Origin of the sequence: Gardnerella washingtoni, from assembly GCF_049262705.1 — a bacterium.
Classification (GTDB): Bacteria; Actinomycetota; Actinomycetes; order Actinomycetales; family Bifidobacteriaceae; genus Bifidobacterium; species Bifidobacterium vaginale_D.
The window spans coordinates 517,452-575,122 of the sequence record NZ_CP058398.1; the positions used below are offsets into that span (position 1 = coordinate 517,452).

Annotated in this window: 36 protein-coding genes, 2 tRNA genes and 2 pseudogenes (2 of these 40 cut by a window edge); 28 read left to right on the top strand and 12 right to left on the bottom strand. The window is 40.6% G+C overall.

Annotation, left to right across the window (positions count from 1 at the left end; translation table 11 throughout):
* The 10 genes from HXT28_RS01965 to glgX all read left to right on the top strand — a co-directional run.
* Positions 1–753, top strand: partial view of a VWA domain-containing protein gene (locus tag HXT28_RS01965; protein ID WP_422113585.1) — the final stretch only. It extends 1,005 nt beyond the left edge of the window; the window shows 753 of its 1,758 coding nt (coding positions 1,006–1,758); the start codon falls outside the window, past its left edge; the stop codon is at positions 751–753.
* A 48-nt stretch (positions 754–801) separates the two neighbouring features.
* Positions 802–2,202: a glycoside hydrolase family 3 protein gene (locus HXT28_RS01970; RefSeq protein WP_422113586.1), complete on the top strand. Its 1,401-nt coding sequence runs from the start codon at positions 802–804 to the stop codon at positions 2,200–2,202.
* Positions 2,203–2,770: 568 nt separating this feature from the next.
* Positions 2,771–3,397, top strand: a complete 627-nt coding sequence (locus tag HXT28_RS01975) for a hypothetical protein (RefSeq protein WP_422113689.1) — start codon at positions 2,771–2,773, stop codon at positions 3,395–3,397.
* Between the two features lie 274 nt (positions 3,398–3,671).
* The gene (locus tag HXT28_RS01980; protein WP_422113690.1) at positions 3,672–5,513 is read left to right on the top strand and encodes an ABC transporter ATP-binding protein; all 1,842 of its coding nucleotides are present in this window, start codon (positions 3,672–3,674) and stop codon (positions 5,511–5,513) included.
* 21 nt (positions 5,514–5,534) lie between these two features.
* Entirely contained in the window at positions 5,535–6,308 is a 774-nt protein-coding gene (locus tag HXT28_RS01985) for an energy-coupling factor transporter transmembrane component T family protein (RefSeq protein ID WP_016637181.1), read from the top strand.
* A gap of 37 nt (positions 6,309–6,345) precedes the next feature.
* Complete coding sequence (menA, locus tag HXT28_RS01990; RefSeq protein ID WP_422113587.1) at positions 6,346–7,434, top strand: 1,4-dihydroxy-2-naphthoate octaprenyltransferase; 1,089 nt, start codon at positions 6,346–6,348, stop codon at positions 7,432–7,434.
* Positions 7,435–7,665: 231 nt separating this feature from the next.
* Positions 7,666–8,454 (top strand): ANTAR domain-containing response regulator, encoded by a 789-nt coding sequence (locus HXT28_RS01995; RefSeq protein ID WP_032814200.1) that lies wholly within the window; start codon positions 7,666–7,668, stop codon positions 8,452–8,454.
* 110 nt (positions 8,455–8,564) lie between these two features.
* Positions 8,565–11,615 carry a DNA polymerase I gene (gene polA, locus HXT28_RS02000; protein ID WP_422113588.1) on the top strand — a complete coding sequence of 1,017 codons (3,051 nt, stop codon included), beginning with the start codon at positions 8,565–8,567 and terminating at the stop codon, positions 11,613–11,615.
* A 19-nt stretch (positions 11,616–11,634) separates the two neighbouring features.
* Positions 11,635–12,519, top strand: coding sequence for a Nif3-like dinuclear metal center hexameric protein (locus HXT28_RS02005; protein ID WP_422113589.1), 885 nt, complete (start codon positions 11,635–11,637; stop codon positions 12,517–12,519).
* An 89-nt stretch (positions 12,520–12,608) separates the two neighbouring features.
* Positions 12,609–14,738, top strand: coding sequence for a glycogen debranching protein GlgX (glgX, locus tag HXT28_RS02010; RefSeq protein WP_422113590.1), 2,130 nt, complete (start codon positions 12,609–12,611; stop codon positions 14,736–14,738).
* Between the two features lie 72 nt (positions 14,739–14,810).
* Here the strand turns inward: glgX and HXT28_RS02015 are convergent, their stop codons facing one another.
* Complete coding sequence (locus tag HXT28_RS02015; protein WP_422113591.1) at positions 14,811–15,905, bottom strand: ABC transporter permease; 1,095 nt, start codon at positions 15,903–15,905, stop codon at positions 14,811–14,813.
* A 168-nt stretch (positions 15,906–16,073) separates the two neighbouring features.
* On the opposite strand from HXT28_RS02015, the gene HXT28_RS02020 reads away from it, so the two are divergent.
* From HXT28_RS02020 to aroA, 5 genes and pseudogenes are all read left to right on the top strand, one after another.
* Positions 16,074–16,147 (top strand) — tRNA-Pro (locus HXT28_RS02020).
* A gap of 342 nt (positions 16,148–16,489) precedes the next feature.
* Positions 16,490–17,092 (top strand): ECF transporter S component, encoded by a 603-nt coding sequence (locus HXT28_RS02025; RefSeq protein ID WP_016637188.1) that lies wholly within the window; start codon positions 16,490–16,492, stop codon positions 17,090–17,092.
* A gap of 155 nt (positions 17,093–17,247) precedes the next feature.
* A pseudogene (locus HXT28_RS02030) lies at positions 17,248–18,813 on the top strand (ABC transporter ATP-binding protein).
* A 2-nt stretch (positions 18,814–18,815) separates the two neighbouring features.
* Positions 18,816–19,712 carry an energy-coupling factor transporter transmembrane component T family protein gene (locus tag HXT28_RS02035; protein ID WP_032814186.1) on the top strand — a complete coding sequence of 299 codons (897 nt, stop codon included), beginning with the start codon at positions 18,816–18,818 and terminating at the stop codon, positions 19,710–19,712.
* Positions 19,713–19,810: 98 nt separating this feature from the next.
* Positions 19,811–21,169: a 3-phosphoshikimate 1-carboxyvinyltransferase gene (gene aroA, locus HXT28_RS02040; protein WP_230469601.1), complete on the top strand. Its 1,359-nt coding sequence runs from the start codon at positions 19,811–19,813 to the stop codon at positions 21,167–21,169.
* Between the two features lie 86 nt (positions 21,170–21,255).
* On the opposite strand, the gene HXT28_RS02045 is transcribed toward aroA, so the two are convergent.
* From HXT28_RS02045 to HXT28_RS02055, 3 genes are all read right to left on the bottom strand, one after another.
* Positions 21,256–22,485, bottom strand: coding sequence for an acetate/propionate family kinase (locus HXT28_RS02045; protein WP_032814189.1), 1,230 nt, complete (start codon positions 22,483–22,485; stop codon positions 21,256–21,258).
* Positions 22,486–22,658: 173 nt separating this feature from the next.
* Positions 22,659–24,365, bottom strand: coding sequence for a phosphate acetyltransferase (gene pta / locus HXT28_RS02050; RefSeq protein ID WP_032814192.1), 1,707 nt, complete (start codon positions 24,363–24,365; stop codon positions 22,659–22,661).
* Positions 24,366–24,603: 238 nt separating this feature from the next.
* A complete protein-coding gene (locus tag HXT28_RS02055; RefSeq protein WP_422113592.1) occupies positions 24,604–27,081 on the bottom strand; it encodes a phosphoketolase in 2,478 nt (825 codons plus the stop codon).
* Positions 27,082–27,481: 400 nt separating this feature from the next.
* Between HXT28_RS02055 and guaA the strand changes: the two genes are divergently transcribed.
* The 3 genes and pseudogenes from guaA to HXT28_RS02070 all read left to right on the top strand — a co-directional run bounded on the left by guaA (position 27,482) and on the right by HXT28_RS02070 (position 31,891).
* The gene (guaA, locus tag HXT28_RS02060) at positions 27,482–29,044 is read left to right on the top strand and encodes a glutamine-hydrolyzing GMP synthase (protein ID WP_422113593.1); all 1,563 of its coding nucleotides are present in this window, start codon (positions 27,482–27,484) and stop codon (positions 29,042–29,044) included.
* Between the two features lie 518 nt (positions 29,045–29,562).
* Positions 29,563–30,950: pseudogene (locus HXT28_RS02065) on the top strand (PTS ascorbate transporter subunit IIC).
* Between the two features lie 212 nt (positions 30,951–31,162).
* Positions 31,163–31,891 carry a GntR family transcriptional regulator gene (locus HXT28_RS02070; RefSeq protein ID WP_016637198.1) on the top strand — a complete coding sequence of 243 codons (729 nt, stop codon included), beginning with the start codon at positions 31,163–31,165 and terminating at the stop codon, positions 31,889–31,891.
* Between the two features lie 212 nt (positions 31,892–32,103).
* On the opposite strand, the gene HXT28_RS02075 is transcribed toward HXT28_RS02070, so the two are convergent.
* The 5 genes from HXT28_RS02075 to HXT28_RS02095 all read right to left on the bottom strand — a co-directional run bounded on the left by HXT28_RS02075 (position 32,104) and on the right by HXT28_RS02095 (position 38,147).
* Positions 32,104–32,190, bottom strand: a tRNA-Leu gene (locus HXT28_RS02075).
* Between the two features lie 111 nt (positions 32,191–32,301).
* Entirely contained in the window at positions 32,302–34,317 is a 2,016-nt protein-coding gene (locus tag HXT28_RS02080) for an FAD-binding protein (RefSeq protein WP_422113594.1), read from the bottom strand.
* A gap of 40 nt (positions 34,318–34,357) precedes the next feature.
* The gene (gene dprA, locus HXT28_RS02085) at positions 34,358–35,959 is read right to left on the bottom strand and encodes a DNA-processing protein DprA (protein WP_422113595.1); all 1,602 of its coding nucleotides are present in this window, start codon (positions 35,957–35,959) and stop codon (positions 34,358–34,360) included.
* Complete coding sequence (locus HXT28_RS02090; protein WP_016637201.1) at positions 35,956–37,599, bottom strand: YifB family Mg chelatase-like AAA ATPase; 1,644 nt, start codon at positions 37,597–37,599, stop codon at positions 35,956–35,958. Before HXT28_RS02090 ends, dprA begins: the two co-directional genes overlap by 4 nt.
* On the bottom strand, positions 37,599–38,147 hold the full coding sequence (locus HXT28_RS02095; RefSeq protein WP_422113596.1) for a YraN family protein: 549 nt from the start codon (positions 38,145–38,147) through the stop codon (positions 37,599–37,601). The genes HXT28_RS02090 and HXT28_RS02095 overlap by 1 nt, the downstream gene beginning before the upstream one ends.
* A 320-nt stretch (positions 38,148–38,467) precedes the next feature.
* Here HXT28_RS02095 and HXT28_RS02100 point away from each other — a divergent pair, with 320 nt between their 5' ends.
* The 4 genes from HXT28_RS02100 (at position 38,468) to HXT28_RS02115 (ending at position 46,870) form a co-directional block, all read left to right on the top strand.
* On the top strand, positions 38,468–39,790 hold the full coding sequence (locus tag HXT28_RS02100; protein ID WP_422113597.1) for an O-acetylhomoserine aminocarboxypropyltransferase/cysteine synthase family protein: 1,323 nt from the start codon (positions 38,468–38,470) through the stop codon (positions 39,788–39,790).
* 273 nt (positions 39,791–40,063) lie between these two features.
* Positions 40,064–40,903, top strand: a complete 840-nt coding sequence (locus HXT28_RS02105; RefSeq protein WP_016637204.1) for an ABC transporter ATP-binding protein — start codon at positions 40,064–40,066, stop codon at positions 40,901–40,903.
* 17 nt (positions 40,904–40,920) lie between these two features.
* Positions 40,921–43,614, top strand: a complete 2,694-nt coding sequence (locus HXT28_RS02110; RefSeq protein WP_422113598.1) for an ABC transporter permease — start codon at positions 40,921–40,923, stop codon at positions 43,612–43,614.
* Positions 43,615–43,996: 382 nt separating this feature from the next.
* A complete protein-coding gene (locus HXT28_RS02115) occupies positions 43,997–46,870 on the top strand; it encodes a hypothetical protein (protein WP_422113599.1) in 2,874 nt (957 codons plus the stop codon).
* A 279-nt stretch (positions 46,871–47,149) separates the two neighbouring features.
* Here the strand turns inward: HXT28_RS02115 and HXT28_RS02120 are convergent, their stop codons facing one another.
* Positions 47,150–47,872, bottom strand: coding sequence for a response regulator (locus HXT28_RS02120; RefSeq protein WP_016637213.1), 723 nt, complete (start codon positions 47,870–47,872; stop codon positions 47,150–47,152).
* Between the two features lie 9 nt (positions 47,873–47,881).
* Entirely contained in the window at positions 47,882–50,443 is a 2,562-nt protein-coding gene (locus HXT28_RS02125; protein WP_016637214.1) for a sensor histidine kinase, read from the bottom strand.
* A gap of 117 nt (positions 50,444–50,560) precedes the next feature.
* Here HXT28_RS02125 and HXT28_RS02130 point away from each other — a divergent pair, with 117 nt between their 5' ends.
* From HXT28_RS02130 to HXT28_RS02145, 4 genes are all read left to right on the top strand, one after another.
* Complete coding sequence (locus HXT28_RS02130) at positions 50,561–51,943, top strand: alpha/beta fold hydrolase (RefSeq protein ID WP_016637215.1); 1,383 nt, start codon at positions 50,561–50,563, stop codon at positions 51,941–51,943.
* A gap of 132 nt (positions 51,944–52,075) precedes the next feature.
* A complete protein-coding gene (proC, locus tag HXT28_RS02135; RefSeq protein WP_422113600.1) occupies positions 52,076–52,879 on the top strand; it encodes a pyrroline-5-carboxylate reductase in 804 nt (267 codons plus the stop codon).
* A 52-nt stretch (positions 52,880–52,931) separates the two neighbouring features.
* A complete protein-coding gene (gene ychF, locus HXT28_RS02140) occupies positions 52,932–54,020 on the top strand; it encodes a redox-regulated ATPase YchF (protein ID WP_016637217.1) in 1,089 nt (362 codons plus the stop codon).
* 147 nt (positions 54,021–54,167) lie between these two features.
* A complete protein-coding gene (locus HXT28_RS02145; RefSeq protein WP_032814943.1) occupies positions 54,168–54,959 on the top strand; it encodes a L,D-transpeptidase in 792 nt (263 codons plus the stop codon).
* Between the two features lie 78 nt (positions 54,960–55,037).
* Here the strand turns inward: HXT28_RS02145 and HXT28_RS02150 are convergent, their stop codons facing one another.
* On the bottom strand, positions 55,038–56,099 hold the full coding sequence (locus tag HXT28_RS02150) for a YeiH family protein (protein ID WP_016637219.1): 1,062 nt from the start codon (positions 56,097–56,099) through the stop codon (positions 55,038–55,040).
* 228 nt (positions 56,100–56,327) lie between these two features.
* On the opposite strand from HXT28_RS02150, the gene HXT28_RS02155 reads away from it, so the two are divergent.
* Positions 56,328–56,711 (top strand): DUF488 domain-containing protein, encoded by a 384-nt coding sequence (locus tag HXT28_RS02155; RefSeq protein WP_064347578.1) that lies wholly within the window; start codon positions 56,328–56,330, stop codon positions 56,709–56,711.
* Positions 56,712–57,062: 351 nt separating this feature from the next.
* On the top strand, positions 57,063–57,671 hold the 5' end (the start) of the coding sequence (locus tag HXT28_RS02160; RefSeq protein ID WP_016637221.1) for a uracil-xanthine permease family protein. 681 nt of this gene lie beyond the right edge of the window; only the first 609 of its 1,290 coding nucleotides appear in the window; it begins with the start codon at positions 57,063–57,065; its stop codon lies beyond the right edge, outside the window.

Genomic DNA, 57,671 nt, shown 5'->3' on the forward strand with positions numbered 1-57,671 from the left:
GATGATGTTATTAGTTTAGCAAAACAAAAAGGCATTCCAGTATACTTAATTGGTACGAGTGAAGCAGATTCCAGTGTATTGCAAAATATTGCGAATGAAACAAATGGTTACTTTTGGGATATGAATTCAATCTCTGATATGCAAGAAGTAATGAACCGCATTAAAGTCAATGAGGATAACGTATATTGCCTTGAATACGATTCTGACTCATCCACAAGTCCATATGTTGACCGTGTAGTTTCCGCATTGCTGGCAGATTCTAAAAACTATCAATCAGGCGGTATTGGAGATGGTTTGGCGTTTAAGCCAGTAAAGAAGAAGACATATAAGAAGGGTAGCTCTCGTTTTGTTTTGCATAAAGGTGATGTGACGTGGACTGAAGCAAATAGCGCCTGTATGCAAGATGGTGGTTATTTAGTCACTCTTACTAATAAACGTAAAGAGAACAAAGTAATCAATATGGCTAAAAAAGAAGGAGTTAAGTATGTGTGGATTGGCGGCTATACATCTCAACGCGAAAATGGTGATGTGTTTGCACACTGGGTTACTGGCGAAAAAGTAGGTTACCAAAACTGGTTACCTGGTGAGCCAAGTCGTAATGATAAAGATGGTGAACCTGAGTTCTATCTCATGTTGTGGAGATTAAACGATGAATGGTCATGGAATGATCAGCGTGATAATCTCTTCACTACTCCTACATTGCGTAAAACATTCAGCGGTAAAACCGGCTATGTGTGTGAAGTAAATAAATAAGTAAAATACTGAAGGCAACGGTCTCTTAATATTTTAGAGGAAGATGTGATGCGAAAGCAACGAACACGTAAGTTACAAAGCAAACCTCACGCAGTTAATGGACGTATACTAACTTATTGCAACGCGTCACACAGTCAACGTGTCATAAAGTTAATAGCCCGTAATCGTTTTACTACACTTGCTGTAAGAGTTGCTGTCGTGTTACTTGTTGTGATGATATGTGTGGCTTTATTTGTTATGCGCTCGCAATTCTTCAATGATTCAGCAACGCATAACATTTCGCATGCTCATCAATCTGTACAAAAAGTTGAAAAACCGGAATTTGTAGTTCGCAAGCATAAAAATCATGCTTGGCAAGGATTTGATCCTAACAGTGCTGCAGTGAAAAATGTGCTGTCAAAAATGTCTCTTGAAGATAAAGTTGCACAAATGTTCATGGTAAAGCCTGAAGAATTGGTAGGATCCTATAATGCTGTGACTATTTCTGGTTCACCAATGCAGCAAGCTTTTACTACATTACCTGTTGGTGGCGTAATGTTGAGCAGGGAGAATATTCAAAATCCTGAACAAACTCAGCGTATGATTTCAGGTTTGCAAGCAATGAGTCAATCTCGTGTAGCATTGCCAGCATTAGTTTCTGTTGATGAGGAAGGCGGAACTGTTGCACGTGTAAGTTCTAATCCTGCTATGGGTGTGAAAGCTTCGCCTAATATGAGTGATATTGGAGCTACGCATAAACCGCTCAAAGCTTATAAAATTGGCAAATATATTGGAAACTATCTTTTCCAGTTAGGTTTTAATGTTGATTTTGCTCCTGTTGCTGATGTGCTTACGAATCCGAATAACACGTTGATGCAAAAACGTGCGTTTGGTTCTCGCGCATTGACAGTAGCCAGCATGGCTAGTGCTTTTGCAGATGGTTTACAAAATTCTCACGTGTTTGCTACATATAAGCATTTTCCTGGACATGGTTCGACTTTTGCTGATTCACATCAAGGACTAACTGTTTCAAATCAAACTCCTTTAGCATTGAGAAAAGTAGATTTGGTTCCATTCAGAGATGCTATAGCTCATGGTGTGGAATTTATTATGGTCAGTCATGTTTCGTACCCAAAAATTACGGGAGATGATACTCCTGCCAGTATGTCAGAAAAGATAGTTACTGGCATAGCGCGTAACAAACTTGGTTACAAAGGTATTCTTATTTCTGATTCATTAGGGATGGGCGCTGTATCTCTGCGTTATACTCCTGGCAATGCTGCAATTACCGGTATTAAGGCTGGTCTTGATATATTACTTGGCTCGCCAAACTCACGCCAAGCGTATTATGCAGTTGTGAATGCTGTTCGTCAAGGTATTATTACGTCAGATCGCATTGATGAATCTGTAAAACGAATTATTGCTGTGAAATTGCAAATTGCGCATCAACAAAATTCGCATAGAAAATAGAATTATTTTTCTCATTTCACGCGTGTCGCATAATTTTACAATTTTTTTTTGATGCATAATTTCGTGCGTATTTTGTATTAACAGCATCATTTTTCTATATGTAACAAGGGTTTTGAGCATTATGTAAGCGAATTGCTTCTGCTTGTAATCCTGTACGAATGAACGTAATTGACGAGTATGCGTTTGCATTTGTACATTTTCAGTGTTAACATCGTTGGCAACACAAACGAATATCGAATGATTCGGTTGAGGTTTGTGCGTACACTACAGTAAGCGTCTATGAGTTAAGGAGGCAAGTATCATGCGTGGTATGAACATGAACGTTGTGTCTCGTAGTGCTTTTGGCGCTGCACGTATGTGGTGGTGGCAGTCTTCTCTTTGGCGTGAGTTTACTCTGAAGTTTTATTAGAAGCTGCACATGAAAAGCTTGTAGAAGACCTCCGGGGTAAGCCCGGAGGTCTTTTTGTATATAAGCTTTTAACTTTCAACAAATCAATATACAAATCAAAACAAAATCATTCGATAGTTTTATGCCAAATGGTATGAAACTCAAACAAGGAGAGAAATGATGACTCAAGAGATGAACGAAAACATTGCAGAAACTGCTACCAATGTCACAAGCGCAACTAATAATGCTGCAACAATGATGATGCGAGATGTAAAAGTCAAGCACCATGCGTTAGATATAACATCTTTAGTGTTGGTTGCTGTGCTGTTTGCAGCTGGATGCATTCTTGATTTTACTGTTGCAAAATCGCTTTCTATTGGCAATATTCAGCCTGAGTTTGTTATTGCTTCCTTCTGTTTATCAATTTTGCTGTTGCGTCCAAAGATTTATCAAGGTGCCATTATTGGTGCTCTTGCAGCAACGTTAATTCAATTTAATACTTCCATTCCATTCTTGGAGTACGCATGTGATATTCCAGCAGCAATTATTATGACTGCGATTTTGCTTGGTTATGTACGCGTGTTCCCTAAGGATGCAGCTCGTAAAGTAAGTGTGTTTCCTCTTATTGCCACCTTTATTACTACAGTAATTTCGGGGTGCATTTTTGCTCTCATTGCTGCATTCTTTATTCTTCATTCTCCGAACATGGTAATGGTAATGTTGCCAATTATTCTTGGCACTGCAGCATTTAATGCTGTTGTTGTTGAAGTGTTGTACACGCCAATCAGATTAGTATTACATAAGTAAAGCGCGCGGCGGCACATGTGTGTATCTATGTACTGCAATATAAGGTATGTATAACGTAAAAGTATAAAGGTATAACAGCAAGTTGGCATCAATCAAGAATATGGTTGGTGTCAACTTGTGTGTTATGAATACTTGGAGAAGTACCTGTGAGTGTTGCATAGTAGTTACGATTGCGTTTGCTCAGTGTGTTACAGTTAGGAATGTTATGCCTCAACACGAAGAATATATTGCAGATAATCATTTAGTTGATTCTGCCGACCCAAGTAAAGAGTCTATGGAAAAAAGTAATAGCTCCCGTAAAGAAACACCTTTGCTCGCATTAAGTAACGTATCTTTTCAGTATACGACTCATAAGAGTGAAAATGCTGATAGTGAAGAAAATGACACTTTTGCTCTTCGAGATGTAAACCTTAGTATTTATTCTGGTGAATTTGTTGGTATTATCGGTCCTTCAGGTGCTGGTAAAACTACGCTTGCTTCGCTTTTTTCTGGTGCTATTCCTCACCATTATGCTGGTAATCTTTGTGGAACAGTAAGTATTGCTGGTCATGATACTACTTCACTTGAGCTCACTAACATTGCTTGCTTAATTGGTTCGGTTATCCAAGATATTGATGCGCAGATGGTTGCTGCAAATGTAGAGGACGAGCTGCTTTTTGGTTTAGAAAACTTTGGTATTTCGCATGATGATATTCCAGATCGCATTGCGAATGCGCTTGAAACTGTTGGCATTACTGATTTGCGTAATCGTGATTTAGATACGTTGTCAGGTGGTCAGAAACAGAAGGTTGCGATTGCTGCGATTCTGGCATTACAACCCAAAGTTATGGTTTTAGATGAACCAACTTGTGCATTAGATCCAGTATCTTCGCGCATGATTTTTGACATTCTCAGTGAATTAAATAAGAACTTTGGTATTACTATTGTAGTCATTGAGCAGAAGGTAGCTTTATTAAGCGAATATTGCAAGCGTCTCATGGTGCTTTCAAAAGGTGAGCTTGCGCTCGATGCTCCTGTTTCCGTTGCGCTTAAAGATATTGATTTATTAAGTGAAGTTGGTATCAATTATCCTCGAACTACGCATTTAGTGAAACAGTTGCAAGATGAAGAAATTTGTAAACCTTCGCCACTTACAGTCGGAGTTAATGAAACTGTAGATACTATTGTTGCAACATTACGCACTGATGATTCTGCGCTTTCTCATCAGCGCGATGCAAATATTGCAGAATGTACTCAAAAATCTATTGCAAAATCAAATAATCATAATGACGTTACTGATAAGCCATGTCTTTCGCTTACTCATGTAAGTTTTGCTTATAAAAGTAATGTACAAGCATTGTGCGATGTTTCTTTTTCTGTGCATTCTGGCGAGTTAGTGGCATTGGTTGGTAGAAATGGTGCTGGTAAAACAACGATTACAAAGATTATTAATGGATTATTAAGACCTACGGAAGGCACTATTACCATTGATGGCACTGATACTAAGCATCTTCGTATTAGTCAAATAGCTAAGTATGTATCTACGTTATTCCAAAATCCTGATCGTCAGTTATGTAAAGAGACTGTTCTTGAAGAAGTAGCATTAAGTTGCATGTTAATTGGTGAAGATAATCATCAAGCTCAAGCACATGCGATGGAAATTATTGAAGAATTAGAGCTTGACCCTCAAGCTAGTCCATTTATGCTTTCTCGCGGGCAACGTCAAATGGTTGCTTTGGCTGCAACAGTGGTAACGAATCCTAAAATTTTGGTTCTTGACGAACCGACTTGTGGTCTTGATTATCATGAATGCATGCGAATTATGCAAGTAGTAGAACGATTACGCAATCAAGGTTGCTGCATAATTATGGTTTGTCACGATATGGAAGTAGTGCTTGATTATGCTACTCGACTTATCGTTATCAATGATGGAAAGATTGTTATTGATGGTTCAGCATATGACGTGTTTGAAAAGCCAGTAGTGTGTGAAGCAGCTGCATTGTGTCCTCCGTTACTGTGTGCAGTTTCACAAGGTTTAGTAAAACATGGTTTTAAGCAGTGTAAAGGCTTGTATGTGCGAGCTGAAATAGTATCAGCATTATCATGCGAGATAAATTACAAGAAACAGCAATCGTAAGGATTAAAGGTAGTTGTATTTATGAAAACGAGATTATTGACTTACCAACCAGGAAAGACGCTGTTTCATCGGGCGGATCCTATTGCCAAACTGATACTTGCAGCAAGCACTGTAATAAGTGTGTTTATTGCTCAGCAATATACTGCGTTGATTGCACTTGTAGTACTTATATTGTTTGCAATGGCTTGTGCTCGTATTCTTAGAACACTGTTTCCTCTTATGAAAGCTATGTTTGTAATTACTTGTGTGATGTTTCTTTTGCAAACAGTTATTGCTCAAAAAGGTCATTATTTGTTCTTGTGGTTTACTCACAATGGTATAGATGTTGGAGCAAAGGCCGCTTTGCGGTTATTCTGCTTTGCGTTACCTTTGGTAAGTGTGCTTACTGTTACAAAATTAAACGATTTAGCAAATGCTGTAGTTCAACATTTGCGCGTACCATATTGTTATGCGTTCACTATTACAACAGCAGTACGTTTTGTGCCAATTTTTGCTTACGAAATGTCACAAATTACAGAAGCGCAAATGGCTCGCGGTGTGGAGTATGATACTAAAAATCCATTTAAGAAATTGCGATTGATGATGCCACTTATTGTACCTCTTTTGGTTACTTCTGTGCGGAAAGCAGATAGTTGTGCTCTTGCTGCTGAGGAACGCGGTTTTTATTTACGGACACGCAATTCATCATACTATAAGTACCCATTTGGTTGGCGTGGACTCTTGCTTATAACTATTGCTGTGTTTATTATTGCTTTGCCAATATGTACTTCAATGTTATTGCCGCAGCTTATATAAGAGCGTGTATGAGTGTGCGTAATTTGCGAGGTGAGTGATGCAAAGCGCAAAAATTTGGATTAAGGGTGCTAGAATTTACACATTGCCAATAGGTTTAGTCCCAGTTGTTATGGCATTTGCTATCGCTTGTAGAATGATTCGTTTCTCATATTTTGAGAAAACTGACGTGCATTTGTGGCAGTGTATTCTTCAGTTTTTCTTATGTGCTGTAGTTGCTGCATGTATGCAAATATCAGTTAATTATGCTAATGATTATTGTGATGGACTGAATGGTTTAGATGAAAATCGTAGTCTGCGCGCTTCAAATAATAGCAATGATTCCAAGCCGTTGTGCGACGTATCTTGGCGGCTTGCAGATGCTGGCATTAAGCCTCAAGCAGTACTAAAAGCTGTAATAATCTCTGCAATAACTGCATGCATTTTTGGTTTGATCATTGTTGTGCGCACAGGAATATGGTGGTTTATTCTGCTTGGAATCTTATGTGTTGCTGCGGCATGGTTTTATGCTGGAGGAAAGCATCCCTATGGTTATAAAGGTTGGGGGGAAGTAAGCGCGTTCGTGTTCTTTGGACCTGTGCCTTTTGTTGGTTCATTATGCGCAATCACATACGGTATTGGTATGCCAGCTAACAGTATCTTGATGAGTGAGCCTTTGAGAATTTTAGCTTGCGTACTTATGTCGTGTATTCCAGGAGCTTATTCAGGATGCTTAATGATGGTGAATAATCTTCGAGATATTGCAAGTGATAAAAAGCATGGAAAAATAACTGCAATGATGAGAATTGGTGAGCCTAGCGGTAGGCGTTTATGCGTTGCGATGAGTATTATAGCGACACTGCTATTGTTAGCATATTCAGTTTCAATTATTGCTTTTCCTGCAGTGGTTCCCTCAATGTGGCATTTTTATAAGATTGAAGTTTTTAGTGACTTGTATGGAATGCGTTGCGGAAGCATGTGGCATCTATTATTTGCTGGTATACAATGGCTTGTGCTGCTTGCTGTTGTCATCAAAGCGTATAAATTCGCTAAAAGCGTGCTTCATGGTGATTATAAGAACGCTTTTCCTCTATGTGTTTGCCAAGCCATACTTGGTGCTGTAGCTGTATTATTGTCGACAATTATATAAAATAGGCAAAATAGCGCGAATTGTGCATATTCGTACGCGAGTCTTATGAAGTTTATGCTATCATAGAGAGTCACAAACATGGTGCTCGTGCGGTTTTGAAAGACATGCTGGATTCATGCTATGAGGCGTGATATTTATTGGTGTTTGAACGTGCTGTAGCGTGCACGCCGTGTTGATTATGCATGGCGATGTTGCCCTGTGAGTATGTGGCAAAGAAATGAGGTTGTTAATATGCCAGTTGTAGAAAATAACGAAGGGGCAGAGCAAACAATGCCTGAAGTACTTACTGATGATGAACTTCGTGAAGCAGCTAATGAAGAAGCTGCTCAACGTGAGATGCAAGATAAAAAAGTTCATCACGCGCGCACCGTTGTTGTCGCTGAAGATGAGTCAGTCAACCGCATGGACTTGGTAGCAATGTTGGAAGATAACGGTTATCAGGTTGTCGGTCAAGCTGCTAATGGTCAGGAAGCTGTTGAGTTAACTCGTGAGCATCATCCAGATGTAGTGTGCATGGATGTGAAAATGCCGGTAGTTGATGGTATCACAGCTGCTGCAACGATTTGTGACGAAAATATTGCTCCTGTAGTCATGCTTACAGCTTTTTCTCAAGCAGATTTAGTCAAACAGGCGACGGGTGCTGGAGCAATGGCATACGTAACAAAACCATATGAAGAGTCTAAACTGCTTCCTGCTTTAGAAGTTGCTATGGGGCGTTTTAGCGAAATTAATGATTTACTAGATAGTGTTGAGCGTACTGAAAATAAGTTGCGCGACACTGAAGATCAGCTCAAGAAAACAGAAGAAAAACTAAAGAAAGCTGAGGATACTTTAGAAGAACGTAAGCTTGTTGATCGTGCTAAAGGCTTACTTATGGATAAGGCTGGTTTCTCAGAGCAAGGTGCTTTCCGTTGGATTCAAAAAACTTCTATGGATCAGCGTATTCCTAAAAAGCGTCTTGCTTTGGCTATTATTGCCAAATATGGTGATGATAAACCAGCAGCTAACGCTGAAAATTAATACAGTTGAGAAATTACTATAATTAAACTCGATTACATTTGGATGCTCGCAAGTTGAATAATAAGTATGCTAGTGGGCAGTAGTTACGGAACGTGGGTGAGTAGTCAACAGTGAACGCCAACATCGTTGAAGAACATTCTTCGCAACTTGAGAATGAGAAAGGAACGTTGTTGGTCGTTGATGGCCATTCTCTTGCGTTCCGTGCTTTTTTTGCAATTTCTGCAGATAATTTTTCTACATCCTCTGGGCAAGCAACGAATTCTGTTTGGGGCTTTATCACTATGCTTTCGCAAGTGGTAAAAAAAGAGCATCCTGATCGTTTAGCTATTGCTTTTGATGTTAAAGGCGGTACTTTTAGAAATACTATGTTGCCGCAATATAAGGGTACGCGTGATGCTGCTCCTCAAGAGTTGCTTTCGCAGCTTCCACTTATTCAGCAAATGCTTCGTGCTCTTGGCGTTACGTATATTGAGAAGCCTGGTTATGAGGGAGATGATGTTATCGGCACTTTAGCAACTATGGGTGCTAATGCTGGGTACCGCACTTTGGTGCTTTCAGGTGATCGTGACGCATTTCAACTTATCGATGAGCATATTACAGTGTTGTATCCAGGGCAGCATTTTAAAGATTTAAAAGCAATGGATGCAGCAGCAGTTTTTGAAAAGTATCGTGTTACACCACAACAGTATCCTGATTTAGCTGCATTGAGAGGGGAAACAGCTGATAACATCCCGGGTGTCCCAGGCGTCGGTGACGGGTATGCTGCTAAGTGGATTAATCAATTTGGTAGTTTAGAAGATATTATTGCTCATGCTGACGAAATTACTGGTAAAAAAGGTGAGGCGTTACGTGAACATATTGATCAAGTTCGTTTGAATCGAAAAGTTAATGCTTTAGTTCGTGATTTAGATCTTGGCGTAAACATTGACGATTTAAGCTTTGGTGAAGTTAATGCTCAACAACTAGGTGTCTTGCTATCTCAACTTGAATTTGGTGAATTAAAAAAGCGTAAAATTCTTAAAACATTTAGTCGTGGAACGCGGCAGTCTATTGAAAATGCTATGCGTATTATGCTTTCTGCTACTCATGAGAATGCTGAAAATTATGATGCTGTACAACAAAATAACCAATTGAGTAATGATGCTGAAGATTTTCAAACAACTTTAGAAAGTATACACATGCATCATGTGCGAACAGTAGAAGATTGGCTTGAATGGAGACGTTGCGTAAGTTCTTATTTACTAGAAACAACACAACACGATGTAAAAGATTCTAAGAAAGCATCAAGCAATGTTGACTCTGAGAATTATATAAATAATTCACGTCAATGTGCTGATTGCATAGAAAAAAATAATGAGTTAGTGCTATACGCGCATGAGGCTGGGCATCAATCTAAACATCATTTTGGTTTGCAAGCTGATTGCGTAATAATGCTTGTTAATAATCATGCTGCATTAGTATATGCGGTAGATTTACTGTCTGAAGAATCAATCTTACAGAATTTATTGCGTGAGTTTTTGCAGCAATATGCTTCTAACATAGTTTTGCATGATTATAAGAAACATTTGGGTTTATTAGAGTCTCTGAAATTGCTTGATGCAAAGAGTGAACGTAATGTCATGCCGCTACTTGATACGCGTTTAGCATCCTACTTGTTAGAGCCTGATTTTCGCGCAGAAACACTTGAAATGATGGCAGAACACTATTTAGATATTCCAAGTAGTGAAGAAAATGCGAGTAATGAAGAAGCTAAGCAAGGTGAGCTTGAACTCCTGCTCGACGATCTTGTAACTTCTTCTGAAAAGCAAGTGGCTGTAGAAGAAACGCAACGCAATGAAACAAGAATGTTAAGGAACGTGGCGATTACGCGTCTTTTAGCTCAACAATTTGCTCCAATTTTGGATGCGAGAAAGCAAACAGGCTTAATGGTTGATTTAGAAATGCCTATTTCTCGCGTTTTGCGTGCATTAGAAGATGTTGGCGCTGCGGTTGATATGCAACGTTTAAATGGTATGCTACGCCAATTCTCTTCAGACGCTGAGTTTGCACAAAATATGGCTTGGCAAGTGGCAGGTAAGCATATTAATTTGCAAAGCCCTAAGCAACTGCAGGAAATAATTTTTGAACATTTTGGTCTTAAGCCAACACGTCGCACGAAAAATGGCTCATATACTACTAATGCTGAAGCTTTACAAGCAATGTATGCAAAATTGGATCCTGAAGAACCTGCAAGTCAGTTTTTGGGTGCACTGTTGAAGCATCGTGAAACAAATAAGTTAAAACAGATTGTACAAAGTTTGATTGATGCAGCTCATTATGATGATCAGCGTATCCATACTACTTTTGAACAAACAATTGCAGCAACAGGTCGTTTAAGTTCTGCAGATCCAAATTTGCAAAACATTCCTAACCGCAATGCTGCAGGTCGTGAAATTCGTGCCGCTTTTATTCCAGGAGCAGGCTTTGAATCTTTAATGAGCTGCGATTATTCGCAGGTTGAACTGCGTATTATGGCTCACGCTTCGCATGATAAGACACTTATTAAAGCATTTTGTTCGGGTGCTGATTTTCATAAATATGTAGCTAGTTTGGTGTATCAAATTCCTGTAGAGCAAGTCAGTAATGATCAGCGATCACACGTAAAAGCAATGAGCTACGGTTTAGCATATGGTTTAAGTACTTATGGTTTAGCTAAGCAGCTTTCGATTTCTCCGGCTGCAGCTGAAGTGTTAAAACGAAAATATTTTGATACATTTGGTAACGTGCACGATTATTTGGAATCTTTGGTTTTTGAAGCTAAAAAGCTTGGCTATACGGAAACTATGTTTGGTCGGCGTCGATATTTTCCACAACTTGTTTCAAATAATCGTGTTGCGCGTGAAGCTGCAGAGCGTGGTGCTTTAAACGCTCCAATTCAAGGAACTGCAGCAGATATTATGAAACTTGCTATGCTTCGTGTTGATCATGGGTTGCGTGAAGCTCGATTGATGAGTCGTGTAATTTTACAAATTCATGATGAATTGATTTTAGAAATTGCGCATGGTGAACAGGAAGAAGTGGAAAATATAGTACGTCAAGCCATGGAGCATGCTGTTCATTTAGATGTTCCACTTAATGTGTCAACTGGTGTTGGCGCTGATTGGCAACTGGCTGCCCATTAATCTACGAGCAAGGAATCGTATGACAAGATTATATGAAGCAGTACAAGCTTTAGAAAAGCTGTATCCTCTTGAATATGCTGAAGATTGGGATGCTCCAGGTCTTATTGTTGGTGATTTATTAGCACCTGTTCGACGTATTGTGTGTGTTTGTGATCCTAAGCTAAGTACAGTGACTCATGCAATAGACATGGGTGCTGATTTATTGGTTACGCATCACCCATTATTCTTCAAGGCAGTGCATGATGTATCCGGTAGAGGAGTGCGTGGTGAAATTGTGCAGCGTTTGATGACTCATCACTGTGGTTTGTGGGTTGGGCATACTAATGCTGATGTTGCGTGGCGCGGTGTTGCCCATGCTGCTGCGGATGCTTTTGGTTTGCGTAATCTTCGTCCTCTAGTTTCAACTGGTCAAAGTGATAGTGCTCAGCATCCTGTTGGCTTGGGTCGTGTTGGAGCATTAGATACATCAATGTCTTTACGTGATTTTTCACAACGTGTATTCGATGTTCTTCCTCGCACACAACTTGGAATACAAGTCGCTGGTAATCTGGATGCTTTAGTGAAAACAGTAGCAGTTTTACCTGGATCTGGGGATAGCTTATTTGATGCTGTTCGAGAGTCTCAAGCGGATGTATATGTTACAAGTGATTTACGCCATCATCCCGCTACAGATGCTTTTGAGCAAGCATTATATGAATCGCAATTACGCAGCAAGATTAATCCTGATTGTGAGAAAAAAGTTTATCCAATGCTTATTAACACTCCTCACAGTGCTATTGAATCATTATGGTTTAACTATGCTATAAGTGATATTGCACATGCAGTTACTCAAATTTCTGGTGAACTTCCTGAAGTTACTTGGCTACCTGATTCCTGTGATCCATGGAATTATGTGATTAATTAAATTGTCAAAGAAACTATAAATTTTAAGCTTTTTTCAAATATCAGCAACATAGCGTGAAAACTGAGCAAATATATGAGATACTTATAAGTATGCATATAAGACCAGGTTCCATGTATCCGCTTGGTGCCAATTATGATGGTGCCGGCGTGAATTTTGCGCTGTTTTCCGAAGTTGCAAGGCGCGTTGAATTATGCTTGTTTGATGAAAACGATCATGAAACACGTATTGACATGACTGAACAGAACTCATACGTTTGGCATAACTATGTGTCAGGAATTCAGCCTGGTCAGCGTTATGGTTACCGTGTTCATGGCCCTTATGATCCATCTCACGGCTTGTGGTGTAACCCGCACAAATTGTTGCTAGATCCGTATGCGAAAGCAATAGAAGGCAATATTGACGGTGATGAAAGCTTATTCTCGTATTGGTTTGCTAATCCGGATGATATTTCTGCAATGAATACTTTAGATTCTGCAGCTCACACAATGAAAGCTGCTGTTATTAACCCATATTTTGATTGGGGTAATGATCAGCATCCTATGATTCCATATCATGATTCTGTTATCTACGAAGCGCATGTTCGTGGCATGACTAATCTCGATAAACGTGTTCCTGCAGATATTCGCGGCACTTACGCTGGTCTTGCGCATCCAAGCGTTATCTCCTATTTAAAAAAGCTTGGTGTTACAGCAATTGAGCTTATGCCAATCCATCAGTTTGTAAACGATTCATTCTTGCAAAATAAGGGATTGAGTAATTATTGGGGCTACAATACCATCGGTTTCTTCGCTCCACAAAATTCTTACTCAAGTTCTGGTCAGCGTGGTGAGCAAGTTAATGAGTTTAAGTCAATGGTGAAGGCGTACCATGCAGCTGGTATGGAAGTTATTCTTGATGTAGTTTATAACCACACGGCCGAAGGTAACGATAGGGGACCAACGTTAAGTTTCCGTGGTATTGACAATCGTGCCTACTATCGTCTTGTAGACAATGATCAGCGTCATTATTTTGACACTACTGGCACTGGTAATTCACTTCTTATGCGCTCGCCAAAGGCTTTGCGTTTAATTACTGATAGTTTGCGTTATTGGGTGACTGAAATGCACGTTGATGGCTTCCGCTTTGACTTAGCTGCAACGCTTGCTCGTCAATTCCAAGAAGTAGATAAGCTCTCTGCATTCTTTGACATTATTGAGCAAGACCCTATTATCTCTAGCGTAAAGCTTATTGCTGAACCTTGGGATATCGGTGTTGGTGGCTATCAAGTAGGTGGATTCCCTCCAAGCTGGTCTGAATGGAATGGGCGTTATCGTGATTGTGTACGTGATTTTTGGCGTTCACAGCCGTCGACTTTGCCTGAATTTGCAAGTAGGCTTATGGGAAGTTCTGATTTGTATGAGCAGAATGGTCGTAAGCCTGTTGCATCTGTGAATTTCATTACAGCTCATGACGGCTTTACTATGAATGATTTAGTAAGCTATAACGAAAAACATAATGAAGCAAATAAAGAAGGAAATAACGACGGTGCAAACGACAACCGTTCTTGGAATTGTGGCGTAGAAGGTCCTACCAGTATTCACGATGTGAATGAACTGCGAGAGAGGCAAATACGTAACCTGTTCTCAACATTGCTTATGAGTCAGGGTATTCCTATGATTTGCGCAGGCGACGAAGTAATGCGTACGCAGCATGGCAATAATAATGCTTACTGTCAAGATAATCCTATTTCTTGGATGAGCTGGGATTATAACGAAACTCAACGTGATATGTTTGATTTCGTTTCTAAACTTATTCATTTGCGTCTTCATCACCCTGTTTTGCATCGTCGTCGCTTCTTTACTGGACGTTCAAACAATGATGATGTTTGTGATATTCCACAAGTAGAATGGCTTGATCATAACGGAACTGTTATGGACATGGAAGACTGGTCAAATACTCACGCGCTTTCTGTGATGATTTATTTGAATGGTTCTGACATTCCAGAAACAGACTGGTATGGAACAAGAATGATCGATAATGACTTTATTCTTATATTTAACGCTCATTATGAACCAATTACTTTTACATTGCCAGACAAGCGTTATGGTGAAAAGTGGAAGCTGATTGTAGACACCTATAATCCAAAAGGTCCTGAGCTTTTATATGAGGCTGGATTTAATATTGTGGCTCAATCTCGCAGCTTCTTGCTACTTATGAGCGAGCATAAGCCAGAACATTAAATAAGAGTCGAATAAAAATAATTTAATCGCAAATAATTTTATAATTTTATACGATTAAAGCAGCGTAGGAATTTAGTTTCCTGCGCTGCTATTTGCTATAATAGCTTGATTAATTTTTGATTGCATACGATCTGTTTGCATAGCTGCAACCTGTCTTGAAAAAACAATAATCCATCCTAGAAATAGCAGGCAAGATAATGCTTCAACATTAGTAAGAGTATTGTGACCGTGCATCCACTGATTTCCAGCCCAAGCTGTAAGAACAACAGCTAAATCAGAAGCTACATAGAATGTGCGAGAAAGGCGAGGAGCTAACCAAGGCAAACATATAAGCATGGTGCAAATTAATCCAGTTACGCCTCTAGCACACAAGTCATGAAGAAAAGGATGAGGAGTATAACGGAAAGTTCCTATGCCAATAAAAGCAATACCGCCTAAAATAAGCAAAGTAGCCATAATGGTTGTGCGAGTTTTGAAATGATGCGTGCGCTCCTCATTGTTATGTTGTAATATTTCACGCTGAGTTGCAACAAATTCTGTAACAGCAAAGTAGCTCGTTATAATAATGCAAATTCCAGATAGTACAAGCGTTGCGTTAAACATGCTGGCTGCGAATGTGGTGCGATCACCGAGCTGAGAAAAATTATTGTTATACCAATAGGGGTCGTCGGTAGTAAGACCTGCAGTAGCGGCGCCTGAAATAACGAAAAGTGGAAGTAAGGAAGCTACTGTTTTAGCCTCAAGAAGTTCAGCTTGAATGAGTGTTGCGTAACCAACAATTCCGGATAATGCCGAGCATAATACTGGCAAATAATTGTTCATTGCGGCTCTGCCGATAATGCTGTTAATAATAGAAAGTAATGCAAAAGACATAAGAAACATTGTTGCGCCATAAATGATAGAAAGCGCAGTAAGTTCAAATGTATGTTTTGCTATACGAATGAGATGGTGTCCAGTAAATTTTTTATTAGTGCGCAGGTAACCAATAATAAAAGCGCCAATACTGCACAACGCCACAATTCCTGAGGATGTAAGAAAAAGTCTTTGACTAATTTGCCAAAATGCTGGCATAACCAACATGTATGTAGACATAATAACCATTCCGAATGCTGCGCATATAAGAAATGCTATTAACCCCATTGCCTCAGTTCGCTGGAAACGTCCCATAATATTAATTCCTTTATGAATAGAATACTTTCTATTGTAACTGGTGGTGCTCAAGTCAATCATGTTTTGAAAATTGGACACGCTAGGTGTGTCGTAAATTTGCTTTTGTCGGCAAAGTGCGCTATTGTATTTGATTGTGCTTGGAGCTACTAAGTAGTTTGAAAGCCTCGGGGTGTAGCGCAGTTTGGTAGCGCGCCTGCTTTGGGAGCAGGATGTCGCAGGTTCGAATCCTGTCACCCCGACTTTTGAAACCCGGATTGTTTTCCGGGTTTTATTTTTTTCAGCTCGCTTGTGAGACGTTCTGTTGCTCGTTTTCAACGCACTTTTTAATAAAATTGTACAATTGTATTTAAATATTTACTATACAAAAAAGCAGTCTATGTGTACTCTTATAAGCGTAAGTTTGTGCTGCAGCATTGCATTACATTCTTATACTGTGATTATAAATATTTTGACTCGGGAGCCGTTTGGCTGAGAGGAAGCGAAAGCTTCGACCGATTGAACGTGTGCTAAGTAATATTAGCAACGGATGTCGCTCTTTTCCCGTGCCCAAATCTTTCAATATTGAAGAAAGGCACTTTACTATGACTAATGTTTCAATTGAACATTCTAATCGCTGGCGTATTCTAGATATCGTAATTGCTGCTATTATTGCTGTTGCATCTGGCGTATTATTCTGGGCTTGGGATATTGTGTGTGCAGCTCCTACTAATCTTTTTGCAAGCCTGTTGCCTGGTGCTGAAGGTTTATCTAATGGTTTTTGGCTTTTTGCTGGACCTTTAGCTGCAATAATCGTACGTAAGCCTGGTGCTGCATTATTTGCTGAAACGCTTGGTGCGTTTGTAGAACTTATGTTAGGAAATCAGTGGGGCGTTGGCGGATCCTTGATTGTTGGTATCATTCAAGGCATTGGTGCAGAACTTGCCTTCATCTTGTTTATGTACAAGTCATGGAATTTGCTTTCCACTGTAATATCTGGCTCATTGGCAGGCGTAGCTTGCTTTATCTACAATTGGACTAGTGGCGGCCAAGGCTGGAATACTCAGTATATTGTTGCAAATCTCATTACTTCTATTATCTCTGGTTTCATTGTTGCAGGCGTTGTCGTGTGGCTTGTTCAAAAGGCGTTAGCTGCAACGGGTGTGCTTGATCGTTTTGAGTCAGGCCGCCCTCAGGCATTAGTGTGAGTTATATCTGGAATATTTATTGCAATTTATAAACTATCGTGTTTCATGTCAAAATGACAAAAACACGATAGTTTACTCATATGATGCTCTTATTATTGTATTTATTTCATATTTTGATTTTTTTAAATTATGCTATGCAATGAAAGTTTGTTGGTATGCAATTTGTGGATAAAACTGAGTGGACTCCAGCGAGTGTAGTTGCTCAAAACTGGGGTTGGAGGCACGCAACACGCAAAGATTTTGTGTTAAGGAATGTGAATATTGATATTAAGCCTGGTGAGCATGTGCTGCTTTTAGGCGCTTCTGGCGCTGGGAAAAGCACATTTATGGCAGGTTTAGCAGGTGTATTAGGCGATGAAACAGAAGGCATGGAAGAAGGTAGTCTTCTCATCGGTGGTGTTCATGCTAGGGATGCTCGCGGGCAAGTTGGACTTGTTATGCAAGATCCAGATTCTCAAATTATTCTTGAGAGAATAGGTGATGATGTAGCTTTTGGAAGTGAGAATCTTGGAATTGCTACTGAAGAGACTTGGAATCGTGTGCAGCTTTCATTAAAAGCTGTTGGATTAGACGATATTACTCAAGGAAGTCAGGGTCTTAGACGTTCAACACAATCTTTATCGGGAGGTCAAAGGCAACGTCTTGCTTTAGCAGGAGTGCTTGCAATGCACCCTGGATTACTACTTTTAGATGAGCCTACAGCTAATCTCGATCCTGAAGGTGTTCAGCAAGTGCATGATGCAGTAGCGAATATTCTTAAAAAAACAGGTTCTACGATGATTGTAGTTGAACATCATATTGATGTTTGGCTGGATTTGATTGATAGAGTTATTGTTGTTGGGAAAAATGAAGATAATAATAGTGCAAATGCGGGTTGTGTTATCGCAGATGGTAAACCTGAGGAGGTTTTTGCAAAATATGGTGATATGCTTGCAGAAAGTGGTGCTTGGGTTCCAGGAAGAACAGTGAAATCTTTTGCTCCTCAACATTGTGATAGCGTAATGAAGGATATGGAAAAATCTGTTGCACTTTATACCAATGATTGCTCTTTTGGAAGAACTCTACCACTAGCTGAACATGTTAATGTAGCTTTTCGTTTTGGCGAAGTAGCAGCTTTAATGGGGCCTAATGGTGCTGGTAAAACTACGTTAGCGTTAACACTTGCAGGCTTATTAAAACCGATTGACGGCTGCGTATGCATGATGAACAAGTACGTGCCGAAGCGACGAAAGAATAATCTTTTTACGTGGAAAAGTCAAGAATTATTAGGTCGAGTTGGCATGGTGTTTCAAGAGCCAGAACACCAATTTATAACATCATCTGTGAGAGACGAAGTTGCTGTAGGACCTAAAAAGCAAGGAAAAAGCGAAAAGGAATCTTACGATATTGCCGATAACATGCTTGAACGTATGAATTTAAAGCGTTTTGCTCTTGCTAATCCTTATACCTTATCTGGAGGAGAAAAACGTAGACTTTCTGTAGCTACGCTTTTAGCTGCTGCTCCACGTGTTGTCATTATGGATGAGCCTACTTTTGGACAAGATTTTAAAACTTGGACAGCGATGGTGGAACTTATTGCATAAATACGAGATAGTGGCTCAGCAGTGATCGTGGTTACTCATGATGATGAGCTTGTAAAGTCTTTAGATGCCAGAGTAATACGAGTTGAGTATGAAAAAGTCACAGACTCTGCTCATAACTACAATGAAAGGAATGAGTAGAAGTGAATAAAACTAGTAGTGCAGAGGTATCATATAGCAGTATGCAAATTGAGAACTTTGAAAATTTATTAAAAGTTTCACACATTGATGTAACTCCATCTTCTCAACGTTTAGAAAGTGAGCGTCTAGTTTCACCGTCTTGGTTGATTCGTAAGCTCAATCCAATAAGCCGTTTTATTGGAGCGTTATTACTTTGCTTGCCTATGTTTGTTACATTAGATATTGTTTCTGCTTCTATTGCATTCGGTTTAGATATGCTGTTATTGGCAATTGCTGGAGTAACTCCTTGGTATGTTTTACGCCATACGTGGCCAGTTTGGATTGCTGCTTCTGGTAGTTTTATATCGGTGCTTTTATATGGTAAAAGTTCTGGAAGTGAGATATTTCAGTTTGGTTGGATGCATATAAGTCAAGGTTCGTTATATTTGGCAATCTGTACATTTGTTCGCGTTGCTGCTGTAGCGGTTCCAGGTGTGATATTGGCCATTGGATTAGATCCAACTGATTTAGCAGACGGTTTAGTGCAGATTCTGCATTTTTCTCCACGTTTTGTGTACGGAGCATTAGCTGGGTTGAGAATGTTTAGTCTATTACAGAATGATTGGCGTGCTTTTGGTTTAGCTCGTAGGTCTCGTGGTATATCGGATGGTAAAGCGTTACAACGCATGCTTTCGCAGTCTTTTGGTTTGCTTGTGTTATCTATTCGCAGGGGCACTAAACTTGCTACCGCTATGGAAGCTAGAGCTTTTGGAAGTAGTATTAAACGTGTTCCAGCAAGAAAATCGAAGTTAACAGCATACGATTGGATATTTTATGTAATTTGCATTGCTGTTCCTACTATTGCTTTATATGCTTCAATACGAACAGGATATTGGCATAATGCGTTCATTCATATGTAAATTTACTGTAATGAATGGTAATAAAATATCATGTAAAGCGTCTTGAAAATTATGATGCGTACATATTCATAGATAATATTCATAATATGAGTGGAATAATGAATTCTTATAGTTGTGCTGACCCTTGGCAAGCTCCGTTATGCAATACGCCTCTGAATGCAACAGTGAATATTCCAGGAAGTAAATCATTATCTAATCGGTATTTGATTCTTGCAGCACTGTCGAAAAAACCTGTTGTGTTGCAAGGCTTGTTACGTTCTAGGGATACGGAACTAATGATAGAGGCGCTCAAGGTTTTTGGTGTTACCTGCGTATCTCTTCATAATGACGGCACAGTAGTTCGAGTTGAACCAAATGAAGATGGTGTATTTTATGTGACCTCTGATGCAGTTATAAATTGCGGTTTAGCTGGAACTGTAATGCGTTTTGTGGCCGCTTTGACCTTGTTTGCAGATAAGCCAGTACTTTTTGATGGAGATGAGCAAGCGTATGCTCGTCCGATGAAGCCAATTCTTGATGCCTTAGAGCAGCTTGGTGCAAAAGTTACGTACCATGGTGAGGTTGGATTTTTGCCGTATACGATTACTCCGCCTCATTTAGTAGAACTTAAAAATCGCAATGTAGAAAATATTATTCGCATTGATTCTTCTGCTTCTTCACAATTCATTTCAGCATTATTGCTCATTGCTTCACGAATACCTGGAGGATTAAATCTTAATCATGTTGGCAAAACTTTACCGAGTATGCCACATATTTTAATGACAATTGATGATGTGCAAAAAGCTGGTGGCATTGTACAAATGCACAAGCCTAGTAGTTGGACTGTTAGGGAATCGCAATTGGTTTTACCAAATGCTGTAGTTGTTGAGCCGGATTTGTCGAATGCAGCGCCATTTTTAGGTGCAGCTTTGATTTCTGGTGGCACAGTTAGGATTCCAAACTGGCCTAAGAACACAACGCAGCCTGGTGGATTATTGCCAGGAATACTTGAGCAGATGGGTGCTGTTGTTACTTTTAAAGAAAATACTGCAAATAGTGGTTCTGGTACGCTTTCTGTTAGTGCGAATGGTAGTATTCGTGCAATTCCTTCGCTTGATTTAAGTAAAGCAGGTGAGATTGCCCCGAGTATTGCTGCTATTCTCGCGTTTGCAGATGGAATAAGTGAATTGCATGGTATAGCTCATTTAAGGGGTCATGAAACTAATCGTTTGGAAGCGTTAGTTGCTCAATTGCAGCGCGTTGGTATTGGTGCGCAAGAACTTGAGGATGGTATTCGTATTGAACCTCATAGGAATATGCATGGGGAAGTGATGGAAAGTTATGCGGATCACCGCATGGCGACGTTTGCTGCAATGCTTGGATTGCGTATAGAAAATATACGCGTCAAAAACATTGCTACAACTCGCAAAACGATTCCTGATTTTCCAGGTATGTGGGTTAATATGATTTCTCAATGATTTCAATGATTATAAGAAATTCCCGGACAGGTAACCTGCCCGGGAATTTCTTATTTAGATTTGTTTAGCAGCACGGAATAAAATATTTAGTGCTCAAACTTGTTGCCGTAGGTATCCTCTCCAGCTTCAGCAATAGCTGCAGCCTTGCGTGCAATTGCCAACTCTTCATTCGTTGGAATCACAGCAATAATCACAGAGCTGTCTGGAGTGGAAATAATGCGTGGTTCCTTAGAACGAACCAAATTCTTTTCCTTATCGAGCTTAACGCCGAATGGCTCAAGTTTTTCGCATACACGAGCGCGCACGATTTCGTCGTTTTCGCCAACGCCTGCTGTGAAGGTGATTACGTCAACGCCACCCATTTGAGCAGTGTAGTTGCCAATGTAGCTAACAATACGATGTACGTATACGCCGAGAGCAAGCTCAGCGTTCTTGTCACCTTCAGCAATAAGCTTATGAATATCACGCAAATCGCCGTGACCAGTCATACCCATCATGCCAGAACGCTTGTTGAAGAGTGTATCAAGTTCATCCACATTCATATGAGCGTTACGGATCAAGTGGAATACTACCGCTGGGTCAATGTCGCCAGTACGACCGCCCATCATCAAGCCTTCGAGTGGAGTTAAGCCCATGGAAGTTTCAACAGGCTTACCAGAAATCTGAGCAGAAGCAGAAGCGCCATTACCAATGTGCAAAACAATCTGCTTCAAACCTTCTGCAGGCTTACCGACAACTTGTGGAACTACGGAACCAATGTATTCGTGAGAAGTACCATGAGCGCCATAGCGGCGAATATGGTAGCGGTCTGCGATTTCCTTATTCAAAGCATAAGTTGCTGCGACCTGTGGCAAATCATGGAAGAACGAAGAATCGAATACCATAATTTGTGGAACGTCTGGCAAAAGTTCGGTCATGACTTCAGCGCCAACAGCTTCTGGACCATTGTGAAGTGGAGCCAAAACTGCCAAATCTTTCACCTTATTAATTGTTTTCGCGTTGACTAGTGCAGGCTTAGGGAAAGTCAAGCCACCCTGCACAACGCGGTGACCAACGGCCACAATGCCGGATTCAGAAAGCTTTGGACCATATTCCTCAAAGAATCCGAGTACACGCTTCAAACCTTGCTCGTGATCGTGAACTGGCTCATCAAACTCATGCTTTTCGCCATTGAATACGTGCTTGTAGTGACCATCAACTGGTTCACCAATCTTCTCAACGATGCCGGAAGCGATACCTTCACCGCTTTCCAAGTCAACGAGCTGATACTTAATCGAACTGGAACCAGAATTGATAACAAGAACGGTCTTTGCCATGTGGGCATCCTCCATAAAGTACTGATAAGGCCTATAAATTGCCGTATCTCAGTCTACCTTTAAGTTCCTACAATACGGAGAGTTATTTCGCATTGTAGGAACTACTAACAATATGAAGGATGCTTAAACGCTTATTTTGCAATAATTTTCTTAATTTTTTGTATGTTGTAATGTTACTCCTGTTGAGCTTCTAATGCAGTTAAAGCCACAGTATTAATAATGTCTTGTACTAATGCACCGCGAGACAAATCATTAACAGGCTTATTAAGCCCTTGGAGAATAGGACCAACTGCTAATGCTCCGCTGGAACGTTGAACAGCTTTATATGCAATATTTCCAGCGCATAGGTCAGGAAACACAAACACGTTTACATGACCAGCTATTGAGTTGTTTTTTGCCTTTGCTGCAGCGACTGTAGGTGACCATGCTGCATCAAATTGAATAGAACCAACAATTGCTAAATTAGGGGCTTTTTCTTTTACAATGCGAGTTGCTTCTTCTACCATATCGACATCTGGCCCCTTGCCTGATCCAAGTGTAGAGTAGGAGAGCATTCCAACTTTTGGCTCAATACCGAAAGCTTTTGCAGTGTCTGCAGATTGAATAGCAATGTCAGCTAATTGTTCAGCGTTTGGATTTGGATTAATAGCACAATCTGCAAACACGGCTACATGGTCTTTGAAACACATGAGGAAAGCGCCAGAAACCAATTTAGAACCGGGCTTCGTTTTAATTACTTGTAATGCTGGGCGTACAGTATTTGCTGTTGAATTTATAGAACCAGAAACAAGACCATCAGCCTGTCCAAGTACAACAAGCATGGTGCCAAAATAGCTGGCGTCCGCAAGTTGCTCGCGTGCCTGTTTTTCTGTCATGCCTTTTTTGGCTCTTAATTCGCATAATTTGCTAACCATATGGTTAAGCATTGCCTCATCGTGCATAGATTGGAAATTAGCTTTGGTAAGAGAGTTAAGATTTAATTCTTCTGCTCGTGCAAGAATAGTGTCACGTTCTCCAACAATAATAATATTTACAATGTCTCGTTCAAGCAGATAGTCTGCTGCTTTCAAAATACGATCTTCTTCGCCTTCTGGAAGTACGATGGTTTTTTTATTTGCTTTTGCTTTTCCTAGCAGGCTGTATTGGAAAGCGTAGGGAGTTACCGGTTTTTTATGAGGCTGACGAAGAGCGTTTAATATGTCATCTTCACGAACATATTTTTCAAATATTTCTGAAGTATATTCTTCGCTTTCTCCTGAAAATGGAGGTAACACCCATAATGGAGTTTGACTTACTCTTGATTCTTGCTCAATCGAATTTGCATAATTTCTAGATGTATAATCGCGTACTAATTGAGCTCCAAGCATTTCATCACAATTCGTAACAAATACTCCTAGAACTTGCGTGCAAGCTTTCATAATGCATGCGTTTGCAGCATCAATAGTTTGTAATATTTGTTGCGAATTTCTATCTTCTGCGGAAACAACAAGTAGTACAGGCGAAGCTAAATCTGCGGCAATAGTTGCGTCAAAAGTAAATAAGTCTGGGTCATAAATTGGTGTTGCGTCGCTTGCAATTATAACTGAAGCCTGAGCGTTAGTGGTTGCTAATACTTCATGGTATCTTGCAACAATATCTCCTCGGGCTGTTTCTTTATGCGATAAAATTGTTGTAGGAGTTTTTGATATAACTTGTTCTACTGTGGTTGGCGTGTTAGTAATGTGCAGAAGATCGTTAGTAAAATCGTCATTGAGTTGCGCTGAAGGTCGAAAAATAGTAGTGCGGTAATGATTAACTAATGCTTTTGTTACGCCAAGAGCTACAACATTGCGCCCAGCCATATCCTCATTGCCAATAATCGTTACATTGATGTGTGACACGATTGCTCTCCTTTGATACTTTTCGTGTTCCGTTATGCGGTTCATATTATATGCGCAAACAGTGTTGACTCTACGATATGAACAAACTTGTTCCATTGTACGGCTTTTTAGTGGTATACACGCACGCAAGAGGAATTTATAGTAGATTAATTTTGTTACTTAGCATACAAAAAGGGAGCCAACCTTTCGATTGACTCCCGAAATTTAGCTAACCAGTTTTAGCTTTAAGAGCTTAAAACTACTCGTTATCGCCAGCGGTTGCAGCGGTAGCGGTGACAGCGCCTGGCTTGTCGGTCTTAACGCCTGGCCATACCCAATCGGTGTAGTCTGGGTGATCAAGACCCTTGTCGACTGCATACTGGAAGGCTTCGAGGCGGAAGTCCTCGAGCTTCTTGATTTCGTCGGCATACTTAGCGGCATCAACCATGCGCAAAGCTTCAGCGGTAAGCTCGTAACGATCCATGTCGTTCACGCGAACCATGTCGTATGGCGTGGTGGTGGAGCCCTGCTCCTTGTAGCCATGGACGTTGAAGTTGTCGTGGTTTGGACGATCGTAAATCAAGCCGCGAACGTCATGTGCATAGGAGTGGTAAGCGAAGAGGACTGGCTTGTCAGCAGTGAAGAGATCAGTGAACTCTTCGTCAGTCAAAGCTTCGTTGTTTTCCTTAGCGGACTGCAACTTGAGCAAGTCAACAACGTTAACAACCTTGAACTTAACGCCAAGCTTGTTCAACTTGTCGGCAGCAGCCATCAATTCCTGCTGTGGAACATCGCCAACACCAGCGAGAACAACCTGAACTTCGTCATTGTTCTTAGCGTTGGAAGCCCACTTCCACTCAGCAGCACCCTTCTCGAGCTCTTCGCGAGCTTCGTCAAGAGTCAACCAAGTAGCAGCTGGCTGCTTACCAGCGAAGATAGCGTTAATCATGTTGGTGGACTTGTAAGCCTTTTCAGCAACAGCAAGCAACATGTTGGAATCTACTGGGAAGTAGATGCCGATTACGTGATCGTTGTTGAAGGTCTTGTTCAAGAGCACGGAGGTTACGCCTGGATCCTGGTGCGAGAAGCCGTTGTGATCCTGACGCCATACGTGAGAGGATACCAACAAGTTCACAGAGGAGATTGGCTTACGCCATGGGATCTCACGAACGGTAGCCTCAAGCCACTTTGCGTGCTGGTTCAACATGGAGTCGATAACGTGTACGAAGGACTCGTAGGAGCTCCAGATGCCGTGACGACCGGTGAGCAAGTAACCCTCAATGAAGCCTTCCATCTGATGCTCGGAAAGCTGCTCGGTGACCTGGCCGGTAACAGCCATGTGCTCATCGACTAAGCCAGAAAGGTAGCCAGCATCCCACTGCTTGTTGGTTACTTCATAAGCAGCCTGCAAACGGTTGGAAGCAGTCTCATCTGGTCCGAAGATACGGAAGGAATCTGGGTTGTTCTTGATGATGTCACGAGTGTAGACACCAAGACGACGGGTAGCTTCGAGCTGACCCCAGCCGTGACCGAATTCCTTAACTTCCTTGACTTCGTAATCCTCAAGCTTTGGAAGCTTCAAGTCTTCACGAATACGACCGCCGTTGGCGTTTGGATTCTCACCAATACGGAGTTCGCCCTTTGGCATGAAGGAAAGAACGTCTTCCTTCACAGCGCCCTTTTCATCGAAGAGCTCTTCAGGCCTGTAGGACTTCATCCAGTTCTTCAAAACCTCGAAGTGAGCTTCGGTGTCGCGAGCAGATGCCAGTGGCACCTGGTGTGCACGCCAAGAACCTTCGGTCTTCTTGCCGTCGATGAACTTCGGGCAGGTCCAACCCTTTGGAGTGCGGAAGATAATCATTGGGTAGTAAGGGCGAGTTACATCGTTAGTCTGAGCCTCAGCCTTAATATCGCAAATCTCATCGAAGATAGTTTCGAACATGTCGGCGAAGCGACGGTGGATGGACATGTGATCCTCATCGTCGAAGCCAGCAACGAACTCGTATGGCTCGTAGCCCATGCCGTGGAAGAACTCATGAAGCTCTTCGTCAGAAATACGGGAAAGGATAGTTGGGTTAGCAATCTTATAGCCATTCAAGTGCAAGATTGGAAGAACGATACCGTCGGTACGTGGGTTCACAAGCTTGTTGGACTGCCAACCGGTGGCCAAAGGACCAGTTTCAGCTTCACCATCGCCGACGATTGCTGGAACGAACAAGCTTGGGTTGTTCATAACAGCGCCGTAAGCGTGGGAAAGTGCATAACCAAGCTCGCCACCTTCGTGGATGGAACCTGGTGTCTCAGGAGCGAAGTGAGAAGGAATGCCGCCTGGATAAGAGAACTGACGGAAGAACTTCTGCAAACCAGCTTCGTCCTTTGTAATCTTTGGATAGTACTCAGTGTAAGTACCGTCGAGGTAGGACTGAGCAGTACCAGCTGGGCCGCCGTGGCCTGGACCCATGATAATCACGGTGTTCTGCTGGTGATCAGCGATGAAGCGGTTGATGTGGCCGATAAGGAAGTTCAGGCCTGGGGTGGTGCCCCAGTGGCCCACCAGACGATGCTTAACATCTTCGCGAGTGAACGGCTCCTTCATTAGAGGGTTGCTACGAAGATAAATTTGGCCAATTGCAAGATAGTTGGCAACGCGCCAGTACTTGTCTACGCCTTCGATAGCCGCCTCGGAAACTGGAGCGTTAAGCTTCTTCCAAGGTGTGCCAATAACAGGACTCGTCATGTGTACTCCTGTACTCAAGCACTTTTCAGTGCAACTTGATCATTACCATTTGGTTATAGAGTCTGGAAAACAAATGTATTACAGCTCTTTTTCCATCCGTTTCATTATAGTGCCAGCGTCTGACTTTTGTTCGTTTGGTTACTTCTTCGTGCATTTATGTTGAAAAAATGTGTGATTATGTGCGTAAAAAATGAGCCATTTGTATAGATTATGTTATATTTATTGTTCATTTTTGCTTCGCTGCTTTATTTTTGTGCAAAAAATATATCAACATTCTGTACTGCAATAAAAATATCAATGTAACTTTTATGCCCAATTTCGGCGTTTTGTAGCTATGTAACGTCTCAAAGCTTCACTATTATGAGTTGAATCGTATTAGAACCTATATATAAGGAGAATCATGGCAAAAGGACCAGTGCTTGTCGTTGATTTTGGCGCTCAATACGCTCAGCTTATTGCTCGTCGAGTGCGAGAAGCTAACGTGTATTCAGAACTTGTTCCTCACTCTATGCCAGTTGATGAAATGCTTGCTAAGGATCCTCAAGCCATCATTCTTTCAGGAGGACCAGCTTCTGTATATGAACCAGGTGCTCCTGATATTGATCCAAAGATTTTTGAAGCAGGTGTACCAGTTCTCGGTATTTGCTACGGATTCCAAGTAATGGCTCATGAACTCGGTGGGGATGTAGATAAAGCTGCCCTTGGTGAGTATGGTAAGACTGCTGCCACTATTGACGATGCCGAGGGCTTACTTGCTAATTCTCCTGTTGAGCAAAATACTTGGATGAGCCATGGTGTTGCTGTTAAGCGCGCTCCAGAGGGTTTTACAGTTCTGGCTCATACCGAAGGTGCTCCAGTTGCTGCAATGCAAGACGAAAGTCGCAAACTTTATGGTGTGCAATGGCATCCTGAAGTGAAGCACACTCCGTTAGGACAGGAACTTATTTCTACTTTCTTGCACGAATGTGCAGGTCTTGGAAATAATTGGAATCCTTCAAATATTATTGAAGATCAAGTTGCGAAGATTCGCGCCGAAGTTGGGGATGCGCAAGTTATTTGTGGTCTTTCTGGTGGTGTCGATTCCGCTGTTGCTGCAGCGTTGGTACATAAGGCAATTGGAGATCAGCTTACTTGCGTATTTGTTGATCATGGTCTTCTTCGTAAAGGCGAAGTTGAGCAGGTTAAGCATGATTTTGTTGAAGCTACTGGCATTAAGCTAATCGCAGTTGATGCTGAAGATGATTTCTTGGATGCGCTTAAAGGTGTAAGCGAACCAGAGCGTAAGCGCAAGATTATTGGTGAAAAGTTCATTCGCACTTTTGAAAAAGCTCAGCGTCAGGTTATTGAAGAAGCTGGTAAAACTGGAGCAGAAGTTAAATTCCTAGTACAGGGCACTCTCTACCCGGATGTCGTGGAATCTGGCGGCGGTGACGGTGCTGCAAATATTAAGTCGCATCACAATGTTGGTGGTTTGCCAAAGGATTTGAAGTTTAAGCTTATTGAACCTTTGCGCACGCTGTTTAAGGATGAAGTTCGCGCTATTGGTACTGAGCTTGGTCTTCCAGACGAAATTGTGTGGCGTCAGCCTTTCCCAGGTCCTGGCTTAGGTATTCGCATTGTTGGCGAAATTACTCGTGAACGTTTAGCTGTGCTTCGCGAAGCAGACGCCATTGCGCGCGAAGAGCTTTCTAAAGCTGGATTGGATCGTGACATTTGGCAATGCCCAGTTGTATTGCTTGCTGACGTTCATTCTGTTGGTGTTCAGGGTGATGAGCGTACGTATGGTTCGCCGATTGTACTTCGTCCAGTAAGCTCTGAGGATGCTATGACTGCTGATTGGTCTCGCGTTCCTTACGATGTGTTGGCAAAGATTTCTACTCGAATCACAAACGAATGCCGTCAAATTAATCGCGTTGTGCTCGACGTAACTTCTAAGCCACCTGCCACGATTGAGTGGGAGTGACAGTTTTTGATGAGAATTATCGACTAAAATATAAGCATATGTTTATACAGTAAAACATATGCTTATTTTCATTAAAAACTGTAATAATTACTGTTTTTTATAAAGCACTTCGTGAAAATGGAGTGCTTTTTTCTGTATATCGGTGTGTCGAATTTTCTAAAAACAGGTAAATTTTCGAATTTTATCGATATTTAATGAATATTTTAGTAATAAATAAGGTTATTTTAATTATTTATAATGCTTAAAAGATATAATGAATCTGACATGAAACAACAGTATGAGCTGTAACAGTAGTTGTTGGCTGGGTGTAAAAACTACTGCTCGTAGTAGCTCTTACTACTTTGCTTCATTGCGGAACCGTGAATTTTGTAAGTGTAGTTTTACTGTGCTACGAAACTAATCGTGTATCTCGAATAGTTTCGCCTACGGTATCGTTTGCGAAGTTTGTAAGATATTTTGCCGCCAATAATTGCGTAATCCGCTCAAACTATATCGATTAATATGGTAAGGAGAGTTACGTGGACGGTATTCTGTCTGTACTGCTCGATATTTTCAGACAGCCATCTGTTATAGTTGCGCTTATTTCTTTTATTGGGCTTGCAGTGCAAAGAAAGAGATTCTCGGATATTTTGCAAGGATCAATCCGTACTCTTGTCGGTTTTCTTGTTTTAGCAGCTGGTTCTGGAGTTATTACTGAAGCTTTGAACCCATTTGGCAAAATGTTCCAATACGCATTTCATGTGCAAGGCGTAGTTCCGAATAATGAAGCAATTATTGGAACTGTTTTATTGAAGTATGGCTCTGAATCTGCGCTTATTTTCTTCTTTGGAATGATTGTTAATATTATTCTTTCTATTACTTCTCGTTTTAAATTTATATATTTAACGGGTCACGTAGCTTTCTATATGGCAAGTATGCTTGCAGTTATATTTAATGTTGCAGGATTTAGCATGTGGGAAGTTCTTTTATGGGGCGCAATTGCTCAAGGATTGTTTACAACAATTTCTCCAGCACTGGTGCAGCCGTTTATGAAAAAGCTTCAGGCAAAGATGATGTTGCTTTAGGCCATCCTGCTGGTACTGGTGTTGCTTTAGGTGCGTTAATTGCAAAAATTACTGCTTCAAAAAAGCGTCCTTCTAAGTCAACTGAGGATATTAAATTCCCAGCAGCATTGGGATTCTTGCGTGATACAACAGTTCTTATCACGCTTTCTATGACTGTTATTTATATAGTAGTGGCACTTTTTGCTGGATCTTCGTATGTCGAAACACATTTATCTAATGGTCAAAACTCCATTGTTTTCGTTATGTTGAAGGCTGCAACTTTTGCTGCAGGTGTTTATATTATTCTTGCAGGCGTGCAGATTGTTCTTGACGAAATTGTTCCAGCTTTTAAGGGAATATCGGAAAAGCTTGTTAAAAATGCTCGTCCTGCTTTAGATGCACCAATGACTTTTGGCTTTGCTCCTAATGCTGTTCTTATTGGTTTCTTAGCTAGTTTCTTTGGCGGTTTGCTTGGAATGACGCTTATGGCGATTTTGGGAACGACAATTATTATTCCTGGAATTGTTGCGCATTTCATGGCTGGTGGTGCTGCAGGAGTATTCGGTAATGGTCAAGGTGGAATACGTGGTTGCTTGACTGCATCATTTATTAATGGTCTTTTTATTACTTTCCTTCCGTTGTTCCTTTTGCCAGTGCTTGGCGATTTGGGAAGCGCAAATTCTACATATTCTGATGCGGATTATGGCGTATTTGGCGTAATACTTGGTTACGTAAATATTGTTGGCGGCCGTACTGTTCTAATTTCTGTAGTACTTATTGCGCTAATATTGTTCTACTCTGTCTCAATATTTATGAATAAACGCGATTCTAATAATTTTGAAAAAGTTGAAGAAATAAAATAAGTAAGGAAAATAAAAACACAACTAAATAATTGTGTAGACATATAAAAATTAAAAATTTTTTACTCATTTCTTATTTATTTGTACATTTTATTGTATGACTGGTAGGATAACAGAGTTATTAGTTTTGCATGAGCCGTTGTTACTACGCTGTGTTTTACACAAACTAGTATCAACGGCTTTTCATGTTATCGTTTAGCTAGGGGAGAGTGATAATGGTCGAAGGTGTTCCTAAATACATTGCTGTGCGAGATAATCTTCGCGCTCGCATTGATTCTATGGAAGCAAACGAACAATTGCCTCCCGAAATTGAATTGTGCAAGCAGTACAACGTTAGTCGCATTACGTTGAGGCATGCTGTAGACACACTTATTGCAGAAGGCTTGTTAGTGCGTGAGCAGGGTAGAGGAACATTCCGTGCGCCTGAAATTATTAATAGTCGTAATAAAGTGTTTATTTCGGATCGTGCGCAAGGTTTTTACGAGCAAAGGTATTCAAGCGACTCTGTTATTACAATAAAAGTTTTAGAAAATGATGTTGTTCATGATGAAGATGCTGCTGCGCAATTAGGCTTAAAGCCAACGGATGAGCTTATTTGCCTAAAGCGTTTACGATATGTAGACGGTGTGCTTTCACGCTACAGCGTTCTGTATTTACCTGCTTCGCGTTTTCCAAAGGTGTTGACTCATGATTTTTCAGAGGAATCTTTATCTGATTTCTTGAATAAAGCATATGCTGTTGAGCTTGTTGAAAGCGAAGTGTCAGTTTATGTTGAAAAACTGTGTGGCAGACTTGCTATAATACTTAATCTTGAAGATGGCACTCCTGCAATTGCAGCTAAATCAACAGTAAAAGATAAGTTTGGTGCGATTATTGCTTTTGGTGCTGCTATATATACGCCAAATTCTGGTGAGATTACTTTCCATTTGCACGGTAACGATTAATGAATAATTATTAATATTTAGCAAGTAATAATAATTAATTTACAATCTGCGCAAGTTGTGCATGATTTGTAGTACTTATTTGTAATATAGCGTAGCTTCTTGCTGCGCTATTTTTTCTTACGCTATATTTTGCGGGTTTGCGTTTTGTTTTCTTGCAAATTTGGTTTTACAAAACAAAAAAGTCTTGCTGATTTCTCAGCAAGACTTGTTCGTGTCCGGAGCGGGACTTGAACCCGCACGCCTGTACAAATAGGCACTAGCACCTCAAGCTAGCGCGTCTACCATTCCGCCACCCGGACAGGTGCTTTAGGCAACAGATAAGACTATAACACCTTTTCGCGCTCTTTGCTTCGGCGTGTTGAAAAAATTATCGTTTTTTGGCGATATTTATGTGCTAATGGTTCGTTTCTTCATATTACGTTGTTGTGAACTTTAAAATTTCCTTTGCTATCCGGTTGAAAATCAACGATATGTACTGTTTTTTGCTCTATATTGCCTTCAATATCAGCAAAAGAATGTTGTGGTAATTGTGTAGTGTCATGATTTGGATAATCTTGTCTGAAGAACGATCCCCGTGATTCATGGCGAGATAATGAAGCTTGTAATACAACTTGTGCTAGTGTCACCATATGTTGAATTTCCCATATTGCGATAAGTTCTTGATTAAAAACTAAGTTTTTGCTGTGAGGATGTAGTACATGCATACGGGGAATAATTGAAGTTTGTATACTGCGTAGTGCATTAACAATCGATTGTTTATTACAGGATATTGCGACTGCATCTTCCATAATTTGCCCTAACAATGTAAATAAGGCATATGGATTATCATCGTCTTTGAGTGGTGTTGCAGTATGACTGTTGCTAGTATCAGTCGTACCATTATTCACCTGTGCTAACATGTTCGGTTCTATAAATTGATGTATTTCGCTCTTGCGTTGTTGATACAAATGCTCTAGCACAGCATTGTTATTCGTGTTTGTGGTATTACCGCTATTGTGATTATTAATATCCATCAAAGCTTTAATCATGCTGATCCCTGCACGTTTTCCGAAAAGACAGGCATCAAGTAATGAATTTCCTCCTAAGCGATTGGCTCCGTGTACGCCGACGCATGAGCATTCTCCAGCAGCATATAATCCATGAACAATATGTTGAGTGTTATGATGCCACTGGTACACTTCTCCGTTGAGTGTGATAGGTATGCCCCCCATAGTGTAATGAGCAGTGGGTCGAATAGGAATAAAATCATGAGTTGGATCGAGATGAGCATATTGTTCAATGGTTTCTACAACTTGTGGCAAAACCTCGTGCATATGCCTGTTACTGATATGTGTCATATCAAGCCATACGCAATCGTGCAATGAATCTTGTTGTTGTGTATTCGTTGGATCGGGTACGCCTCGATTTTCACGAATTTCTTGCGCTATTGCACGCGATACAATATCTCGAGGTGCTAAGTCTGCATGCATTGCATCATAATTTTTCATAAATGCAACACCCTGTGCATTTCTTAATACACCGCCTTCAGAGCGTGCAGCCTCCGACAGCAATATGCCTGTGTGTGCAAGACCTGTCGGATGGAATTGTATAAACTCACAATCTTCAAGTTGTAATCCTGCTTTTAACGCTAATGTCATGCCATCGCCTGTTAAATCCCATGAATTGGATGTAGTAGCGAAAAGTCTTCCTGCTCCACCTGTAGCGATGAGAACTGTGCGAGTGCACATTTTGCGTAATTTGCCTGTAGTGAGATCAAAAGCGAGTATGCCTTCAATTGTTTGATCAGCATGATTGATGGCAATATCTGTTATATAACAATCTTCAGCAAACGTAATGTGTTCAGCAACGCATTGTTGCCACAAACTGTATAAAATTTGGTGCCCTATGCGATCTGCAGCAAAAGCTGCTCGTGGAACTGGTTGTTTGCCAAAATGTGCAGTATGCCCGCCAAAACGACGCTGGTTAATATGCCCATCTTGTGTGCGAGAAAACGCGACACCATTATGTTCAAGTTCAATAATCGTTTGTGGTGCTTCTTTTGCAAGAAGTTTAGCCGCATCTTGGTCGCTTAGCCAATCTCCTCCGTGAACAGTGTCATAGTAATGCCACTGCCAAGTATCATTTTCAATATTACCTAAACTGGCAGCGATACCACCTTCTGCAGAGCCTGTATGTGATCGCAATGCAGGTATTTTAGAAATTACTAAAAGTGATGGTGTCTTGCCATGCTTCTTCATTTCCAAATATTCAGTAGATTGGACTAATCCTAGTGCTGCTGAAAGCCCTGCAGCTCCTGCGCCGATAATAATTGCATCATAATGTTCATTTCTTGTTGTTGAATTTTGAAGAATGTTTTTTTCTGGCGATGGGGCGTTTAATGATGGAGGAGTGTTCTTTTGTGTAGACTCGTTAATTTCTGATTGCATACTTTTATTTTCTCATAACTATTATTTTGTGCTACGAGTGTTATATGACTTTTTGCTGTGCGAGCACTATATTTTCACCTTGATAAGCAATCGTTCCTCCTAATTCTAACAGTGCAATAGATCCAGATACCTCTGCAATGGATGGAATAATTTTGGGTTCTTTAGTTGCATATGATGATGCGATAATGGTGTAAATGTTGTCGATATTTGTAGGTTTACGTTTGCGTTTACAAGTGGAAATTGCTTCAAGAATCTGCTGTTGCAATGCATCACAATCGGAAGGCATGATGAAAGTTGATACTATTTGTTGTTGTGTATGAGTGGTGCTATTTTTCTGCAGTTGATTCATATTGTTATTAGACGTATTATTCGTTTGATATTGAGATGATGTGTAAGCTACATAATGGTGAGATTGTGGGAATAATATATTAATGTCTTGTTGTGAGCACACCATTATTGCTTGAGAATCATGAATAAGTTTATTGCACCCAGCGTGATGAGGATGCGTAATATCACCAGGAATTGCGTACAATTCGCGGTTTAAATCTGTTGCCCAACTAGCGGTATTTAAAGCTCCGGATTGTAATCGTGCTTGAGCTACTAAAATTTTTGAAGATAATGCTGCAATAATACGGTTGCGTAGTAGAAAACGATGTCCTACGGGGGTAGTGTCAGGGCATAGTTCACTAATACAAGCGCCGTTATTGGCGATAATTTGTTGGAAGAGCTGCGTGTTGCTTTGTGGTCCCATATGATTTAATCCCCCTGCAAAAACTGCAATAGTTTTGCCGATAGGTTTATTTGTTGCTGCGCATTGAAAAGCTGCAAGTGCACCCCAATGTGCTGCTGCATCAATGCCGTACGCGCCTCCAGAGACAACAGTATGACCTTTTGCAGCACAATCGTATGCAAACTGATAAGCGAGTTCTCTACCATAATCAGTGCAAGATCGAGAGCCAACAATAGCGAGAGGGTTGTGACATTGAGTAAGAGCTTGTGGGTCTCCCATACCCCATAAGCATAGTGGTGGTGCAAAATGGCTATGTAATGCTATATCTTGCAATTGTTTTGGCCAGTATTTACTGTTGGGTGCAATAATCCATTGTTTTCCGCCAGAAGTGAACCATTGGCATAGTGATTCATTATTCCACGTTGGTAAATGCAATAAGCGAACGCACCATTTTGAAATAGAATTATGTAATACTCCTAAAGATTTAGACACATTATCGTTGTGATATCCCCATGCTGTTAGTCCCTTGTTAAAATAATTTTCTAAAATTGAAAGATCTTTATGTTTCTTTATGAAACTTACCATTGTAGATACTAATTCTTGATTTTTGTTACGCTTTCTAGAGTTAAAAGTTTTAGAATTAGTATCGTTTTCTTGAGCTGCTACTTCACTAATAATTGGAAGTTGCATTTGCTGCGCTGAGTCTGTTAATTGTTGTTCTGTATAATTTTTTACCATTGTTCTCAATACTGCAACAATTTCTTTAGCGCTTTGAGACCCTAATAGTAGCGTGTACATAATTGCATCTGCGCCTTCAAGACAGAATGTAAGTATTGCACGAGATATTGTTTCTTCATTTGGTGCAAGATCGTTCAATGCGTTAATAGTGTTGTTTGTGTTGTTTATATTCATATTCTTGTCCTTAAACTAATAGCTTGAGCAATATCTGTCATATTGGGAGAAGTGTGTCCATAAAGATCGGCGAGTGTCCAGGCAAGGCGTAATGCGCGATCAGCTCCGCGCAAGCTTAATTGATGCTTTTCTAATGCTTGATTAATAAGTCCTACTGCTTGCTGCGATGTGTATTTGCGCAGCCATGTTCCTGAAGCTTGTGCATTGCAATCCCACCCTTGTTTTGCAAAACGATCGCGCGCAATTTGACGTGCCACTATTACGTTATGTCGCATCATGTTACTTGTAAGAGATGTGCCTGAACTTGTATTCTGAGCGTTATTTTGCTGCAGATTCGGCATAATAATGCGCTCTACAGGGGGCACATCCATTTGAATATCGATTCTGTCAAGAATGGGACCAGATAATCTAGAAAAATATCGCGTTCGTTCACGCTCTTTACAAGTGCAGCGTTCGCCGTTTCCATACGCGTATCCGCATGGACAAGGATTTGCAGCAATAACAAGTTGGAATTTAGCAGGATATAAAGTAGTTCCCTTTGAGCGTGAAATGGCAATATATCCAGATTCCAATGGTTCTCTTAATGTTTGTAATACTCTTGGAGAAAATTCTGGTGCTTCATCCATGAAGAGTACTCCGCAATGTGCGCGAGTAATAATTCCTGGCTTTGCAACTCCTGTGCCTCCTCCAATAAGTGAGGCAGCAGAAGCAGTATGGTGTGGTGCTTCAAACGGTGGTATGTCACTAATTCCATAGTAAGGAAGTGTGCCACAAAGTGAACGGATTGATGCAACTTCAAGCTGCTCTTGTTCATTTAGAGGACACATAATACTTGGTAAGCGAGAAGCAAGCATAGTTTTTCCAGAGCCAGGAGGGCCAATCATCATCACATGATGTCCTCCAGCAGCAGCAACCTGTAGAGCCCACTTAGTGTGCTCTTGCCCAATAACTTCAGCCATGTCGCCAATCTCATATTTTGAATCAACTTGTAGAGGAGACACGTTTTCTTCACGCATTGATAGCGTTGTGCAATTTTCGTTCTTATCGTTACTGTTGTTGTGTTCGCGAATTTGCATATGCTGGTAAGCGGGATCTTCTTCAATAAGTTTGAGTGATTCTTCCCGCAATGTGCCATGTAGCTGTGTTATCAGGTCAAGAATATGGTGGATGCCGATAGTTTCGATTCCTTCTACGAGCTGTGCTTCTGCCAGATTTTCTTGAGGTATAATTATGCGTTTGAACTTCATCTTTTTCGCGTATAGCGCAATAGGCAGCATTCCTTGAATTGGTAATACTGTGCCATCAAGGTTTAGTTCACCTAAAATAACTGTGTTTTCCAACTCCGGGAGTGGAATGTATTTTTCTGCACTTAAAATACTCGCTGCAATAGCAAGATCATAAGATGCTCCACTTTTAGGCATTGAAGCAGGGGATAAGTTTACTGTTACCCTTCCTTCTGGCCATTTGCAATGCAGTGCAAAATGTGCTGATTTAACGCGCTCTCTAGCCTCACTTAATGAAGTGTCTGGTAGTCCGACAATAGAAAAGTTTGGCATATTCCCGGATATAAATGCTTGCAGTTGAATAGTAAAAGCTTTAAGACCAATAAGTCCGATTGATGTTGCATTTCCAATATGCATTAGAATGCTCCTTGAACATGTGTGAATTGAATTGATGAATTATCTTCAATTTCTTCCAAAGCTTGCAATTCATATGCAGAATCTGGGTAAGTGTATTTGTTAATAACAAGAATTGATACAGCGTCAAATTGAATACGGTAGTGAGGTATGTTACTTCCGAATTCTTCTAGCCACTTCATTCCTGTTGTGCGTAATTTGCTACGTTTTTCTTGAGTAATTGCTTCAAGTGGAGTGCCGCAACGTATACTTCTTCGAGTTTTTACTTCCACAAATGCCAATTTTTGTTCTGGAGTAATCATCACTAAATCTAGCTCTCCATTGCGGCAATGCCAGTTTCGGTCAATAACGTGCCACCCTTTTTGCATAAGTCGCAAAGCGGCGTATGTCTCTCCAAGTCTTCCCAACTCTTTACTTTCAAGAGAATCATCTTGAAGTTCGTCAGACACTTGTTCAAGTTTTTCTTGCAAAAATACTTGAGCAGTTTCAGCGTTGTCAATCTCGTCAAACGAGATAATTTCATCGTCAATAATATGTTTTTGTGTAATCATGCTGCTATTTTCTGTGCTTATTGAGCAGTAATCCAGATTTTTTGAGCATTGTGGATAAAAGCTATATACGGCGTGTTGTATTAGAAATTCACTATATTTTCTGTATTTTTCTAAAACAAATTTCGCTATTTTTTGCAAACTGTTAATTCGTTATAGCTAATTTTGATAACCGCAGGTATGTACGAATGAACCATAGTGGCATATTGTCGTTATCACTTAAATAAATATGTAAACAGAAAACGGAAAAGTAAGCGGATGCGCAAAGTAAGCTGAAGCAAACTAATCTACTGTTTAAAAAGTCGCTAAACTGGAGGGGTATTATGAGCGCTACTGAAGAATTGCAAGGAAAGTATCATTTTGAAACATTGCAATTGCATGTTGGCCAAGAGCAGGCGGATCCGGCAACTGATTCTCGTGCAGTTCCTATTTATCAAACAACAAGCTACGTGTTCCATGATTTTGATCATGCTGCAGCTCGTTTTGATTTGCGTGATGCTGGAAACATTTATGGTCGTTTAACGAATTCTACTCAAGATGTTTTTGAGCGCAGGATTGCTGCTCTTGAAGGTGGAACTGCAGCTTTGGCTGTTGCTTCCGGTGCTGCGGCTGTTGACTATGCAGTTCGCAATATTACGCAGCAGGGCGATCATATTGTTTCTTCAAAGAATGTGTATGGTGGCACTTATAACCTGCTTCGTCATACGCTTCCTCGAGATGGTGTAACAACTACTTTTGTCGATCCTAAGAATCCTCAAAACTTCGAGGATGCAATTCAGCCAAATACGAAGCTAGTTTATTTTGAAACTTTTGGTAATCCTAACGCAGACTTGCCTGATTTTGAAGCTATTGCCGAAATTGCGCATCGTCATAATCTTCCTGTTTTTGTTGACAACACTTTTGCAACTGCCTACCTTTTCCGTCCGCTTGAGCATGGCGCAGATATTGTAGTTGAGTCTGCTACGAAGTTTATTGGCGGTCACGGCACAACTCTTGGCGGTGTTATTGTTGAAGGCGGCAATTTTGATTGGGCTAAAGTTCCTGGAAAATTCCCAACTCTTACAGAAGCTGATCCAAGTTACCACGGTTTGAACTTCTATGAAGCTTTAGGATCTGTGGCTTTTGTGACTCGTATTCGTGCGATTATTTTGCGCGATACTGGCGCTTGCATTAGCCCGTTTGCTGCGTTCTTGCTTTTACAAGGCACGGAAACCTTGAGTTTGCGAGTTGAACGTCACGTTGAAAACGCGTTGAAAGTTGTTCAATATTTGCAAACTGTGCCAGAAGTTGAATCTGTAAGTCATCCTTCTATTGAAGGCCGTTCTGACCATGAGCTTTATAAGCGCTACTTCCCGAACGGCGGCGGCTCTATTTTCACGTTTGATATTAAAGGTGGAAGGGATGCAGCTCGCGTATTTATTGACAATTTACAGCTTTTCTCGCTTCTTGCAAATGTTGCTGACGTGAAGTCATTGGTTATTCATCCTGCATCCACTACGCACTCTCAGGAAACTCCTGAAGAATTGGAAGATCAAGGCATTCATGAAGGCACTATTCGCTTGTCTATTGGAACTGAACATATTGACGATATTCTTGCCGATTTGCAGCGCGGATTTGACGCGGTTCGTAAAGCAGGACTTGCTTAAAAAGAGAAAGCGAAAGTAAAGCAAAAGTTATTAATTAAAAATATTCCTGAAGATCCATTACCATTTTATTCGGAGCGCATATTGTATTTGTATGCGCTCCGATTTTTTGTGTATATTCTTTAAATTTGCGCATCATACTTTAGGATGAGATACTAATTTTTTCTCAATAATTTCCGCCTTACGTACGATGGTAACCAGCAGTCTTTTCCCGTAAATTTAAGTATTAGCAGTAGATAACTATGCGATTACTACTTTTTAAGAAAAGGAGCAGTTATGAACAGTCCGTACGAAACAAGCTCATACGAGCAAGAAAATGATTTAGATTTTAGAGCAGATTTTAATCAAAACTTGATTGGTGAGACTGCGGTTGCAGCTTTGCACGTTGTTAAAGATTTTGGCAAGGGTGCGGGCATTGTTCACGCTCTGCGAGATGTAAGCGTAAGTTTTGAACGCGGCAAGTTTACGGCGATTATGGGTCCGTCTGGCTCTGGAAAGTCAACGTTAATGCACTCTTTGGCTGGTCTTGACAGCGTTAATTCTGGAAAAGTTTTGGTAGATGGCCTAGATATTACAGGCATGAGCGATAAGCAGCTTACACTTATGCGTCGCGAAATGGTTGGGTTCATTTTTCAAAGTTTTAATCTTCTTCCAATGTTCAGCGCTGAGCAAAATATTCTTATGCCTCTTACTTTGGCAGGTAAAAAGCCAGATAAGCAATGGTTTAATACTTTGGTTCATACTCTTGGCTTGCAAGATCGCTTAAAGCATAGGCCTGCTGAGCTTTCTGGTGGTCAGCGCCAACGCGTTGCAATCGCTCGAGCTTTAATTTCTAAGCCTTCCGTAGTTTTTGCAGACGAGCCTACCGGAAATCTTGACTCTGCTTCCAGCTCAGAAGTTTTGCATTTCTTGAAGAAGTCTGTAACGGAACTTGGTCAAACTGTAATTATGGTTACGCATGACGCTGTTGCAGCCTCTTATGCGGATCGAGCAATCGTGTTTGCAGATGGCCAAATCGTTGAAGACGTACAAAATCCTACTGCAGAAGGCATGAGCAAAATGCTTATGGAACGCAGCGAGGCTGGTATTAATAATCAGCCTGCTCAATTGCAATAAAAGGTGGTGAAGTTAGAATGTGGAAAATCGCACTAAAACTTATGCGTAAAAGCGTGCGCATGCTCATCGCCTCTGGAATTGCAATTCTTATAGGCAGCATGTTTATGAGCGCTACTTTGCTTTTTGTAAATAGTGTTGACGACTTGATGGTTCGCAACGCAACGAATGAATTCAGTAGCGCAAATTATGCAATCTCATCTAAAGGTTCTAACAATTCTCCGAGTGGTGCAATTCATTATAAGGACCTTCATTTAGATGAAATATCGAAGATGCCTGGTGTTAATGGCATTCGCAGTGACGATGCGACTGCGCTTGTAAGAGTGGAAAAAGGTGATAAATCAGTTACAAGTATTGCTTGGTCTAGTGGTTTGTATGGAAATCTTCCTGTTTATAAATCAACAGAAGGTAGAGATCCGCAAAAAATAGGCGAAATTACGCTTATTAAAAGTATTGCTAAATCAATACATGCAAACGTTGGCGATACTATAACTTTGGTTAAAGTAGATGACACTGGCGGAGATAAAGAAAAATCGTACGATGTTCGTGTGGTTGGTCTTGTAAACGATGGAGAACATTCTCAAATACCAGTTTCAAATCGCGGCACGTATCTTGGTGGCGTAACGAATGATTTTTGTGCAAAACTCAACAATCTTAAGAATTTTGACAATCAAGTTGTGCAAAGCAAAGTGTACATGAGTATTGATGAATCTAAAATAAACGATTTATCTCCTAAGATTAGCGCTTTGCTTCCAGAGCAATTTTCTCTTATGTCTAGGCACGAAGTTGGTGTAAGAGCTGTTCGAAATGTGTCCAACGGCACTAATTTTGTAACCATGTTCTTACTATCGTTTGGTATTCTAGCGTTGCTTATTTCTTCGCTTGTTATAGCAAACACATTCCAAGTTTTGGTTGCTCAACGCAGACGCACTCTTGCACTTTTGCGCGTAATTGGCGCACAGTCGCACCAGCTTTATGCGGCAGTTTTGCTTGAAGCTGCAATACTTGGAGTTATTTCTGCGTGCGTTGGCGTGCTTTGTGCAATCGGATTTATGGGCGCAATTAGTAACGTGAATATTAACTCTGGACCGTTATCTAAGATTCCTTTGATTGTTTCACTTCCGGCAATTGTGTGGCCAATAGTAATTGGCGCGATTGTAACAGTTCTTGCGTCTATGAGTGCTGCTCGATCTGCTACAAAAGTAACACCTATGGAAGCGCTGCGACCAATGGATTTGATGAAAGATAAGCGTGCAAGCATTCTTCGCGCTGTTCTTGGTGTTCTATTTATTGTTGTAGGTATTTTATTTACGGCTTTAAGTGCTACTTCTTTGGCAAGCATGATTGCTCAGCAGTCGCCTAATGCTGGTGCTGACTCTTGGATGACTTTGCTCGGGGCAGTGTTTGGGTGTGCGCTTGTTTTCATTGGAATTATTGTTACTGCAACATTCTGGATGCCGTTCGCTATGAAGGCAACTGGCGCAATCATGGCGCTTTGTGGGCCTGCTTCTAAAGTTGCCAACGCAAACGTGCAACGAAATCCTAGACGAGTTGCAGCAACTGGAACGGCTTTGCTTATTGGCGTAACGCTTGTTTCTACAGTAGTAACTGGCGCAATCTGCGGTAAAGCAACTCTTAAAGGTGTTGTTGATGACCGTTACAGTGTTGACATTATTCTTCAAGGCAAGAATGTTGATGAGTCTCTAGCTGCCGATATTTCAAAGATTAATGGAATAAAGAATACTGAGTTGCTTCCTGCAGTTCCTATGACTTTTAAGAACGCTAAGGGCAAAACTGAGTACGCTATGGCAGCTGGAGTTGATAATGCAGATCAACTTAGAAATGTAATGCACACTGACCTTGATGGCGTCAATATAAACAAAGATTCTGTGCTTTTGCCTAAGTTTAATGATGAAGGTGGAGAGCCTTTTGACCTTAAAAAAGGAAACCTTAGTCTACAGGCTTACGTAGAAAAGTACAGTTCTGATGAAACAGACAGTAATAATATTACACCATTTACTGGCATGAATACAGACTCTAGTAATAACGATAAGAGCATTACTGTAAAGCAAGTTCAGTTTAAGACGTATCGAAATATTGGTGTGTATTCAAATAATACTGCTTTTGTGAGCAAATCCTACTTCAATAACTACCTTAAGCCTACAACGCATATGCTGCTTATTTCGGTAGATTCTAGCAAAGCTAATCTTATAGATATTGTTAAAAACATTCGAAATGTTACATCTAGCTATGCGGAGGTTATGTCTGCTGGAAGCGTGTTCCAGAGAGCGCAGTGGGAGAGTGCTATCGACGCAATGATGATGGTGCTTGTTGGCTTAATAGCAGTAGCTGTTGTGATTGCCTTAATAGGTGTTGCAAACACATTAAGCTTGTCTGTTATTGAGAGAACCAAAGAATCTGCAACTTTGCGCGCAATAGGCATGACGAGAGGCCAGGTTAGAAGGTCTCTTGCGTTGGAAGCAACGTTGATTTCCCTAACAAGCACTGTTTCGGGCTTGATTGTTGGAACAGCGTTTGGATGGATTGGATCCTACATGGTGTTTAGCGTACTTGGCAAAGTTCCATTTGTAGTTGATTGGGCTATTTACGCGGTCCTTGCTCTCATAGCTTTGCTTGCAGCGCTTCTTTCCAGCGTGCTTCCAGCTCGCAGAGCAGTGAAGTCTTCGCCAGTAGTTGCGCTCGCGGAGGACTAAATTTCGCAAAAACTATCTGTAAAAAGATAGTCTATAGAAGTTAAATTGCAGAAAAATAAAAATCATGCCGGTGTGTAAATTTTACGTGCCGGCATTATCTTTTTCTTAAGCGTTTTCGACACGCAGAAAAAATTTGTATTATCGTTATTATTTTTTATTAAAACATGCGCATAATTATGCGAAGCTTATAATATTATGTATAAAAATAGCATTTTTTATTAAAGATATTCAAAAATAATACGATTATTATTCATAATGACAAGTTTTATTGGAAATTTTCCGAATAAATATCGTTGAAAATGTATTTATTTCTTTGTTATGCTCAAAATGACTGCTGACATAAGTTAGACATGAAGGCCGCTACGAGCAAGGAGTAGAAAATATGGTAACGGTCAATAAAAAATCTGCCGCAGCAATTGCAGGAATCTTATTGTTCATGCAAAGCCCAATGCCAGCGTGGGCGCAAGATGCTGCTAATGAAGTACAGAATGTACCAACTCAAGCAGAGGTGACTAAAAAAGCGCCTACTGAAGAAGCAATTGAAAAAGCTGAAAAGCGTGTTCGCGAATTAGAAGCTCAAATTGAAGACTATAAGAAAAAAGTTGCAGGATTTGACGAAACTTTAAATAACATCGATAAGACTGAAAAAATAGCTGAAAACGCTACTAAAATTAAAGAAAATGAACTTTTAGAAGCTGAAAAGGCATCTAAAATGAATGCAGAAGATGCAAAAGCAAAGGCTGCGGAATTTGAAAGATCCAAAAAAGAAAAAGAGATTGAGCTTAATGGATTAAAAGAAGCATATAAAGCTGCAAAAGAACAATATGATAATGCAAAAATATATCTCAATGGTTTGCAAAGTAACGAACAAGAAAAAATCCAAGTAAAAGAGAGAGCAGAAGCTAACGTAAATAAGTATGAATCACAAATTTCAAATCTTCACAAAGAAGTAGATTCTCTTAATGAATCTATTGCAAGTGATTCTGCTAAAATTAGAGAGTATGATACAAAAATCGATGAATTACAATCTGCATTAGATAAAGCTGATCAAAATAATGGCGGTAATATTTATTCTATAGCGGAGCAGTTTAGACAAATCTCTAATAATCATACTTTACTTAGTAGAAAAGTTGAAGAAAATAGGAAACTTGTTGCTGATAAACAAAGAACTGTGAACGAATTAGATACTAATTTCAAAACAGAACAGCGAGAATTTGAACAAGCAAGTGAACAACTTCAAAAGATTAAAGACCAAATTGGGGAGTCTGAAAAGGACGTAGCCAAAAAACTTGAAGCTTTTAACAGTAAAGATTCTGAAGTAAAGCAAGCAGAGTCTGAGATAAAGAGTCTTAATAGCATTATTGAAAACTATGAGTCAGTTGGCAAAGGGGATAATCTAAGCCAAAAAATTGAATCACTAAAAAGTGCTATTGCTGGTGTTAAAGCATTAAAAAATAATCAGCCTGATGCAAGAGCCAAGAATAATGAACTAAAAAAGCAAGCTGAAAATTCTTTAAGCAACGCAGAAAAGGAACTTGAGGAAGCTAAAGTTAAAGTTACTACCCTAAAAGCTCAATTGGAACAGGAAAAAGTTCAAAAGAATCAGCAAAATGGTAGCAGCTCTGCTGGTAATAATAAGGCAAAAGAATCTGAAAAACAGACTGATCCTGTTGTCCCAGTTCCTGCAGTACCTGAAACATCTACTCCGAAAGTAGCTGCTCCAGAAAAGCCGGAAACTGAGGTTGTTCCGTCTCAACCTGAAGCCGAAGCTGCTCAGCCGGAAACTGAAACTGCACCAGTAGAACCGCCGGTTGGGAAGCCTGAAGCCGAAGTTGCGAAGCCGGCACCTGCTCCTGCTCCATCTCAACCTGAAGTTGAAACTGTGCCAGCTGAAACTGATGTTGTGAAGCCTGAAACTGAAACTACTCCAGCGAAGCCGGAAGCTGAAACTGTTCCAGAGAAGCCGGAAGCTGAAACTGTTCCAGAGAAGCCTGAAACTGAGGTTGCACCAGCAGAACCGCCGGTTGTGAAGCCGGCACCTGCTCCTGCTCCATCTCAACCTGAAGCTGAAACTGTGCCAGCTGAATCCGAGTCCGTGAAGCCAGGAACTGATGTTGTGAAGCCGGAAGCTGAAACTGCTCCAGCGGAGCCTGAAATTGAAACTGTTCCAGCAGAGTCGGAAGTTGTACCAGTAGAACCGCCAGTTGTGCAGCCGGAACCTGCTCCTGCTCCATCTCAATCTGAAGTTGAAACTGTGCCAGCTGAAACTGATGTTGTGAAGCCTGAAACTGAAACTACTCCAGCGAAGCCGGAAGCTGAAGTTGTGCCAGCTGAATCCGAGTCTGTGAAGCCAGAAACTGCTCCAGCGAAGCCTGAAACTGAGGTTGCACCAGCAGAACCGCCGGTTGCGAAGCCGGCACCTGCTCCTGCTCCATCTCAACCTGAAGCTGAAACTGTTCCAGAGAAGCCTGAAGCTGAAACTGTTCCAGAGAAGCCGGAAGCTGAAACTGCTCCAAAGAAGCCGGAAGCTGAAGTTGTGCCAGCTGAAACTGATGTTGTGAAGCCTGAAACTGAAACTACTCCAGCGAAGCCGGAAACTGAATCTACTCCAGAGAAGCCGGAAGCTGAAACTGCTCCAAAGAAGCCGGAAGCTGAAGTTGTGCCAGCTGAATCCGAGTCTGTGAAGCCAGAAACTGATGTTGCGAAGCCGGAAGCTGAAACTGCTCCAAAGAAGCCTGAAACTGAGGTTGTTCCATCTCAGCCGGAAACTGAAGTTGCACCAGTAGAACCGCCAGTTGTGCAGCCGGAAGTTTCCTATGTTCCAGAAGATACTTATCAGAAAAATAATGTTGTTCAGGAACAAGTTGTTGCAAAACCATCTGTGTCCGAAATTACTAATCCACCTCATGCTACTTATGCAAATACGATTATTGCTGAATCTACTGTTAAAAAATCAGCTCCTGTTGAGAATAAGACAGTAGTGAAGCATGAAGTTGTAGATTCTCATGCTTCTGAAGAAGTGTCAACTGATGCTGATAATAAAGAAATTGAGGAATCAGCAAAAGAGACTGATGAAAAGATTTCTGATATAGAAAGCAAAAAGCCAAAAGCTCAAGAAAGAGCTTCAGGTGAAAATCAATCTTCTGGCAATGGGTGGGGCACTCTTATATGGAGTGTGCTAGGAGCTCTAACACTTACAGGTGCAGCTGCTACAGGAATGGCAGTCATGCGGCATCGCCGCAACACGCGCGCATAGTGCATAACCCAAGCGCAGATAGTATAAATTACTAAAACTTGCGGCTTTATGTTTCCTTTGAATATAAAGCCGCAAGCTTATAGTTTCATTGTGCTTTCGTAGTTTGTGTGCATGTTAGTTTGCAGTTTTGTATTAAAGTTGCTGTACGCCTCGAGTTTTTGTTGCTGAATATTTGCAATATTATCAGTGTACATATTGCACTAAGCAGCCCGCTATTTAGATCTAAAGTAAAAATAAAAGCCTACAAATCTAACAATGTAAACAATTAGCGTAATATATTTACAGTTTTACTAAACCATTTTCGTAAGCAAAAACTACAGCCTGCACGCGGTCTCGAGCATCGATTTTTCCTAAAATATGCGCAACATGAGTTTTTACTGTAGGTAAGCTAATAAACAGTTTGTCAGCAATTTCTTGATTTGAAAGCCCGTGAGCAATTTCAATCAGTACTTCGTATTCGCGATCAGTAAGTTCTGGAAGAGTTGAATTTTCGCTGTGAGGAATTTGCGTTGATAGGGAAGTTGTATTGAGCGAAGTATGCATAATACTATCTTGTTGAACCATAGTTGCGATTAAACGCTTGGTTGCAGTCGGTGCAATAATTGCGTTGCCTTGATACACAGTTCGTATGGAATTAAGCAAAGTTTCAGGTTCAGTATCTTTCAAAAGGAACCCGGAAGCACCCGCATGAATTGCAGCCATAACATATTCGTCTAAATCAAAAGTTGTTAAGATAATGATTCGAGTATTTGTGTTAGTTTTTTGCTGCAGAATCTTGCGAGTTGCCTCCAAACCGTCCATTACAGGCATGCGAACGTCCATAAGAATAATGTCTGGAAGATCTTTTTCTGTAAGCTCTACTATTTGTTTTCCATTCGCTGCCTGGGAAACAACTTGCATATCTTGCTGTGAGTTAATTACCATGGTAAAGCCTGCGCGCACAAGTTCTTGATCGTCGGCGATTGCGATGCGAATTACTTCATTGTTTTCCATATTTTCCATAGTATCAACTTACTCTTGCTTATTTAATGTGTTGTGTTGAATTTGCTCGTCAAGCGAAGGAGCAGGACGAATCGCGATCTCAGTTACATTTGCACCATTATTTGCTGAATGAACACTTGAACCTGTTTCTCGCAAAATCCCAAGCAATTTTCGCATGTACCTAAGTGCTGAGCGACCTTCATCTCCAATGTTTTTAAAAGCTTTACTAATTTCTTCAATTTGTTCTTGTTCCTGTGATTGCTCTGGTTCTGATGACTTTCGATTTTCTGCATTGCTATTTGATTTTTCGTATTTATTTAGCATACTAATTCCACAATTTGCAGCATTAATTACCTTATGTAATGTGAGTGCAACTTTTTGCTGAATATTTGCGCTAAGTCGTTGCCTTTCTGCGTTCGCTGCAAGTACTTCTAGCTGTTTTTGCTCTTGTTCAAGTTCCGTTCTTCGCGCTTTGAGAAGCAGCAAATTATTATCGTCACTCCGGCGGTAATAAGCAAACGCAATAACTGTAAAACAAATTATTGCAACTATGAAACCAAAAACTAATCCAACGGACGCAATTTGCATAATGTCATAAAAATTGGTTGTGACAATATTTGACGTAAAGAATCGTATTGGAGTTTCATTTTGTGGAATATTTCTTGTAGCAATACCAATTTTTACTGCGAAAATAGCAGATTCGGCAAGCACTACTGCGCTAACCCATTGCCATGCGCGTTTTTTACCGTAGAGAACCGCAGCGTAAATAATGTTCGGTATGAAAAAATTAGCGAATAAAATATTAGGCAGGAATATAAGCTGTATTGCAGAAAATACTGCTGCAACAATTGCGCATGTAGTTGGAGATTTTCTACGGAACATGAATGGAATCATGGTTGTAAGAGTAAATACTCTATAAAGTATTTGTAATGAAAGCGAGCTGGAATATTGTGAAGTCATTCCAGTTCCAACAAGAAAATCGTAAGTTGGTATAAAAAGCATCATAACAACCCAAGGTGATGCATAAATAATGTCTCCAATAAGCCAATGTTGTTCAAACCATTGTGATACTTTCTCAATCCTATTTTGTGAAGCATTTGTTTCTGGTAAAACTTTTGGCAAAACTTTTGATGAGGTTGGAACGTTTACATCTGCTGGTTTCACATTTGCCGGTTCTGCTTGCGCTGCCGATTCATTATTAACTTTTGTATTCTTATAAGTAACGTTAGGAATACTATTTAATGCAGAAGTAGCGCTGTTTGATTGGTCTGTGCTGTAAGAATATGGAATAAAAGCAACAATACTAAACGTTCCGTCATTGAGTCTCCCATAATCAAGCGTTCCGTGAAGATTTTCAAGTCGCTCTTTCATACCAATTAAGCCATAACCGTTTTTATGTTGCGCATTGCTATTTTGCGTTTGGTTAGCTTCGGTTTTGTGTATTTCATTCGTGATTTTTAGTGTTAAGCCTTGGTTCTTCCACTGTTCATGAATGTTTATTTTAACGCCATCTCCTGCGTGCTTTCGAATATTAGTAAGAGATTCCTGAACAACGCGGTATGCAACGGTTTGTGCGTCCGTGTTAAGCCTATTTTGAGAATTTATGCCATCAACAGTATGCCAAAAAATATTTTTAGGAGATGCAATTTTTGCTTGCTCAATAAGCGAAGGTATGTGATTGAAATCCAATTGACCCGATGGAGCGTCTGTTAAAGCTTCTAGAAGTCGGCGCATATCGTGAACGGCGCGCTCGGCTTCGTTTTTAATAATATGCATTGTTTTTTTAGCAAGCGCAATATCTTTGGTTGCGGCATAACGGCCACCATCTGCTTGAACAATAATAATAGAAAGCGTGTGGGCAACAATATCGTGCATGTCTCTGGCAATTCTTGCGCGCTCTGCAGTAACGGCAATATTTTGAGCTTTTTTTCGGTACGCGCGAATAGCATTATTGTGATCTTGTAAAAGTTGAATAGTATGCACGTGAGTGCGCTGCCAGTAGCCAATAATAACCGTAATAGTAGTAATAATAATCGCAAAAATTATTGAAGGAATTGCAAAATCAAGTATAATCGAAATGCAATTTCTTATGTTACTACTATTTATATTTCGTACGCTGTAAGTATAACTAGCTTTTGAATGATTGTTGCCATATATTGGTCCCATTACAATATTCCACGATATTACTGCGCAAGATAATACGGTTGTTACGTAAGCTGCAATAACAAAAGCTTTTGAATGCTCTGGATTTCCACGCGCAATAGCGTTAACAAGTAGCACGAAACCAAAGAAATCAGCAAAAAGTTGAGTAGGACCAAATATTACTTGCACAATGCAAGTAACAATAAAAATAGTAGCCGATTGTTCAGGCCATAGTTTTCGTACTGAAAGTAGTAATGCAATAACAACATTGGTAAGCGTTACTGTAATTAGTGAACTTTGTGTCAAAAAGCCATCAACGTTGCTTATAACGTAGCGATTGCTTGAGAGTATAAAAAGAATAAGTGAAATAATACCCCATAATATATCGTTTATTGTAAGCTCAGTGCGTAAGCGTTGTAGTGCACTTTGAAACATATGAGGTATTTTCATATTTACTAGGCTAGTGCATAGTACTTTATAGAACAATCAAACTTGAGTATGATTTATGAATAGAGTGTGTAATTGATAGTTGCAATGTAGCACGCGAGTACAGAAAGGGAATGTGAAATGGCATTGCTGACAAGTTACTATGTTCCGGGATTGCATATTGAAGAACGTGCGATTGATGTGCCGCTTGATTGGGAAGGCAACACTCCAGGTGGTGCTATTAAAGGCGAGACACTTCGATTATTTTGCAGAGTAGTTTGCGCGCCTGAGCATATACATGATGACTTGCCATTGTTGGTGTTTTTACAAGGCGGTCCTGGCGGTCAGTGTCCACGCCCGCTTTCTCCCTCTAGCGACGGCTGGATTCAAGAGGCTATTCAGCATTTTCGTGTAGTTTTACCGGATCAGCGCGGAGTAGGACGCTCTTCAAGAGTGGATGCTTCAACTATGAAGCGTATGGCAGATGATGGCGTAAGTGTTGAGCGTCAAGCATGGTATTTGAAGCGTTTCTTAGCTGATTCTATTATTCGCGATTTTGAACATTTGCGACTTACAGAATTTGACGCAAAACCGTGGGTCTCTCTAGGTCAAAGTTACGGTGGTTTCCTTACGCTTACATATTTGTCGCTTTTCCCACAAGGATTAATCGCAAGTTTTACAACAGGAGGCATTCCTCACGTTCCAGCAAATGCGCGTGAAGTCTATGAGCATACTTTCCCCCGTATGGCACGTAAAACTGAGCAATTCTATGAGCGCTATCCTCAGGATGTTGCTCGTGCAGCCGCTATTGCAGACCGTATTGCTCAGGGAGATGTTGTGCTTCCAAATGGAGAAAAGCTCACAGTTGAACGATTCCAAATGTTGGGCTCTTCCTTTGGTATGAAACCAAGTTTTGAGCGAGTACATTGGCTTCTTGATTCCGCTTTTGCAGATGGTGATGGCTCTTTGAAAGCGTTTAAGCACGGTGGTGGAGCTTCTGCAGGTAGTTTAAGCGATGAATTCTTGTATGGTTTAATGGATGCTACTGCTTCGAGTCCTCTATATTGGCCGTTACAAGAGTTTATTTATGCCGATGGTGAATTGGAACATCCAATTTTGTGGGCTGCCCAGCAAGTTCGAGAAAGTATGCCCGAATTTTCTGGTTCAGCTCGTCCACTGTTGTTTACTGGAGAAGCAATGTTTCCTTGGATGTACGATCAAGAACAAGCTCTACAGCCATTCTTACCAGCTGTCGATTGTTTAATGAAAGATAAGCAGTTCGGTAAGATTTATGACCAGAATCAGCTTGCTAATAATGAAGTCCCATTGCAGTCAGCAGTCTATTTTGATGACATGTATGTGGATTCTGGCCTTCAGCTTGACACGCTTTCTCGTATTGCTCATTCGCATTACTGGACTACAAATGAGTTTGAGCATGATGGTTTGCATGGAGACGTAGTATTTCGTCACTTATTTAATGAAGCGCTTAATCGTGGAGATTTAGCAGCATTATATAAGCGATAAATTCTTGATATTGCTGTGATGGCTCGACATGTATTCAAATAAAACACTGTTTGATATGCTTTACATCTGTATGTAAGCACATTTACTGATCAGTGTGCTATTAAAATATCGCTTAGCAAGGGGGAGTTCGTTATGACTACTCAAATATTGGGGAATATTGGATTTATTGGCTACGGGAATATGGCGCAGGCAATTGTGCGCGGTGCTGTACAAGCCGGCATAGTGCAAGGCGAACATATTGTTGCTTGCGCTCGCCATTTTGAAAAACTTGAGCATACTGCATCGCAGTTTGGTGTGCACGCCTTACATACTGCTCAAGAAGTGTGTGAGGCAAGCGAGGCGGTTATTATAGCTGTAAAACCTCATCAAGTTGCTGAAGTACTAAAGCCTATTGCCAATTGTATTATCGAGCGTAATATTGCAATCATTTCTGTAGCAGCAGGTTGGACACTGGAACGCTATCAAGAGTTACTTGGCATGAATGCTCATGTTCAGTGCATTATCCCTAATACTCCTATTGCGGTAGGTCAAGGAGTGACGTTGGCTGAAACTGCTCATTCACTTACGGATAATCAACTTTCGATGTTTCATGCTTTATTTGAGCCGATTTCTTTAATAGAGCGGGTTGATGCGGCACATATGAATATTGCGATGTGTCTTTCCAGCTGTGCTCCTGCTTTTACTGCAATGTATATAGAGGCGCTAGGGGATGCTGGCGTGAAATATGGTTTGCAACGTGATTGTGCATACCGTTTGGCTGCAAAGATGATTGAAGGTGTGGGTGCATTGTACATGGATACTCGTGTGCATCCAGGAGCTATGAAGGATGCTGTGTGTTCTCCAGGAGGAACCACTATTCGTGGTGTCGCTGAGTTAGAATCTTGCGGCTTCAGAGGGGATGTTATTGCTGCAGTGGATGCTATCGAAAATAAATAGGATAGGAATAAGTTGTGTCGGCTTTCCCGGCGCTGGTCTACACTAGGTGAATATGTCTTTAACTATTGGAATTGTTGGCTTGCCAAACGTAGGCAAGTCCACTATGTTTAATGCTTTAACTCGTAATAATGTGTTGGCGGAGAATTATCCGTTTGCAACAATTGAACCAAATACTGGCATTGTTCCGCTTCCTGATCGTCGTTTGCCAGTATTAGCTAACTTGGTTCATACCGAAAAGATTGTGCCTGCAACTGTTACTTTCGTAGATATTGCTGGCATTGTTAAGGGCGCAAGTGAAGGTGAAGGCTTAGGAAATAAATTCCTTGCCAATATTCGTGAAGCAGACGCAATTTGTGAAGTCGTTCGCGCATTTAATGATGATGATATCGTGCATGTTAACGGCAAAGTAGATCCTGCAGACGATATTGACACGATTAACACTGAGCTTATTCTTGCCGATATGCAAACTATTGACAATGCTCTTCCAAAGTTGGAAAAGGATTTGCGTGGTAAGAAAGTTACGCAGGAATATGTTGACGCTGTAAATAAAGCTAAGCAAATTCTTGAATCTGGTAAAACGATTGACCAAGCTCATAACGAAAAGCTTATTGATAAAAACGATGTATATGATTTACACTTGCTCACTGCTAAACCGTTTATTTATGTATTTAATGTAGATGATTCAGAGTTGGCTGATGAAGATTTGAAAGCACGTTTATCTGCTTCCGTTGCTCCTGCTAAAGCAATCTTCTTGAATGCTCAATTTGAGTCTGAGCTTACTGAACTTGACGAAGCTGATGCTCGTGAAATGCTTGAAGATGCTGGTTTAAAGGAGTCTGGTTTGGACCAGCTTGCACGCGTAGGTTTCGACATCCTTGGTTTGCAAACTTACTTAACTGCAGGTGTGAAAGAAGTTCACGCGTGGCAAATTCATAAAGGCTGGACTGCTCCACAAGCTGCTGGCGTAATTCACACTGATTTTGAGCGCGGATTTATTAAAGCAGAAATCGTATCTTACGACGATTTTGTAGCCGCTGATGGTTCTATGGCAAAAATTAAGGAAGAAGGAAAGCTTCGCCTTGAAGGTCGCGACTATGTGATGCAAGATGGTGACATTGTTGAATTTAAGTTTAACGTGTGAAATTACTGCAGAAGTGAAATAGAATGTAAAGTTTCATATGTGATATTGCTCGCATTTGAAAGATAAATTTTATTTTTGGTGTTGCTTGTTCTAGTTACTGGTAGACTAGAGCAAGCAACGCTTTTGTTTTCTCGTGTTGGAGACGTAATGCAGTTTATTCATAAGTTGATGAACGATATACGAAAGTGTACTCATAGTGCTGTGAAGGTGCGCGATTGGTGGCAATCTGCCTCTGTGGCTATGCGTATTGTTATTGGTACTTGTTCAACTATTGTGTTTATTGCTTGGGTCTGTTTTATTGGTTTTGAAACTTTTAATATGGTTTCTGCTGCACAACGTTATCAACTATTAGCGCCGAATGCTATGCTGATTCAACGTAAGCAAAATAATAGTGGCAATCATCAATTGTATATTAATAACAATGATGCTGACTCTCATAAGTTTGCACAAAGACATACTAAACGTTGTGGCAAACGAGCATCGTGCAATACTAGAAGAGTTAAATCTGATTTTTGGAGGAAGCCTACAGGGGGTAAGTATCCGAATCTTGATGGGATTCCTGTTTCTCAATTACGCGTGCGAGTAAACTTAACTAAACAGCGTGTACATGTTATTGCGAATGGGAAAAATGTTTACACGATGGTTATAAGTTCCGGTATGGATAATTCTACGCCTCATGGTGATTACATGATTGGTATGCGTGGGACCCACTTCTTTAATACGACAGAAGGTGTTGGTGCTGATTATTGGGTAGGTTTTATTGGTGGACAATATTTATTCCACTCAGTTCCAACGCGTTACAATTTTGGCGAATATATTCCGTCTGAAGGTGTAAAACTTGGCTCTCCTGCTTCGCATGGCTGTGTACGATTGAGTGTTGCAGATGCTAAATGGTTTTATGATCATATTCCTACAGGAACAGCTGTTCATATTGATTAACTTTCTGAGAACGTACATCAGATATGGAAAGAGGGTCTTTATAAAGACCCTCTTTTTAAAGTTGCGTAGTACAGTTCTTTAGAAGAACAAGACTGATGCTAAGCAAGCCAAAATAACTAAAACAATAGAAGCTAAGAAGCTTGCTAGGAAAGCAGTGCGACCCTGTTTGAAAATAACTTTGAAGTTTACGTTAATTCCAAGAGCAGCCATTGCCATGCCGAGGAAAACATATCCTGCATCAACTAAAGTTGCTGCATGTGTAGCTACGAAAGGAACGTAAGTTCCAATAACGGATGCTGCAATGAAGCCAAGCATGAACCATGGGAAGCTAATCTTATGCTTTCCGCCATCTTCAACTTTAGAATGACGAGCATTCCACCAAATTGCAATGAAAATTGATGCTGGAACGAGCATAAGAACGCGAGCTAGCTTCATGATTGTTGCAACATCAATACTTCCAAAAGCTCCGCCGGCAGCAACAGCGTGTGCAATTTCGTGAAGAGATGCACCTGAAGCGATGCCAAGCTGCTGCTTAGTCATGCCGAAGTGAGGAAGAATGAAGATTTCAGCAAGAGCGTAAATGGTGCCCATGATTGCAACGGTTGCAACGGCCATAACTTCGTTCTGTTCTTTTTCATCTTCTTCCTCTGGAAGAACTGGCATTGAGCCAGAAAGACCCATAACTGCTGCGGCGCCACAAATACTTGTGCCTCCTGCGGTGAGCATTGCAAGCTGAGGGTTTACCTTTAACAATTTAGCAATGTTATAAGTTACGCAGACCATTATGGCAACTAATACAGCTGCAATAGGTAAGCACTTAATACCTTTGGTAAATAAATCGTGTAAGTTCAGTTTAAAACCGAGGAGAATAATGCCAAGACGAAGAAGCTTGTTTGCAATCAAGCCGGCAGCACTTTTAACACCAGCTCGTCGTAAATCATTATTCTTTTTGTATGCGTGTAATGGCAGCTGCAGAGCCATGCCAACAAGCAACGCAATAATAAGAGCCCCCAGTAGTTTTAAGCCTGGGTATTGCTTAAGCCAGCTACCGATGAAGGAAGCTAGAAGTGTCAATACGGCGATGAGAGCCATATCGATGGTGCAGATTTTCTTTTTCCATGTATCAAAGAAAGTAACCATTTAGCTCATTATTCTCTCATAATCGGACAAAATCGAACATGAAATTAAGGATTTCGCCAATAATGATGCATTTTGCTGAAAAAACACGCGACACGCCGAATATAAAAATCACAGAATCTAACATTATATATCAAGATATATCACCATATATTAAAATGTGGTGTCTCGTATTGTTTGCAATGCACGATGAGTATTGAAAATTTTTGTTAGAATGGCAAGATAATTGGTATGTGTGAAAAAGGTATAAATAGCAATCATATTGTGCAAATTAAACGCGTGTATGAATGTGCCGATAATGATGACGGATTTAGGATTTTGGTAGACAGGCTTTGGCCTCGTGGGTTAAGTAAAGAGCGTGCGCATATTAACGAATGGTGTAAAGATATTGCTCCAACAACTGAATTGCGCCGATGGTTTAATCACGATTCTGAACGTTTTGATGAATTTTCTCATCGTTATGTTGATGAGCTTGATGCCAATGGTGAAGCTGTTGAACATATTATTGCATTATGCAATCAGTATTCAACGATAACACTGGTATATGCTGCTAAAAATCCTTCTATAAACCATGCGTTGGTTTTGCAACACTATTTGCAAAATTTACTCGTGTAGTTGATATTAAAATGGAATTTTGCGTGAGTGTTACTTAATATGCCTACAACAGCGTTTGCATAAACAAAAGTGAGTATTTATAAACATGTGTGAGCTGTTGCTGTGCTGTATTTGACACACCGATTTTCATTGATATTGCAACAAAATTAAGCATAGAATTTATTATTTTTTTCGTATACTCGACACTTGCATTACAGTACGTTACAATTTCCCTTTGGCATATGGGTCGGTGGTACAAAGGAGGCCTCCCAGAAGCTGCCATCCCAGCGCTCAGCGAGTGCTTGTTTTTTTTTTTAAAGCGATCACTCGTTACACAAAGTTTTGTAGAACTTGTTTTCACAAGGAGAAGAAATGAATTCGTTGTTTACATGGCAACTTCATGGTGATGGCAAAACATTAAAGCCGGGTGAAGTGGTAGAGCCGGACGAGCGTTTAACTTGGACTCGTACTGCTGGTATTGGTGCTCAGCATGTGATTGCAATGTTTGGTGCTACGTTCTTAGTGCCTATTCTTACTGGCTTTGATCCATCGACTACTTTGATGTTCACAGCTCTTTCGACGGCATTGTTCTTGTTGATTAATGCAAATAAGCTTCCTAGTTATCTAGGAAGCTCTTTTGGTCTTATAGCACCTGTTATGGCTGTGACTGCAGCGCATAAAGGCATTGCTGTAGCAAGTTTTGGCATTATGTGCACCGGTTTGCTTCTTGCAATTATTGGTGTGCTTGTACATTTTGCAGGTGCCAAGTGGATTGATATTATTATGCCGCCTGTAGTTAATGGTGCAATTGTTGCAATTATTGGTTTTAATTTAGGACCAGCTGTTTGGGGTAACTTCCAAAAAGCTCCAGATACTGCATTGGTGACGCTTGTTGCTGTTATGCTGATTGCAGTTATTTTCCGTGGTCTTCTTGGACGTTTAAATATTCTTTTAGGTGTTCTTGTTGGATACGCTTATGCG

What these genes read in the sequence shown, in the direction of transcription:
- HXT28_RS01970 (WP_422113586.1), top strand. Translation starts at nt 802, where the DNA reads ATGCGAAAGCAACGAACACGTAAGTTACAAAGCAAACCTCACGCAGTT.
- HXT28_RS01975 (WP_422113689.1), top strand. Translation starts at nt 2,771, where the DNA reads ATGACTCAAGAGATGAACGAAAACATTGCAGAAACTGCTACCAATGTC.
- HXT28_RS01980 (WP_422113690.1), top strand. Translation starts at nt 3,672, where the DNA reads ATGGAAAAAAGTAATAGCTCCCGTAAAGAAACACCTTTGCTCGCATTA.
- HXT28_RS01985 (WP_016637181.1), top strand. Translation starts at nt 5,535, where the DNA reads ATGAAAACGAGATTATTGACTTACCAACCAGGAAAGACGCTGTTTCAT.
- menA (WP_422113587.1), top strand. Translation starts at nt 6,346, where the DNA reads ATGCAAAGCGCAAAAATTTGGATTAAGGGTGCTAGAATTTACACATTG.
- HXT28_RS01995 (WP_032814200.1), top strand. Translation starts at nt 7,666, where the DNA reads ATGCCAGTTGTAGAAAATAACGAAGGGGCAGAGCAAACAATGCCTGAA.
- HXT28_RS02005 (WP_422113589.1), top strand. Translation starts at nt 11,635, where the DNA reads ATGACAAGATTATATGAAGCAGTACAAGCTTTAGAAAAGCTGTATCCT.
- glgX (WP_422113590.1), top strand. Translation starts at nt 12,609, where the DNA reads ATGCATATAAGACCAGGTTCCATGTATCCGCTTGGTGCCAATTATGAT.
- HXT28_RS02015 (WP_422113591.1), bottom strand. Translation starts at nt 15,905, where the DNA reads ATGGGACGTTTCCAGCGAACTGAGGCAATGGGGTTAATAGCATTTCTT.
- HXT28_RS02025 (WP_016637188.1), top strand. Translation starts at nt 16,490, where the DNA reads ATGACTAATGTTTCAATTGAACATTCTAATCGCTGGCGTATTCTAGAT.
- aroA (WP_230469601.1), top strand. Translation starts at nt 19,811, where the DNA reads ATGAATTCTTATAGTTGTGCTGACCCTTGGCAAGCTCCGTTATGCAAT.
- HXT28_RS02045 (WP_032814189.1), bottom strand. Translation starts at nt 22,485, where the DNA reads ATGGCAAAGACCGTTCTTGTTATCAATTCTGGTTCCAGTTCGATTAAG.
- HXT28_RS02055 (WP_422113592.1), bottom strand. Translation starts at nt 27,081, where the DNA reads ATGACGAGTCCTGTTATTGGCACACCTTGGAAGAAGCTTAACGCTCCA.
- guaA (WP_422113593.1), top strand. Translation starts at nt 27,482, where the DNA reads ATGGCAAAAGGACCAGTGCTTGTCGTTGATTTTGGCGCTCAATACGCT.
- HXT28_RS02070 (WP_016637198.1), top strand. Translation starts at nt 31,163, where the DNA reads ATGGTCGAAGGTGTTCCTAAATACATTGCTGTGCGAGATAATCTTCGC.
- HXT28_RS02080 (WP_422113594.1), bottom strand. Translation starts at nt 34,317, where the DNA reads ATGCAATCAGAAATTAACGAGTCTACACAAAAGAACACTCCTCCATCA.
- dprA (WP_422113595.1), bottom strand. Translation starts at nt 35,959, where the DNA reads ATGAATATAAACAACACAAACAACACTATTAACGCATTGAACGATCTT.
- HXT28_RS02090 (WP_016637201.1), bottom strand. Translation starts at nt 37,599, where the DNA reads ATGCATATTGGAAATGCAACATCAATCGGACTTATTGGTCTTAAAGCT.
- HXT28_RS02095 (WP_422113596.1), bottom strand. Translation starts at nt 38,147, where the DNA reads ATGATTACACAAAAACATATTATTGACGATGAAATTATCTCGTTTGAC.
- HXT28_RS02100 (WP_422113597.1), top strand. Translation starts at nt 38,468, where the DNA reads ATGAGCGCTACTGAAGAATTGCAAGGAAAGTATCATTTTGAAACATTG.
- HXT28_RS02105 (WP_016637204.1), top strand. Translation starts at nt 40,064, where the DNA reads ATGAACAGTCCGTACGAAACAAGCTCATACGAGCAAGAAAATGATTTA.
- HXT28_RS02110 (WP_422113598.1), top strand. Translation starts at nt 40,921, where the DNA reads ATGTGGAAAATCGCACTAAAACTTATGCGTAAAAGCGTGCGCATGCTC.
- HXT28_RS02115 (WP_422113599.1), top strand. Translation starts at nt 43,997, where the DNA reads ATGGTAACGGTCAATAAAAAATCTGCCGCAGCAATTGCAGGAATCTTA.
- HXT28_RS02120 (WP_016637213.1), bottom strand. Translation starts at nt 47,872, where the DNA reads ATGGAAAATATGGAAAACAATGAAGTAATTCGCATCGCAATCGCCGAC.
- HXT28_RS02125 (WP_016637214.1), bottom strand. Translation starts at nt 50,443, where the DNA reads ATGAAAATACCTCATATGTTTCAAAGTGCACTACAACGCTTACGCACT.
- HXT28_RS02130 (WP_016637215.1), top strand. Translation starts at nt 50,561, where the DNA reads ATGGCATTGCTGACAAGTTACTATGTTCCGGGATTGCATATTGAAGAA.
- proC (WP_422113600.1), top strand. Translation starts at nt 52,076, where the DNA reads ATGACTACTCAAATATTGGGGAATATTGGATTTATTGGCTACGGGAAT.
- ychF (WP_016637217.1), top strand. Translation starts at nt 52,932, where the DNA reads ATGTCTTTAACTATTGGAATTGTTGGCTTGCCAAACGTAGGCAAGTCC.
- HXT28_RS02145 (WP_032814943.1), top strand. Translation starts at nt 54,168, where the DNA reads ATGCAGTTTATTCATAAGTTGATGAACGATATACGAAAGTGTACTCAT.
- HXT28_RS02150 (WP_016637219.1), bottom strand. Translation starts at nt 56,099, where the DNA reads ATGGTTACTTTCTTTGATACATGGAAAAAGAAAATCTGCACCATCGAT.
- HXT28_RS02155 (WP_064347578.1), top strand. Translation starts at nt 56,328, where the DNA reads ATGTGTGAAAAAGGTATAAATAGCAATCATATTGTGCAAATTAAACGC.